Annotated in this window: 53 protein-coding genes, 2 pseudogenes and 1 riboswitch (1 of these 56 cut by a window edge); of the genes and pseudogenes, 16 read left to right on the top strand and 39 right to left on the bottom strand. The window is 60.3% G+C overall.

The genetic code is table 11. The features are described 5' to 3' along the window. The first annotated feature begins 101 nt into the window (after positions 1–101). On the top strand, positions 102–1,067 hold the full coding sequence (locus KGA88_RS18345) for a bile acid:sodium symporter family protein (RefSeq protein ID WP_007977600.1): 966 nt from the start codon (positions 102–104) through the stop codon (positions 1,065–1,067). 117 nt (positions 1,068–1,184) lie between these two features. Then, a complete protein-coding gene (gene sugE / locus KGA88_RS18350) occupies positions 1,185–1,499 on the top strand; it encodes a quaternary ammonium compound efflux SMR transporter SugE (protein WP_110660101.1) in 315 nt (104 codons plus the stop codon). A 123-nt stretch (positions 1,500–1,622) separates the two neighbouring features. Here the strand turns inward: sugE and KGA88_RS18355 are convergent, their stop codons facing one another. From KGA88_RS18355 to KGA88_RS18370, 4 genes are all read right to left on the bottom strand, one after another. After that, on the bottom strand, positions 1,623–3,497 hold the full coding sequence (locus tag KGA88_RS18355; RefSeq protein WP_110660102.1) for an MFS transporter: 1,875 nt from the start codon (positions 3,495–3,497) through the stop codon (positions 1,623–1,625). A 97-nt stretch (positions 3,498–3,594) separates the two neighbouring features. Then, positions 3,595–4,746 (bottom strand): TDT family transporter, encoded by a 1,152-nt coding sequence (locus KGA88_RS18360; protein WP_223593322.1) that lies wholly within the window; start codon positions 4,744–4,746, stop codon positions 3,595–3,597. Positions 4,747–4,851: 105 nt separating this feature from the next. Beyond that, positions 4,852–5,163 (bottom strand): cupin domain-containing protein, encoded by a 312-nt coding sequence (locus tag KGA88_RS18365; protein ID WP_110660104.1) that lies wholly within the window; start codon positions 5,161–5,163, stop codon positions 4,852–4,854. A gap of 48 nt (positions 5,164–5,211) precedes the next feature. Continuing rightward, positions 5,212–6,402, bottom strand: coding sequence for an MFS transporter (locus KGA88_RS18370; protein ID WP_223593324.1), 1,191 nt, complete (start codon positions 6,400–6,402; stop codon positions 5,212–5,214). Positions 6,403–6,516: 114 nt separating this feature from the next. Between KGA88_RS18370 and KGA88_RS18375 the strand changes: the two genes are divergently transcribed. Further along, the gene (locus KGA88_RS18375) at positions 6,517–7,053 is read left to right on the top strand and encodes a TetR/AcrR family transcriptional regulator (protein WP_110660106.1); all 537 of its coding nucleotides are present in this window, start codon (positions 6,517–6,519) and stop codon (positions 7,051–7,053) included. A 239-nt stretch (positions 7,054–7,292) separates the two neighbouring features. Then, positions 7,293–10,763: a PAS domain-containing hybrid sensor histidine kinase/response regulator gene (locus tag KGA88_RS18380; protein WP_110660107.1), complete on the top strand. Its 3,471-nt coding sequence runs from the start codon at positions 7,293–7,295 to the stop codon at positions 10,761–10,763. A 150-nt stretch (positions 10,764–10,913) separates the two neighbouring features. On the opposite strand, the gene rmuC is transcribed toward KGA88_RS18380, so the two are convergent. Next, positions 10,914–12,278 (bottom strand): DNA recombination protein RmuC, encoded by a 1,365-nt coding sequence (gene rmuC / locus KGA88_RS18385; protein WP_223593367.1) that lies wholly within the window; start codon positions 12,276–12,278, stop codon positions 10,914–10,916. 175 nt (positions 12,279–12,453) lie between these two features. Continuing rightward, positions 12,454–12,777, bottom strand: coding sequence for a sel1 repeat family protein (locus KGA88_RS18390; protein WP_110660957.1), 324 nt, complete (start codon positions 12,775–12,777; stop codon positions 12,454–12,456). 951 nt (positions 12,778–13,728) lie between these two features. On the opposite strand from KGA88_RS18390, the gene KGA88_RS18395 reads away from it, so the two are divergent. From KGA88_RS18395 to KGA88_RS18405, 3 genes are all read left to right on the top strand, one after another. Next, positions 13,729–13,953: a hypothetical protein gene (locus tag KGA88_RS18395; RefSeq protein WP_007898912.1), complete on the top strand. Its 225-nt coding sequence runs from the start codon at positions 13,729–13,731 to the stop codon at positions 13,951–13,953. Positions 13,954–14,231: 278 nt separating this feature from the next. Then, the gene (locus KGA88_RS18400; protein WP_007984504.1) at positions 14,232–14,714 is read left to right on the top strand and encodes a hypothetical protein; all 483 of its coding nucleotides are present in this window, start codon (positions 14,232–14,234) and stop codon (positions 14,712–14,714) included. A gap of 146 nt (positions 14,715–14,860) precedes the next feature. After that, positions 14,861–16,132 carry an OmpP1/FadL family transporter gene (locus tag KGA88_RS18405; RefSeq protein WP_110660958.1) on the top strand — a complete coding sequence of 424 codons (1,272 nt, stop codon included), beginning with the start codon at positions 14,861–14,863 and terminating at the stop codon, positions 16,130–16,132. A gap of 81 nt (positions 16,133–16,213) precedes the next feature. Here the strand turns inward: KGA88_RS18405 and KGA88_RS18410 are convergent, their stop codons facing one another. From KGA88_RS18410 to cobO, 14 genes are all read right to left on the bottom strand, one after another. Then, positions 16,214–16,774, bottom strand: a complete 561-nt coding sequence (locus tag KGA88_RS18410) for a glutathione peroxidase (RefSeq protein ID WP_223593326.1) — start codon at positions 16,772–16,774, stop codon at positions 16,214–16,216. A gap of 70 nt (positions 16,775–16,844) precedes the next feature. Then, positions 16,845–16,967, bottom strand: coding sequence for a hypothetical protein (locus tag KGA88_RS31445; protein ID WP_263296180.1), 123 nt, complete (start codon positions 16,965–16,967; stop codon positions 16,845–16,847). Continuing rightward, positions 16,964–18,172, bottom strand: a complete 1,209-nt coding sequence (locus KGA88_RS18415; protein WP_223593336.1) for an MFS transporter — start codon at positions 18,170–18,172, stop codon at positions 16,964–16,966. The genes KGA88_RS31445 and KGA88_RS18415 overlap by 4 nt, the downstream gene beginning before the upstream one ends. Positions 18,173–18,224: 52 nt before the next feature. After that, on the bottom strand, positions 18,225–18,629 hold the full coding sequence (locus KGA88_RS18420; RefSeq protein ID WP_110660961.1) for a MarR family winged helix-turn-helix transcriptional regulator: 405 nt from the start codon (positions 18,627–18,629) through the stop codon (positions 18,225–18,227). Between the two features lie 159 nt (positions 18,630–18,788). Beyond that, positions 18,789–19,520: an adenosylcobinamide-GDP ribazoletransferase gene (locus KGA88_RS18425; protein ID WP_223593338.1), complete on the bottom strand. Its 732-nt coding sequence runs from the start codon at positions 19,518–19,520 to the stop codon at positions 18,789–18,791. A 2-nt stretch (positions 19,521–19,522) separates the two neighbouring features. Next, positions 19,523–20,098: an alpha-ribazole phosphatase family protein gene (cobC, locus tag KGA88_RS18430; protein ID WP_223593340.1), complete on the bottom strand. Its 576-nt coding sequence runs from the start codon at positions 20,096–20,098 to the stop codon at positions 19,523–19,525. Next, a complete protein-coding gene (cobT, locus tag KGA88_RS18435; protein ID WP_223593343.1) occupies positions 20,095–21,150 on the bottom strand; it encodes a nicotinate-nucleotide--dimethylbenzimidazole phosphoribosyltransferase in 1,056 nt (351 codons plus the stop codon). The genes cobC and cobT overlap by 4 nt, the downstream gene beginning before the upstream one ends. Continuing rightward, positions 21,147–21,668: a bifunctional adenosylcobinamide kinase/adenosylcobinamide-phosphate guanylyltransferase gene (cobU, locus tag KGA88_RS18440; protein WP_110661458.1), complete on the bottom strand. Its 522-nt coding sequence runs from the start codon at positions 21,666–21,668 to the stop codon at positions 21,147–21,149. Before cobU ends, cobT begins: the two co-directional genes overlap by 4 nt. Positions 21,669–21,786: 118 nt before the next feature. Beyond that, complete coding sequence (locus tag KGA88_RS18445) at positions 21,787–23,238, bottom strand: cobyric acid synthase (RefSeq protein WP_223593345.1); 1,452 nt, start codon at positions 23,236–23,238, stop codon at positions 21,787–21,789. Beyond that, positions 23,235–24,227 carry a threonine-phosphate decarboxylase CobD gene (gene cobD, locus KGA88_RS18450; RefSeq protein WP_223593347.1) on the bottom strand — a complete coding sequence of 331 codons (993 nt, stop codon included), beginning with the start codon at positions 24,225–24,227 and terminating at the stop codon, positions 23,235–23,237. The genes KGA88_RS18445 and cobD overlap by 4 nt, the downstream gene beginning before the upstream one ends. Continuing rightward, the gene (gene cbiB, locus KGA88_RS18455; RefSeq protein WP_110661464.1) at positions 24,220–25,128 is read right to left on the bottom strand and encodes an adenosylcobinamide-phosphate synthase CbiB; all 909 of its coding nucleotides are present in this window, start codon (positions 25,126–25,128) and stop codon (positions 24,220–24,222) included. The genes cobD and cbiB overlap by 8 nt, the downstream gene beginning before the upstream one ends. Then, the gene (gene bluB / locus KGA88_RS18460; protein ID WP_223593350.1) at positions 25,125–25,775 is read right to left on the bottom strand and encodes a 5,6-dimethylbenzimidazole synthase; all 651 of its coding nucleotides are present in this window, start codon (positions 25,773–25,775) and stop codon (positions 25,125–25,127) included. The genes cbiB and bluB overlap by 4 nt, the downstream gene beginning before the upstream one ends. Next, complete coding sequence (locus KGA88_RS18465; RefSeq protein ID WP_110661988.1) at positions 25,772–27,154, bottom strand: cobyrinate a,c-diamide synthase; 1,383 nt, start codon at positions 27,152–27,154, stop codon at positions 25,772–25,774. Before KGA88_RS18465 ends, bluB begins: the two co-directional genes overlap by 4 nt. Then, positions 27,151–27,762 (bottom strand): cob(I)yrinic acid a,c-diamide adenosyltransferase, encoded by a 612-nt coding sequence (gene cobO, locus KGA88_RS18470; protein ID WP_008049722.1) that lies wholly within the window; start codon positions 27,760–27,762, stop codon positions 27,151–27,153. Before cobO ends, KGA88_RS18465 begins: the two co-directional genes overlap by 4 nt. A gap of 81 nt (positions 27,763–27,843) precedes the next feature. Next, positions 27,844–28,078, bottom strand: a riboswitch (cobalamin riboswitch). 153 nt (positions 28,079–28,231) lie between these two features. On the opposite strand from cobO, the gene KGA88_RS18475 reads away from it, so the two are divergent. Both KGA88_RS18475 and KGA88_RS18480 read left to right on the top strand, forming a co-directional pair. Further along, entirely contained in the window at positions 28,232–28,816 is a 585-nt protein-coding gene (locus KGA88_RS18475) for a hypothetical protein (protein ID WP_110661989.1), read from the top strand. Between the two features lie 66 nt (positions 28,817–28,882). After that, the gene (locus KGA88_RS18480; protein WP_223593352.1) at positions 28,883–30,196 is read left to right on the top strand and encodes a PQQ-dependent sugar dehydrogenase; all 1,314 of its coding nucleotides are present in this window, start codon (positions 28,883–28,885) and stop codon (positions 30,194–30,196) included. Positions 30,197–30,343: 147 nt separating this feature from the next. Here KGA88_RS18480 and KGA88_RS18485 read toward each other — a convergent pair whose 3' ends face one another. From KGA88_RS18485 to KGA88_RS18505, 5 genes are all read right to left on the bottom strand, one after another. After that, positions 30,344–30,880, bottom strand: coding sequence for a C40 family peptidase (locus KGA88_RS18485; RefSeq protein WP_110662246.1), 537 nt, complete (start codon positions 30,878–30,880; stop codon positions 30,344–30,346). Positions 30,881–31,045: 165 nt separating this feature from the next. Next, entirely contained in the window at positions 31,046–31,678 is a 633-nt protein-coding gene (locus KGA88_RS18490; protein WP_110662247.1) for a C40 family peptidase, read from the bottom strand. 221 nt (positions 31,679–31,899) lie between these two features. Further along, on the bottom strand, positions 31,900–32,604 hold the full coding sequence (gene hda, locus KGA88_RS18495) for a DnaA regulatory inactivator Hda (RefSeq protein WP_007984552.1): 705 nt from the start codon (positions 32,602–32,604) through the stop codon (positions 31,900–31,902). A gap of 231 nt (positions 32,605–32,835) precedes the next feature. Next, the gene (locus KGA88_RS18500) at positions 32,836–33,909 is read right to left on the bottom strand and encodes an AI-2E family transporter (protein ID WP_110662248.1); all 1,074 of its coding nucleotides are present in this window, start codon (positions 33,907–33,909) and stop codon (positions 32,836–32,838) included. Positions 33,910–33,945: 36 nt separating this feature from the next. Next, positions 33,946–35,001: a DUF2066 domain-containing protein gene (locus KGA88_RS18505; RefSeq protein ID WP_223593354.1), complete on the bottom strand. Its 1,056-nt coding sequence runs from the start codon at positions 34,999–35,001 to the stop codon at positions 33,946–33,948. Positions 35,002–35,386: 385 nt separating this feature from the next. Here KGA88_RS18505 and purM point away from each other — a divergent pair, with 385 nt between their 5' ends. The 3 genes from purM to KGA88_RS18520 are packed head-to-tail and all read left to right on the top strand — an operon-like array spanning position 35,387 to position 37,817. Further along, positions 35,387–36,445: a phosphoribosylformylglycinamidine cyclo-ligase gene (gene purM, locus KGA88_RS18510; protein WP_053156858.1), complete on the top strand. Its 1,059-nt coding sequence runs from the start codon at positions 35,387–35,389 to the stop codon at positions 36,443–36,445. Further along, positions 36,445–37,095, top strand: a complete 651-nt coding sequence (gene purN / locus KGA88_RS18515; protein WP_110659459.1) for a phosphoribosylglycinamide formyltransferase — start codon at positions 36,445–36,447, stop codon at positions 37,093–37,095. Before purM ends, purN begins: the two co-directional genes overlap by 1 nt. Before the next feature lie 8 nt (positions 37,096–37,103). Next, a complete protein-coding gene (locus tag KGA88_RS18520) occupies positions 37,104–37,817 on the top strand; it encodes a DUF3108 domain-containing protein (RefSeq protein WP_110659458.1) in 714 nt (237 codons plus the stop codon). Positions 37,818–37,870: 53 nt separating this feature from the next. Here KGA88_RS18520 and KGA88_RS31790 read toward each other — a convergent pair whose 3' ends face one another. Both KGA88_RS31790 and KGA88_RS31795 read right to left on the bottom strand, forming a co-directional pair. Beyond that, positions 37,871–38,734: a methyl-accepting chemotaxis protein gene (locus tag KGA88_RS31790; protein WP_411740854.1), complete on the bottom strand. Its 864-nt coding sequence runs from the start codon at positions 38,732–38,734 to the stop codon at positions 37,871–37,873. Next, a pseudogene (locus tag KGA88_RS31795) lies at positions 38,726–39,496 on the bottom strand (MCP four helix bundle domain-containing protein); the annotation flags it as partial. The pseudogene KGA88_RS31795 and the gene KGA88_RS31790, both read right to left, overlap by 9 nt. Positions 39,497–39,734: 238 nt before the next feature. Here KGA88_RS31795 and KGA88_RS18530 point away from each other — a divergent pair. Together KGA88_RS18530 and KGA88_RS18535 are read left to right on the top strand one after the other, a co-directional pair. Next, the gene (locus KGA88_RS18530; RefSeq protein WP_110659456.1) at positions 39,735–40,151 is read left to right on the top strand and encodes an OsmC family protein; all 417 of its coding nucleotides are present in this window, start codon (positions 39,735–39,737) and stop codon (positions 40,149–40,151) included. A 62-nt stretch (positions 40,152–40,213) separates the two neighbouring features. After that, on the top strand, positions 40,214–41,074 hold the full coding sequence (locus KGA88_RS18535) for a pirin family protein (protein ID WP_223593357.1): 861 nt from the start codon (positions 40,214–40,216) through the stop codon (positions 41,072–41,074). A 132-nt stretch (positions 41,075–41,206) separates the two neighbouring features. On the opposite strand, the gene KGA88_RS18540 is transcribed toward KGA88_RS18535, so the two are convergent. From KGA88_RS18540 to KGA88_RS18555, 4 genes are all read right to left on the bottom strand, one after another. Continuing rightward, positions 41,207–41,935 carry a dienelactone hydrolase family protein gene (locus KGA88_RS18540; RefSeq protein WP_223593359.1) on the bottom strand — a complete coding sequence of 243 codons (729 nt, stop codon included), beginning with the start codon at positions 41,933–41,935 and terminating at the stop codon, positions 41,207–41,209. Positions 41,936–42,002: 67 nt separating this feature from the next. Next, positions 42,003–43,907, bottom strand: a complete 1,905-nt coding sequence (gene htpG / locus KGA88_RS18545; protein ID WP_223593362.1) for a molecular chaperone HtpG — start codon at positions 43,905–43,907, stop codon at positions 42,003–42,005. Between the two features lie 82 nt (positions 43,908–43,989). Beyond that, positions 43,990–44,442, bottom strand: coding sequence for a PaaI family thioesterase (locus tag KGA88_RS18550; protein WP_110659453.1), 453 nt, complete (start codon positions 44,440–44,442; stop codon positions 43,990–43,992). After that, positions 44,439–44,915, bottom strand: coding sequence for a PaaI family thioesterase (locus tag KGA88_RS18555; protein WP_110659452.1), 477 nt, complete (start codon positions 44,913–44,915; stop codon positions 44,439–44,441). The genes KGA88_RS18550 and KGA88_RS18555 overlap by 4 nt, the downstream gene beginning before the upstream one ends. 159 nt (positions 44,916–45,074) lie before the next feature. Here KGA88_RS18555 and KGA88_RS18560 point away from each other — a divergent pair, with 159 nt between their 5' ends. Beyond that, positions 45,075–45,338 carry a hypothetical protein gene (locus tag KGA88_RS18560; RefSeq protein WP_110659451.1) on the top strand — a complete coding sequence of 88 codons (264 nt, stop codon included), beginning with the start codon at positions 45,075–45,077 and terminating at the stop codon, positions 45,336–45,338. A gap of 66 nt (positions 45,339–45,404) precedes the next feature. Here KGA88_RS18560 and KGA88_RS18565 read toward each other — a convergent pair whose 3' ends face one another. Together KGA88_RS18565 and KGA88_RS18570 are read right to left on the bottom strand one after the other, a co-directional pair. Next, entirely contained in the window at positions 45,405–45,806 is a 402-nt protein-coding gene (locus tag KGA88_RS18565) for an MAPEG family protein (protein ID WP_110659450.1), read from the bottom strand. Further along, a complete protein-coding gene (locus KGA88_RS18570; protein WP_110659449.1) occupies positions 45,806–46,543 on the bottom strand; it encodes a DUF599 domain-containing protein in 738 nt (245 codons plus the stop codon). Before KGA88_RS18570 ends, KGA88_RS18565 begins: the two co-directional genes overlap by 1 nt. Positions 46,544–46,573: 30 nt before the next feature. On the opposite strand from KGA88_RS18570, the pseudogene KGA88_RS18575 reads away from it, so the two are divergent. Then, positions 46,574–46,681 (top strand): annotated as a pseudogene (locus KGA88_RS18575) (outer membrane lipoprotein carrier protein LolA); the annotation flags it as partial. A 136-nt stretch (positions 46,682–46,817) separates the two neighbouring features. Here the strand turns inward: KGA88_RS18575 and brnQ are convergent. From brnQ to KGA88_RS18605, 6 genes are all read right to left on the bottom strand, one after another. Then, the gene (gene brnQ / locus KGA88_RS18580; protein WP_110659448.1) at positions 46,818–48,131 is read right to left on the bottom strand and encodes a branched-chain amino acid transport system II carrier protein; all 1,314 of its coding nucleotides are present in this window, start codon (positions 48,129–48,131) and stop codon (positions 46,818–46,820) included. Between the two features lie 465 nt (positions 48,132–48,596). Then, complete coding sequence (gene sucD / locus KGA88_RS18585; protein ID WP_008032672.1) at positions 48,597–49,478, bottom strand: succinate--CoA ligase subunit alpha; 882 nt, start codon at positions 49,476–49,478, stop codon at positions 48,597–48,599. Beyond that, complete coding sequence (gene sucC / locus KGA88_RS18590; protein WP_007919879.1) at positions 49,478–50,644, bottom strand: ADP-forming succinate--CoA ligase subunit beta; 1,167 nt, start codon at positions 50,642–50,644, stop codon at positions 49,478–49,480. The genes sucD and sucC overlap by 1 nt, the downstream gene beginning before the upstream one ends. A gap of 198 nt (positions 50,645–50,842) precedes the next feature. Next, entirely contained in the window at positions 50,843–52,279 is a 1,437-nt protein-coding gene (gene lpdA, locus KGA88_RS18595) for a dihydrolipoyl dehydrogenase (RefSeq protein WP_046819379.1), read from the bottom strand. Positions 52,280–52,377: 98 nt separating this feature from the next. Further along, positions 52,378–53,610 (bottom strand): 2-oxoglutarate dehydrogenase complex dihydrolipoyllysine-residue succinyltransferase, encoded by a 1,233-nt coding sequence (odhB, locus tag KGA88_RS18600; RefSeq protein WP_223593364.1) that lies wholly within the window; start codon positions 53,608–53,610, stop codon positions 52,378–52,380. A 42-nt stretch (positions 53,611–53,652) separates the two neighbouring features. Further along, positions 53,653–56,416 carry the 3' portion of a 2-oxoglutarate dehydrogenase E1 component gene (locus tag KGA88_RS18605; RefSeq protein ID WP_110659602.1) on the bottom strand. 68 nt of this gene lie beyond the right edge of the window, so only the last 2,764 of its 2,832 coding nucleotides appear in the window; its start codon lies beyond the right edge, outside the window; the stop codon is at positions 53,653–53,655.

Consider the following 56,416-nt stretch of genomic DNA (forward strand, 5'->3'; position numbering starts at 1 on the left):
GAGTGTCAGTCGACATATGAACTGACTGATACTCCGCCTTCGCGAGCAAGCCCGCTCCCACATTTGGTTTTGTGGTGCTACTTAATAAAAAGGATCAAGCCATGCGCGCACTGGCTGCATTGAGTCGTTTTGTCGGCAACACCTTCGCCTACTGGGTACTGATTTTCGCTGTCGTGGCGTTTCTGCAGCCGGCATGGTTCCTCGGCCTCAAAGGCGCCATCGTGCCCCTGCTGGGGCTGGTGATGTTCGGTATGGGCCTGACCCTCAAACTCGAAGACTTCGCCGAAGTCGCTCGCCATCCATGGCGCGTGGCCCTGGGCGTGGTTGCACATTTCGTGATCATGCCGGGCGTGGCGTGGTTGCTCTGCCAGGCATTTCACTTGCCGCCGGAAATTGCCGTCGGCGTGATTCTGGTCGGTTGCTGCCCAAGCGGCACCTCGTCGAACGTGATGACCTGGCTGGCCCGCGGCGACCTGGCGCTGTCAGTGGCCATCGCCGCCGTCACCACCCTCCTCGCCCCGCTGCTGACGCCGGCGCTGATCTGGCTGCTGGCCTCGGCCTGGTTGCCGGTGTCGTTCATGGAGCTGTTCTGGTCGATCCTGCAAGTGGTGCTGTTGCCGATCGTGCTGGGCGTGGTTGCCCAACGGGTGCTCGGCGACAAGGTTCGCCACGCCGTGGACGTGTTGCCGCTGGTCTCGGTAGTGAGCATCGTGATCATCGTCACCGCCGTGGTTGCCGCCAGCCAGGCGAAGATTGCCGAATCCGGCCTGTTGATCATGGCCGTGGTCATGCTGCACAACAGCTTCGGCTACCTGCTGGGGTACTTCACCGGGCGCCTGTTCAAGCTCCCTTTGGCCCAGCGCAAGTCCCTGGCCCTGGAAGTTGGCATGCAGAACTCCGGATTGGGCGCGGCCCTGGCCAGCGCGCACTTCTCGCCACTGGCGGCGGTGCCCAGCGCGCTGTTCAGCGTCTGGCACAACATTTCCGGGGCATTGCTTTCGACGTATTTCCGTCGCATGAGCGAGAAACAGGATCGGGAAATGGCGGCCCAGCAAGTCAGCGACTGATTCGAAACTTGATCCCCAGGTTAATGCTGGGCACTATATTGCGCATCGCGAGGACGACCTCGCGGCTCGATCGAGTCATTAATCAGGGGACGACCCCGTCAGACGATGGAGGTCTTCATGTCCTGGATCATTCTGTTTTTCGCCGGCCTGTTCGAAGTGGGCTGGGCCGTCGGCCTCAAGTACACCGACGGCTTCACCCGCCCGCTCCCCACTGTCTTGACCGTTGCGGCCATGGCGATCAGCCTTGGCCTGCTCGGCCTTGCCATGAAGGAATTGCCGCTGGGTACGGCCTATGCGATCTGGACCGGTGTCGGCGCCGTTGGCACGGTGATCGCCGGGATCATTCTGTTCGGCGAGTCCATGGCGCTGGTGCGGTTGGCGAGTGTGGCGTTGATCATTTTCGGGCTCGTTGGCCTGAAGGTCAGCGCTTAGGCCGCTGACGCCATCGCTGGCAAGCCAGCTCCTACAGGTTTCGTGCACTCCCACACATGTGGAGTACACCATCAATTCCTGTGGGAGCGGGCTTGCTCGCGAAGAGGCCAGCACAGCCTCCGGCTATCTGACTGCCCCGCGCAACTCCCCCACCAACGCCTGCAACTTCGCCGGCTCCGCCACCTCAACCGCCACCGCCGGCCCCGCCACCAGGGTCACCCGCGACCACAACCGGCGAAACAGCCCCTTGCCCGGATCGCGACTGAAGAAACTCCCCCACAACCCTTGCAAGGCCAGCGGGATCACCGGCACCGGCGTCTCTTCGAGAATCCGCGTCAAGCCGCCCTTGAACTCATTCATCTCGCCATCGGCGGTCAACTTACCCTCGGGGAAGATGCACACCAGCTCACCCTCCTTCAGATACCGGGCAATGCGTGTGAAGGCCTTTTCGTAGATCTGGATATCTTCATGACGCCCCGCGATAGGAATCGTCCCCGCGGTACGGAAGATGAAGTTCAGCACCGGCAGATTGTAGATCTTGTAATACATCACAAAGCGAATCGGCCTACGCACCGCGCCGCCAATCAGCAAGGCGTCGACGAACGATACGTGGTTGCACACCAGCAGCGCCGCGCCTTCATCGGGGATCAGATCCAGGTTGCGGTGCTCGACGCGGTACATGGAATGGCTGAGCAGCCAGATCATGAAACGCATGGTGAACTCGGGGACGATCTTGAAGATGTAGGCGTTGACGCCGATGTTCAGCAACGACACCACCAGGAACAGCTGCGGGATCGACAGCTTGGCCACGCTCAGCAAGACGATCGAGACAATCGCCGATACCACCATGAACAACGCGTTGAGGATGTTGTTGGCGGCAATCACCCGCGCCCGTTCGTTCTCCGCGGTTCGTGACTGGATCAGCGCGTACAGCGGCACGATGTAGAAACCGCCGAAGACGCCCAGGCCGAGGATGTCGAACAACACCAGCCAGGTATGGCCGAAACCGAGAATCTCAATCCAGCCATGGCCGGCGGCGCTGTCCGGAATACCGCCGGAATGCCACCACAGCAGCAGGCCGAAAACGGTCAGGCCAAACGAGCCGAACGGCACCAGGCCAATCTCGACCTTGCGTCCGGAGAGCTTCTCGCAAAGCATCGAACCCAACGCGATGCCGACCGAGAACACCGTCAGAATCAGCGTCACCACGGTTTCGTCGCCGTGCATCCATTCCTTGGCATAGGCCGGGATCTGCGTCAGGTAAATCGCCCCGACAAACCAGAACCACGAGTTGCCGACAATCGAGCGCGACACCGCCGGCGTTTGCCCCAGGCCCAGTTTCAACGTGGCCCAGGACTGGCTGAAGATGTTCCAGTTCAGGCGCATTTGCGGCGTGGCGGCCGCTGCGCGAGGAATGCTGCGGCTGGCCAGGTAGCCGAGTACGGCAATGCCGATGATTGCCGTGGACACCACCGGCGCGTAATGCGCCGAAGACATCATGACCCCGGCGCCAATGGTGCCGGCGAGGATCGCCAGGAACGTGCCCATTTCCACCAGGCCGTTGCCGCCCACCAGCTCATCCTCATGCAGGGCTTGCGGCATGATCGAGTACTTCACCGGCCCGAACAGCGCCGAATGGGTGCCCATGGCGAACAGCGCCACCAGCATCAACGACAGGTGATCGAACATGAAACCGACGGCGCCGATCGCCATGATGGCGATTTCCCCCAGCTTGATCAGGCGGATCAACGCGTCCTTGGCGAACTTTTCCCCGAATTGCCCGGCCAGCGCCGAGAACAGGAAAAACGGCAGGATGAACAGCAGCGCGCACAGGTTGACCCAGATCGAGCGGTCACCTTCGATGCTCAGCTTGTACAGAATGGCGAGGATCAACGACTGCTTGAATACGTTGTCGTTGAACGCCCCGAGGGACTGGGTGATGAAGAACGGCAGGAAGCGCCGGGTGCGCAGCAAGGTGAACTGTGAGGGGTGACTCATCTTCCATGTTTCCCTGAATGAGGTAACGAGTGGCCGGGATTCCTTTATTGGAATATCAAAAATCGATCCAGGCCACACATTACCCAATCTTTGCCGGTTATTTCTTCAATCCGGCAATGCACGGCGAGACAAACAGCTCACCACGCCAGGCGCCCAGCACCGTGCGCTTGCCGACAATCAGCCACATCGCGGCCAGCAACGCCACCAGCACGCAGCCAAACACGCTGAAAAACGTCAGGTTCAAGGTACTGGCCAGTTTCAACGTCGCCAGGGAATAGACGCCCAACGGGAAGGTGAAGCCCCACCAGCCGAGGTTGAAGGGAATGCCGGCACGCAGGTAGCGCCCGGTGATCAGCAGCGCCATCAGCATCCACCACAGGCCGAAGCCCCATAGGGTGATGCCGGCCACCAGGCCCAATCCAGCGGCAATCTCACCGACTCCCGGCATACCGTTGGCCGCGAAAATGAGCGGTGCATCGCCGCCGAGCACCAGCATGCCCAATGCACCTGTGCCGATCGGGCCAAGAGCCAGCCAGCTTGAGGCGGCCATGTTTTCGTGGGGCAGCTTATGCAGGGCCATGCGCAACAAGAGAATGGTCAGGATGCTGAAAGCCACCGGCAGGGAAAAGGCCCAGAGCACGTAGCTGGTCACCAGCACCACCAGTTGCGAGTGGGCGTCGGCCAGGTGCGGCGCCAGCAAACCACCGCTGGCTGCCGCGACTTCTGCCGCGACCACCGGCAACAGCCAGACGGCGGTCATCTGGTCGATGCTGTGCTCCTGACGGGTGAACATCATGTAGGGAATCAGCACGCCGCAGGCCAGCGACATGGCCACATCCAGCCACCACAACATCTCGGCGATGTGGATCATACCGTCGCCCCAGCGCGGCAGACCGAACACCAGGAAGCCGTTGATGATGGTCGCCAGGCCCATGGGGATGGTGCCGAAAAACATCGAGACCGTGGAGTGGCCGAAGATCCGTCGTGCCTCGTCGAAAAACAGCAGCCAACGCGCCGCGTACAGCGCCGTAAACAGCAGAAACAGGACGATGTTGAACAGCCAAAGGGCTTCGGCGAACGCGTGCAACGCGGGCATGGCGACCGGCAATTGTGCCAGCGCCAACGCCAGCACGCCGGTGCCCATGGTGGCCGCGAACCAGTTGGGGGTGAACTGGCGGATCACCTCGCGGGGATGCTGCAAGTGACTGAAAGGTTTGATTCCGGGCTTGATGCTATTGGCGCATGTCATGGCGAACTCCTGTCCTCTCGTGAGGTGGAGCCCATGTTAGATCCGAATCGAATATCTATATAACGGGTAATATCTCTATATCTTATCGATATCACCTATATAGAGTCAGACACTGCCTTCCGATTCGACCACCAATATCCGCGCCGGCCCTACAGGATGCGCCACATGCTCGGTGCCCACCGAGGCATAAAAAATGTCGCCGACCTCCAGCAAGACATCCCGCTCCACCCCCAATTCGCGATAACGCATCTGCACCTGGCCATCCAGTACGACAAACACTTCTTCGCCATCGTTTGTGTGCCATTTGTAGGGTTGATCGGTCCAGTGCAGCCGCGTGGTGATGCCGTTCATGTTGGCGATGTCCAGCGCGGCCCAGGCACGCTCGCCCGTGAACGACTTACTGCGGATGATCTTCATGGTCCGGTCCTTCGATTGAGCAGAGTGAGCGCCAAGGCTAACTCAATTTTACAAGTTGGCCTCGCAGGCCCTGGCCGAACGTGATCGCAATAAACTCGCCATTGCGCTGAGGGCCAGCACAATCAATACCGCGCCATAACCATCGGTCGTTGCCACCAGACCAAAATTCCGCGCCAGATTGCCGGCCAGCAGTGCCGGCAGGCAGAACGCCAGGTAACTGAGCACGTAATACGCCGACATCAGACCCGCGCGCTCATGGGGCAAAGCCAGCGGCACCAGACTGCGCACCGCCCCGAGGAAACCGGCGCCGAAGCCGCAACCGGCGACCAGCGTGCCGAGGAAAAACAACGGCAAACTGGCGCTATGCACGCCCAGTAAAATCAGGACGACTCCCACCGGCAGCGCACAGGCGCCCAGTTGCAGCGCCTTGGTCGCAGCCTGATTGCGCAGCGTGTAAATCATCAGGGCACCGGTCACCGTCAATGCGGCGACGGTCGCCCCGCCAATCAGGTTCGACGTTGAACCGGTCGCCGTGCGCACCAATGAAGGTGCCAGCGACGCGTAAAATCCGCCCAGCGCCCAAGTCGCCGTGTTGAGCGGCAACACCCGCCATAACGTCACCCGCGCCTGGACCGGCACATGCAGGGTGGGTCGCAATGATGCCCAGGCCCCAGACTGGCGCGTGACGCTCTCCGGTAGACGCCAGACCCATATGGCCTGCATCGCGAACAGCACAAGTAACAACCAATAGGTCAAGTGCAACGGCGCCGGAGCAAACTCGGCCAGCAAACCACAGCCCAGTCCACCCAGGGCCATGCCGAGCAACGGCGCGACGCTATTGACCAACGGCCCTTGCTGTCGGTCGGTGTCGAGCAGCGTTGCACTCAAGACCGCAGTCGCCATGCCCGTCGCGAAGCCTTGCAGTACCCGGGCACTGATCAACCAGGCGACGCTATCGGCGTAGATAAACAGCAGCATCGCCAGGATGTTCAGCACCACCGCGGTAAAAATCACCGGCTTGCGCCCCAGGTAATCCGACAGCGAGCCGACCGTCAGCAACGCGGCCAGCAGGCTGAGGGCGTATACGGCGAAAATCAGGGTCAGCATCGCTGCCGAAAACTGCATCTGCTCCTGGTACAGGTGATACAGCGGCGTCGGCGCAGTGGAGGCGGCGAGGAAACTGAGCAGCGTAATCGCCAGAAACCACAGGCTGGCACGGTTTGAATGAGAACTGGACATGGGCACACTCCGCAAAAGCTAACTTTTTGCTTTTGCGGAGTGTGCTGCTGGATTTCTCTTAAAGCAAATTCTTTGTGTTAAGGTCCAAAGCATGGCTTTTACAGGAATCACAGGATGACAGCTCCGACCTTACGCCCAGGCGGGCGCAGTGCGCGGGTACAAGAGTCGATTCATGCGGCCGTGCGCCAGCTCCTCGAGGAGCAGGACCGCGCCAGCGTGACCGTGCCGCAAATCGCTGCGCGCGCGGGCGTCACGCCGTCAACCATCTATCGACGCTGGGGTGATGTGTCGGCGCTGCTGGCCGACGTCGCCCTCGCCCGCATGCAGCCCGACAACCAGCCGATCAATACCGGTAGCCTGCACGGCGATATTCGGGCCTGGGCGGAACAGTACCTGGACGAAATGAGCTCCGAGCCTGGCCGCAACATGCTGTACGACGTGCAGGCGGCGTTGAAGCCGAGTTACTGCGCGACCATCATTGGCGGGCAGTTGCAGACAATCCTCGACCGTTATCCCAACGAACCCGTACGGGGTGTCGATCGAATGATCAACCTGATCGCGGCGCCCATCGTGTTCCGCATCCTGTTTTCCGAGGCGCCGCTTGAGGTTGAAGAGCTGCATCGGTTGATCGAGATTGCATTGAGTCAGTAATACCGCCATTCGCGAGCAAGCCCGCTCCCACATTCGACTGTGTTCCTACAGATAAACACGGTCGAATGTGGGAGCGGGCTTGCTCGCGAAAGGTCCCTCCCAAACACTGAAGATCCATCTGACATCTCCCTGCGACACCCCGCCACGCCACGACCTTGGTCGACACTGACTAACGCTGGCGGTCGTGCGAGACTGTCTGTCCGGGCGGGAGGCTCGGATGTCTTTTGTCTGGAGTCCCCATGTCGCTGTCCACCGGGCTGATCGCCGCCGTCGCCCTGGCCTATATGGCCATCATGTTCGCCATCGCCTTCTATGGCGACCGTCGCAGTGCGCCCTTGCCGCCGCGAGTGCGAGCCTGGGTGTACAGCCTGTCGCTGGCGGTCTATTGCACCAGCTGGACCTTCTTCGGCGCCGTGGGCCAGGCCGCCGAACAGCTCTGGTCGTTTCTGCCGATCTACCTCGGGCCGATCCTGTTGCTGGTTGGCGCACCGTGGGTCCTGCAAAAAATGGTGATGATCAGTAAACAGGAGAACATCACCTCGATCGCCGACTTCATCGCCGCACGCTATGGCAAATCCCAGTCACTGGCGGTGGTGGTGGCGCTGATCTGCCTGGTCGGCGTGCTGCCCTATATCGCATTGCAGCTCAAAGGCATCGTGCTCGGCGTGAACCTGCTGATCGGCGCCGGCGCCGACGCCATGGGCACCCGCGCCCAGGACACCGCGCTGATCGTGTCGCTGGTGCTGGCGCTGTTCACCATTGTCTTCGGTACCCGCAACCTCGACGCCACGGAGCACCACCGTGGCATGGTGCTGGCGATTGCCTTCGAATCACTGGTCAAACTGTTCGCGTTTCTCGCCGTCGGCGCTTTCGTGACCTACGGCCTGTACGACGGTTTCGACGACCTGTTCGACCAGGCCATGCTGGCGCCGCGGCTCGAACAGTACTGGAAGGAAACCATCAACTGGCCGTCGATGGTGGTACAGACCGGTGTGGCGATGATGGCGATCATTTGCTTGCCGCGGCAGTTCCACGTGACCGTTGTCGAGAACATCGATCCCCAGGATCTGCGCCTGGCCAAATGGGTTTTCCCGGCCTACCTCGCCCTCGCGGCATTGTTTGTCGTGCCGATCGCCCTGGCCGGCCAGATGCTGCTGCCCAGTTCGGTGTTGCCTGACTCGTTCGTCATCAGCCTGCCCCTGGCCCAGGCGCATCCGGCGCTGGCCCTGCTGGCGTTTATCGGTGGCGCATCGGCGGCCACCGGCATGGTGATCGTGGCCAGCGTGGCGCTGTCGACCATGGTCTCCAACGATATGCTGTTGCCCTGGTTGCTGCGTCGCAACAACGCCGAGCGCCCGTTCGAAGTGTTCCGCCAGTGGATGCTGTCGGTGCGCCGCGTCAGCATCGTGGTCATTCTGCTGCTGGCCTATGTCAGCTATCGCCTGCTGGGCTCGACCGCCAGCCTGGCGACCATCGGCCAGATTGCCTTCGCCGCCGTGACCCAACTGGCCCCCGCCATGCTCGGGGCGCTGTACTGGAAGCAGGCCAACCGTCGCGGCGTTTTCGCAGGCCTCGCCGCGGGCACGTTCCTGTGGTTCTACACCTTGATCCTGCCGATTGCCGCCCTGAGCCTCGGCCTGTCCTTGAGCACATTCCCGGGCCTGGCCTGGCTGCACAGCAATCCACTGAACCTGCCGATCACCCCGCTGACCCAAGGCGTGGTGCTGTCGCTGGCCGGCAACTTCACGCTGTTCGCCTGGGTCTCGGTGCTGTCGCGTACCCGGGTTTCCGAGCACTGGCAGGCGGGCCGCTTCATCGGCCAGGAAATCAGTGCCCGCCCCAGCGCACGCTCGATGCTTTCAGTGCAGATCGACGACCTGCTGCAACTGGCAGCGCGCTTCGTCGGCGAAGAACGCGCCCGTCAAAGCTTCATCCGCTTTGCCTATCGCCAGGGCAAAGGCTTCAATCCGAACCAGAACGCCGACAGTGAATGGATCGCCCATACCGAACGCTTGCTGGCCGGTGTGCTCGGTGCCTCTTCAACCCGCGCGGTGGTAAAAGCCGCCATTGAAGGCCGAGAGATGCAACTGGAGGACGTCGTGCGCATCGCCGACGAAGCCTCGGAGGTGTTGCAGTTCAACCGTGCCTTGCTGCAAGGCGCCATCGAGAACATCACCCAGGGCATCAGCGTGGTCGACCAGTCGCTGAAACTGGTGGCCTGGAACCGTCGCTATCTGGATTTGTTCAACTACCCGGATGGCCTGATCAGAGTCGGCCGGCCCATCGCCGACATCATTCGCCACAATGCCGAGCGCGGCCTGTGCGGTCCCGGCGAAGCCGAAGTGCACGTTGCGCGCCGCCTGCACTGGATGCGCCAGGGCCGCGCACATACCTCCGAGCGCCTGTTCCCCAATGGCCGGGTGATCGAGCTGATCGGCAACCCGATGCCGGGCGGTGGCTTCGTCATGAGTTTCACCGACATTACCGCCTTCCGCGAAGCCGAGCAGGCGCTGACCGAGGCCAACGAAGGCCTGGAGCAACGGGTCACCGAACGCACCCACGAATTGTCGCAGCTCAACGTCGCCCTGACTGAAGCCAAGGGCACTGCCGAGGCGGCCAACCAGTCCAAGACCCGTTTCCTCGCGGCCGTCAGCCATGACTTGATGCAACCTTTGAATGCGGCGCGGCTGTTCTCCGCCGCCCTCTCCCATCAGGACGATGGTTTGTCCGGCGAAGCGCAGAAACTGGTCGGGCACCTGGACAGCTCGCTGCGCTCTGCCGAGGATTTGATCAGCGACCTGCTGGACATTTCCCGCCTGGAGAACGGCAAGATCAACCCGAATCGCCAGCCGTTCGCGATCAACGAACTGTTCGACACCCTCGGCACCGAGTTCAAGGTGTTGGCGCAAGAACAAAAACTGGAGTTCCGCGTGCGTGGCAGCGCGCTGCGGGTCGACAGCGACGTCAAACTGCTGCGACGGATTTTGCAGAACTTCCTGACCAATGCTTTCCGCTACGGCAAAGGGCCGGTGCTACTGGGGGTTCGCCGGCACAAGGAACAACTGAGCCTGGAAGTCTGGGATCGCGGGCCGGGTATTCCGGAAGATAAACAGCAGGTGATTTTCGAAGAGTTCAAGCGCCTCGACAGCCACCAGACACGGGCCGAAAAAGGCCTCGGCCTGGGACTGGCTATTGCCGACGGACTTTGTCGCGTGCTCGGTCATACCTTGCGTGTACGCTCCTGGCCGGGGCGCGGTAGTGTATTCAGCGTCAGCGTGCCGCTGGCCCGGGCGCAAACAGCAGCGCCGGTCAAAGTCGCCGAGCTCAATGGCAAATTGCTCAATGGCGCGCAGGTGCTGTGTATCGACAACGAGGACAGCATCCTGATCGGCATGAACAGCCTGCTCAGCCGCTGGGGTTGCCAGGTCTGGACCGCGCGCAATCGCGAGGAATGTGCCGCATTGCTTGGCGAAGGCATGCGCCCACAATTGGCGCTGGTGGATTACCACCTCGATCATGGCGAGACTGGAACCGATTTGATGGCCTGGTTGCGCACGCAAATGGGCGAGCCGGTTCCCGGGGTGGTGATCAGCGCCGATGGCCGGCCGGAGACGGTTGACCTGGTGCACGCCGCGGGGCTGGACTATTTGGCCAAACCGGTGAAACCGGCGGCGTTGCGGGCGTTGTTGAGCCGATATTTGCCGTTGTAACGCAGCCTCCTGTGGCGAGGGGGCTTGCCCCCGTTCGGCTGCGCAGCAGTCGTCACATCGACAACGTGCTCTACCTGAAGAGACTCGTTGAATGATTTGGGGCCGCTGCGCGACCCAACGGGGGCAAGCCCCCTCGCCACAGGGTCCGCGCTACTCCGGCAACTCGACCAACCCATCCACATCGGTCATCGCCCGCTCCAGCAAGTCCGCCGGCAGGCTCTTGCTCGCCCGCGCGCCCAGCAGCTTGAGTTGTTCACTGCGACTGACCAGGTTGCCACGGCCCTCTGTCAGCTTGTTGCGTGCCGAGCTGTAGGCCTTGTCCAGTTGCTGCAGGCGATTGCCGACCTCGTCCAGATCCTGAATGAACAGCACGAACTTGTCGTACAGCCACCCGGCCCGCTCGGCGATTTCCCGGGCATTCTGGCTCTGGCGCTCCTGCTTCCACAGGCTGTCGATGACGCGCAGGGTCGCCAACAACGTGGTGGGGCTGACAATCACGATGTTGCGGTCGAATGCCTCCTGGAACAGCGTCGGTTCAGCCTGCAACGCGGCAGAAAACGCTGCCTCGATCGGCACGAAAAGCAACACGAAATCCAGGCTGTGCAAACCATCGAGGCGTTTGTAATCCTTGCCCGCCAGGCCCTTGACGTGATTGCGCAACGACAGCACGTGCTGCTTGATGGCGATCTGGCCGATGGCCTCGTCCTCAGCCGCCACGTACTGCTGATAGGCCGTCAGGCTGACCTTGGAATCGACCACCACCTGCTTGTCACCCGGCAGGTAAATGATCACGTCCGGCTGGAAGCGTTCGCCATCGGGCCCCTTGAGATTGACCTGAGTCTGGTATTCGCGGCCCTTCTCCAGCCCCGCATGCTCAAGCACGCGCTCAAGAATCAGTTCGCCCCAATTGCCCTGGGTCTTCTGCCCTTTCAAGGCACGGGTCAGGTTGGTGGCTTCATCGCTCAAGCGCAAATTCAGCTGTTGCAGGCGCTCCAGCTCCTTGGCCAGGGAGAAACGTTCGCGAGCCTCGTTTTGATAGCTTTCCTCGACACGTTTTTCGAAGGACTGGATGCGTTCCTTGAGTGGATCGAGCAACTGCCCCAGGCGCTGCTGACTGGTTTCGGCAAAACGCTGCTCGCGCTCATCGAAAATTTTCCCCGCCAGCTCGGCAAACTGCGCGCGCAACTCGTCCCGCGAACCTTGCAGGTCGTTGAGTCTCTGCTGATGACTGTCCTGTTGCTCGCGCAATTCGGCGTTGAGCGAGGCGGCCTGGGCATCCAGGCGGCGCAGTTCGGCTTCTTTGCCGGCGCGTTCGATATTCCAGGCATGGGCGGCGTCCCGGGCGTCGTCGCGCTCGATCTGCAACAGTTCGACTTCACGACGCAGCGCAGCCAGATCAGCCTGTTTGGCGGCGTTGGCCTGGGTCAGGTCAGCGATTTCGTCGCGGCTGGATTCGAGCTGTGCGTTCAATCCGTCCTGCGCCAGTTGCGCCGTGGCCAGGCGCTCTTGCAGCAGCGCGACATCGGCTTGCGTGCTGCTGGCCCGACGCTGAAGTTGCCAGGCCAACACCAGCAGAGGCAACGCAGCCGCTGCCAGACCCAGCAATACGCTGGTCAAGTCCATTGCCATAGCCACTCCTGCCATTCGGATAAAGCCTGAAGGTTAACCAAGGCGTCCGGTCTTGGACAGCTCAGTCTTCGATCAGCCCCAGTTCCTGTTGAGCACGGCGATCGCCTGCCCGGGCGGCCTGACGCAGCAGGTCCTGGCCGATCCGGCGGTCCCGGGCATTCCCGCATTCGCGACACATCAACTGGCCAAGGCGGCTTTGCGCAGCCACCACGCCTTCACGGGCCGGTTGCTTGAGCAGGCGTCCAGCGATGTGTTTGACGTTACGGTTTTCACCCAGATGCGGACTGTCCAACAGCCACTCCGCCACGCGCATGGAAAAGCGCTTGGTAGGGGCAACAGAAGGCGGTGTGGAGGAAGAGGAAACGGGGGCTGAGCGAAACTTCATAAAGCACTGTGGGGCAGATCGGAAGGCGCGCAACTTTACTCTCTTTTTCTTACAGGTAAAGCTGAAAATATCTCGGCACGCCCGTCCTAGAGCAAGCGCTCGGGACAATCCACAGAAGCTGTGGATAACTCAGTGGACAACCGCCCCTGAACTCGCTCAAAGCCCTGTGGAATGGGGCTCGCAGTCAAACTGACGATTTTTTCACCAGTAAAAAAAAGCGATGTTTTTCATTGACTTAAATTTTGGTTACAGGCAGCCACTGAGCTTGAACGGGAGATGACAGCAGGGTGACAGGCTCTGCAACTAATGTGCACAAGTGCCTTCCCGGCGGTTATATCGATGCGCTTTTTCGGCGCATTTTTTGCTCTGCCTGGGGATAAACGCTGGCAAAGCCGGCATTTAGACCGATGCGCGGCTGAAAATCTCCATGACCAATGGTCGGATTCAGACCGGACACAGGGGCAAATCAATCCGTTTTGGAAATCTTTTCGCTAGCACACTTCCATTCGCCAGTTCAATCCGTTAGTATCCGCGGCGTTAGTACCAAGCTGAAAGTCAATTCTGGTCGAACAAATCCCCCCGGGTCAGCCTTCCCAACGGAAGCCTCCACCGAACAAGCGGGATCGACCACCTCGATGGTTTCCAGGTAAATCTTGCGCCGACACAACCTTTGAATCGAAAACAAAGGCTGTTGCTCCGCCTGCCTACTCTGCTCGAACCAACCTGCAAATTGATCAGGATCTTCACCCCGGGCCCAGAACCTTTGCCCTTGATGTGTTGCCTGCCCTCCTAAGTACCTACCTGCCAGCCCAAGCGCGCCAACTTATCAGCGCTTCAAACTGGCTGCTTTGTTCCAGTCGGGTTCTTCGTACGATCAATGGTGATCGACGTTACTGGAACGTTTTAACGTTGCACGGTTCTTATCCGTGTCATTTGTAGGAACACCCAATAATGTCTACTCAAATCCACACTCAGGATGCCATTCGCACCCTAACCAACGCTTTTGCACCAATGAACTGCCTGATCATGGCCGCTCGCAAAGGCTGCTTCAGCTTCACCCTGGTCAACGAACACGGCATCGCTCGTCACAGCGAACGCCTGTACCCCGATCAATACTCCAGCGCCGAGCCGCTGCAGGCCGTGATCGAGCGTACCCGTCAGGCACTGGTTGCCTGAGACGCCAGAAAGGCTGAAAAACCAAAAGCCCCGCCCGAAAAGCGGGGCTTTTTATTGCCCGATGTTTCCCTTTCCTCGAATCACGACTAAGCACGATCCGATATAACGGTTATAACTGGTCGCTGGAAATATTTTAAAAACAGTCCTTTACAGCGCGAATATGACACTACACTTCAACTCAAGCGGCTTGACCCGCTTGCGGCGAGCCTGAGTCGATTCACAGCTGCCAAGCCCCCCTTTCAGGTATCGCCGTCCAATTCAGGTTTTTCGAGGGTTATATGGGTATCGCTGCCAGCGAACTGTGCCGCTACGTGATTCGTCCGACATTGATCTACCTCGGACGCCATAGCGCTACTGCCGAATCCCTGCTGCTGGGCATTGCCGCCAGCCAGTCGGCCCTTGGTTCCGCCCTGCATGACCGCCGTGGGCACGGCCTGTACCGCATCGCCGAGCCCCGCCACCAGGCCCTTTGGGACCATTACCTGGCCCTTGATCCGGAACGTGCGAGCCTGGTCCGCGGCCTGGCCAGCCAGCATGCGTTTCTCAGCGGCCCGCACCTCGAATTGACCGTCAACCTGCGTTACGCCACAGCCATCGCCTGGCTGCTGGTTGAAGAACAGAACACCCCCCTCCCCGCTCCGGATGATTTGTTGGGCATGGCCAGAATCTGGCGCCAGACATTTCAGCCACAGGGGCGTCTGCGTGATTTCACTTGCGCCTGGCAAACCTGTGTTTCACCGCTGAATCAGGTAGCCTGCTGACACTTCTGGATCCAAAGATCGCGCAACACGCAGCGATTCTGGTCGGATTGTCCTACAAAACCGCTCTAACTCAAGCCATACAGCCTATGGCGCTGGGACGAAAATGTTGGTAATTTTCGCCCCGGTGATCACCAGGAGTTCTAATAATGAAAAAAGTAATGCTCAAATCCACCATTAGCCTCGCCGTTGCCATGGCATCCACCCAGATCTTTGCAGCTGGCTTTGCCATCAACGAACACAGCATCAGCGGGATGGGGACTGGGTACGCCGGGCGATCTTCTTCTGCCGATGACGCAAGTACTGTTTATGGCAACCCTGCCGGCATGTCGCGCATCAAGCGCGAACAGGTTACCGGTGGCGTTGCATTCCTCGATGCAAAAACCGATATCAGCCACGCCAGCTCCAGCCCTAACAGCGGTAGCAACGATGGCGACATGGTGCCCTTCACCACCGTACCTATGGGCTTCTACGTCAAGCCAATCGACGAGCATTGGGCATTCGGTGTAGGCGTGTACGTGCCATTCGGCCTGATTACCGACTACGAAAACGGCTTTGCCGGTCGCTATTTCGGCAGCAAGTCCGAAGTGCAAATCGTCACCCTGCAGCCAACCGTCAGCTACGCCTTCAACGACAAGGTGTCGATCGGTTTCGGCCCGACCATCAACCGCATCGATGGCACGCTGGAATCCAACCTGTCGATCACTCAGGCGGCGCCGGACGGCAAGGTCAAGATCAAGGGTGATGACACCGCGCTGGGCTACAACATCGGCGTGCTGGTGCAAGCGACCGATACCACCCGCCTGGGTCTGACTTACCACTCGAAAGTCGACTACAAGCTCGAAGGCGATACCAAGGTCAACTACGGCGTGCTGGGCGCAATCGGTCTGGGTGCCAACCAGAAGTACGATGCATCGCTGAAGATCACCACGCCTGAATCCGTGGACTTCTCGGTCACCCAGGTGCTGAACGACAAGTGGACCGCTTACGCGGGTACCACCTGGACCCGCTGGAGCCAGCTGGAAAAAATCACCGTCAAGAACGATGGCGTACAACCGGTGCTGGCTGGTCAGTTCGGTGAAATTACCGAAGAGCAAAACTGGCACGACACCTGGGCTTACGCCATTGGTACTTCCTACCAGCTGAACAAGGAATGGGTCCTGCGTACCGGTCTGTCTTTCGATCAGTCGCCGACCAACAACGTCGACCGCTCGCCACGCATCCCTACTGGCGACCGGACCATCTTCAGCATCGGTGCCGGCTGGAGCCCGACCGAAGACCTGACCATCGACGTCGCCTACTCGTACCTGAAGGAAGAGTCGGTCAATATCAGAAACGAAAACGATCGTGGCCAGACCTACGATTCCAAGTATGAAAACTCGGCAAACGGTTTCGGTGTTGGCGCAACCTACCGCTTCTGATGCTGCATGGCGGGGTTGACCCCTCGCCCACAAAAAAGCCCCGTTCGGGTGACCGACACGGGGCTTTTTTGTGGCTTTCGATCAGGGTTTCAGCGGCGCGGAAGCAATGGCCTTTTCCACTGCGGCCAGAAACTCGGGGTCGTTCGGTTTGGTCAGGCTGGAAAAGCTGGCTATCACGTTACCCTGGCGGTCGATCACATACTTGTAGAAATTCCACTTCGGTGCGCTGCTCTGCCTGGCCAGTACCTGAAACAGATGGGTGGCGCCGTCGCCACGTACCTTCTGCGGCTCAGACATGGTGAACGTCACACCATAGTTGGCATAGCAGACTTTCGCGGTCTCGGCGCTGTCCCTGGACTCCTGCTTGAAGTCGTTGGACGGCACACCCAACATTTCCAGGCCTTGCCCCTTGTAGCGCTGATTGAGCGCTTCAAGGCCCTCGAACTGCGGCGCGAAACCGCAGAAGCTCGCGGTGTTGATCACCACCAGCGGTTTGTCGGCATAACGCTGGCACAGGTCGATGGACTCCTTGGCCCGCAGTTTCGGCAGCGAGCCCTGCAGCACCTCAGGGCAATCTGCGGCCCAGGTCAGTCCTGACAACGCCATCAGCAACGCGGGAACGGCACACCAGCGTTTGAGCATCTCGAGCATCCTTGAACAATCGTCAAAGCTCGACGTTACTCGCCATCCCCGCATGCTAGCAAGCCTGCTGCTAGCAGATGCTCATGCCCAACTGCATAAGCGCCAACCCGCCCTGATGCCAGCCCCACCACGCCAGGGCGAGCAGCAACGCGCCGACGGCAAGCACCGTGATTCGTGGCCAAAGACTGTTCATGTCGCACTCAATTGTGTTTGCAGGCGCGCCACCGGCCGTTCACGCACTGGCCAGTTCAGGGCGGCAGCCATCAGGCTCAGCAGAATCGCGACCTGCCAGATCAAGTCATAGCTGCCGGTACGGTCGTACACCACGCCACCCAGCCAGCCGCCCAGGAACGAACCGAGCTGGTGAAACAGGAAAACTATCCCACCGAGCATGGACAGGTTTCGTACACCAAACAAGGTCGCCACCGTACCGTTGGTCAATGGCACCGTCGACAGCCACAGGAAGCCCATCGCCATGCCGAACAGATAAGCCGTGGTGGTCGTCACCGGCGCCCACAGGAACAACGCAATGACCACCGCCCGCAGCAAGTACAGACCGGTAAGCAAACGCGGCTTGGACATGCGCCCGCCGAGCCATCCAGCCGTATAAGTGCCGAAGATATTGAACAGGCCGATCAGCGCCAGCACCGTGGTGCCGACCGTCGCCGGAAGGTGTTGATCCACCAGATAGGCCGGCAGGTGCACGCCGATGAACACCACCTGGAATCCGCACACAAAAAAGCCGAACGCCAGCAGCCAGAATCCGGAGTGGGAACAGGCTTCACGCAGGGCTTCGCCAAGGGTTTGTTCGTGACCCAGGACGGGCAGCGGCTTGTCCTTGAGCATGCTCACCAGCGGCACGATCAACGCCACCAGCAAACCCAGCGCCATCAGCGCCGCGGACCAGCCAAGCCATCCGATCAGACCGAGCGTGCCGGGCAGCATCGCGAACTGGCCGAACGAACCGGCCGCACTGGCGATCCCCATGCCCATGCTGCGTTTTTCCGCCGGTACTGCGCGGCCGACCACCCCCAGAATCACCGAGAACGAGGTACCGGACAGTCCGATGCCGATCAGCAGGCCGGCGCTCAGGGACAGGGTCACCGCCGAGTCGGAGAGCCCCATGCAAATCAGTCCGACTGCGTACAGGACGCCACCGATCAGCACCACTTTCGCCGCGCCGAAGCGGTCAGCCAGGGCGCCGGTAAACGGCTGGGCGAGGCCCCAGATCAGGTTCTGCAAGGCGATGGCGAAGGCAAAGACTTCACGACCCCAGCCGAACTCGGCGCTCATTGGCGCCAGAAACAGCCCGAAGCCATGTCGAACCCCAAGAGACAACGCAAGGATCAGCGCACTCCCCAACAGAACCCAGCCGCATGTACGCCACATCGATGTCATTGTTGTACTCCGGTAGCGGGTATATACCCGCGTATAATTGGAAAAACCGGCGTCATGCCAGTTCGTCCAGCAACTTCAATAAGATTTCGCGCTTCTCGACACCCAGGCGATCGATCAAGCGCTGCTGAGCGGCTTCCCAGGCCGGCAAGGCAGCCTTCAGGCGCTCCGCCCCGGCCTCGGTCAGCAGGACGATGCGATTACGCATGTCCTCACCCTCGACCAGCGTCACCAGGCCTTCACCCTCCAGCACCCGCAAATTGCGCCCAAGAGTGCTGCGATCCAGCCCCATGGCCTCGGCCAGGGTCGAGATGCTCGGCTGATCCAGACGCTGCAGATTGCACAGCAAAGAATACTGCGCAACGTTGATCCCGAAGCCATCGAGAGCGCCGTCGTAATGCCTGCTGACGCCACGGGCGGCGCGACGCAGGTTGATGCATAAACATTGGGAATCGAGCATGGTGCGTGTATATACCCGCGAGTCGGTTAAATCAAGTTACATGAGGGTTAGCAGTGTTCTGCAGAAAGTCTTCGCGAGCAAGCCCGCTCCCACAATTGACCGCGTTCTAATGTGGGAGCGGGCTTGCTCGCGAAGAGGCCAGCACATTCACCACCACCCTCAAGCCAACGCCAAACCAACCAGCACCCCGACCTCGATCAACTCCAGCATCGCCCCTGCCGTATCCCCCGTCGTGCCGCCCAGGCGCCGCAGCATCACCTGCCGCAACCAGGCAAATCCAAGAACGGCCAGCACCACCGCCAACACGCCACTCAAACCGGCGATCAACACACAAGCCAGTGCACTGACCGCCAACACCTGCCTGCCCACCGAGCGCGGAAGATGATCGGCCAATGCCTGACCCAACCCACCCGCACGCACATAGGGTGTAGTCAGGAACAAACCGAGCAAGGCGCCGCGACCGATCAACGGCACGATGACCAAGGCAAGCGAGTGCTGTTGCTCGATCAGCGCCAGCAGCGCGGTGAACTTGAGCAACAACACCAGCACCAGCGTCACCACGGCGATCGGCCCGCTGCGCGGGTCTTTCATGATGGTCAGCGTGCGCTCGCGGTCGCCAAAACCGCCGAGCCAGGCATCGGCGCTGTCCGCCAGGCCATCGAGATGCAAGCCGCCGCTGAGCAGTACCCAGACACTCAGCAGCAACGCCGCGTGCAACAACGTTGGCGTACCCAGCAGCAGCCAGTTGCATGCCCACAGAATGGCGCCAAAGAGCAATCCCACCAGCGGATAAAACAGCAGTGACCGCCCCAGCTCCCGAGGCTCAGGCATACCAGGCAGGCGAATCGGCAGGCTGCTGAGAAATTGCAGGGCGATCCAGAATGGCAGCATGGTCAGGACACTTCCTTCAACAAGCCAGCGGGCTCCAGCGTCAGCGAAAACAGTGCGCCATGCCCGACCTCAACGTTGAGCAGTTGCTCTCGCGGCAGCCCCCGGGCTTGCGCCAGCAACAGACGCATCACACCACCATGGCTGATCAGCAGAATGCGCTCACCGGCACAGGTCGCATGCAACCGCTCCAGTGCTGCCAGCACCCGCGCCGAAAAGTCTACAACCGGCTCCCCCTGAGGCGGCGTGAACGAATAAGGATCGGCCCAGAACAAACCCAGAGCCTGCGCGTCGGTTTCCATCAAGGCCGCCGCGCTCTGTCCTTCCCAGGCGCCGAAATGCAACTCTTGCAGGTCTTTGTCCAGTTGTACCGGCACACCCGATTGCGCACCGAGCTCCTCGGCAAACCGCGCACAACGCTGCAAGGGTGAACTGACCAGCCGATCCCACGGCCCCTGTCCGACCACGGCGGCGCGCATCTGCGCCCAGCCCGTGTCGGTCAACGCATCATCGATACTGCCGCGCAGGCCGCCACCGAGTTCGGTTTCACCGTGACGCAACAGGTCCAGGCGCAAGGTCATGCCGGACGATCTGCCACGGCGGCTTCGGCGAAGGTCGCCATCTGCCCGTGCAGGTCGCACGCCAGGCGCAGCAGCGGTACCGCCAATGCCGCGCCACTGCCTTCGCCAAGCCGCAGGCCGAGGTCGAGCAACGGCTGCGCGTTCAGGGTTTCCAGCACATGACGATGCCCCGGCTCGGCGCCGCGATGACCGAACAACAGCCACTGACGACACTCAGGATTCAAGCGCACCGCCACCAGCGCCGCGACGCTGCAAATGAAGCCGTCCACCAGCACCGCGACACCTTCCTGGGCACAGGCAAGATAGGCACCGACCAGCGCGGCGATCTCGAAACCGCCGAGGTTGAACAGGGTCTGCAAGGCATCGCCACGCTGCGCGCCATGCAAGGCCAGGGCGCGCTCGATGACCTGGGCTTTGTGGCTGACTCCTTCGGCGTTGAGTCCGGTGCCAGGTCCGGTCAAATGGCCCACCGGGCAATCGAGCAGCGCACACGCCAGGGCGCTGGCGGCGGTGGTGTTGCCGATGCCCATTTCGCCACCGATAAACAACTGCGCCCCGCTGGCAATTGCCCGCTGCACGCTGTCACGGCCGGCCTGCAAGGCGAGTTGCCCCTGGGCCTCGGTCATGGCCGATCCCTGGACAAAATTCGCCGTGCCCGGGCCAACGTTCAAGTGACGCACGCCCCGCAGATTCAGCGACGGCGTGACCGTGCCGAGATCGACCACCTCAAGGGAAGCGCCCAGTTGCCGCGCCAGCACACTGATCGCTGCGCCTCCGCTGACGAAGTTGTGCAGCATCTGCCCGGTGACTTCCTGGGGAAACGCCGACACGCCCTCCGCGACGACACCATGGTCGCCGGCAAAAATCGCGATCCACACCTGCTCCAGACTCGGCTTGACCCGCCCCTGCAATCCCGCCAGTTGCACCGCCACCGCTTCCAGCTGGCCGAGGGAACCGGCCGGCTTGGTCAGTTGCTGCTGCCGCGCCCGGGCCTGTTCGAGCGTTTGGGTATCGACCGGCTTGCACGGGTTCAGCCACCAGGATTGAGTCATAACGCAGTTCCTTTCAAGGTCAGGGGCAGGCCGGCGACGGTCAGGACGACACGCTGACAACGCTCGGCCAGAGCTTGATGCAGCCACCCGGCTGCATCGACATAGCGGCGAGTCAATTCGCCCAGCGGCACGACACCCATTCCGGTTTCGTTGCTGACAAAAATGATTTCACCCGGCAGCGACGCCAGGCAGTCCAGCAAGGCATCACGTTCGGCTTGCAAGCGCTCGGCATCGTCGAGCATCAGCAGATTGGTCAGCCACAGGGTCAGGCAATCCACCAGCAGGCAGTGGTCGGCACGGGCGTTTTCACGCAGTACGCGGGCCAGTTCCAGTGGTTCTTCGATCAGTGCCCATTCGGCAGGGCGACGGGCGCGGTGATGAGCGACCCGCTCGTTCATTTCTCCATCCAGTGGCTGGCTGGTGGCGATGTAGGTCACGGCCAGCGCGCTGTCGATGGCGAGCTTTTCAGCCAGGCGACTCTTGCCGGAGCGGGCGCCGCCGAGAATCAGTTGGAGCATGGTTACATCCTTTCAAATGAGCGGTGTGGCCAGTTCAGTCTTCGCGAGCAAGCCCGCACATTAGAACGCGGTCAACTGTGGGAGCGGGCTTGCTCGCGAAGAGGCCAGAGTGTTCACCTCAGATCCCGCAGAGCTGCCGCAACAGCCCGGTATCCAGATGCTTCTCCACCAGATCCGCCAGCCGCTCGATATCACGCTCGCGCAAGGCGTGGTAATCCACGGCTTGCACATCCTGCAACCCGGCCCAGCGCAGCAGCGCACTGCACGCCGCCGGCGATTCGAACAGCCCGTGCAGGTAGGTACCGAAAATCTGTCCGTCAGCACTTTGCGCACCATCGCAGCGGCCGTCATCCAGTTGCACGGCCGCATTTTCCAGGGCCGGCCCGGTGGTCACGCCTGCGTGAATCTCATAACCCGCCACCGGCGCATCTTCCAGCGCCAGGCGACCACGCACATTGCGCAACTGCTTCTCTTGTTCGAGCTGGGTCTGGAACGCCAGCAGCCCCAAACCGGCGCTGGAACCCGGCGCGCCTTCGAGGCCCAGCGGGTCATGCACTTGCTCACCGAGCATCTGCAGGCCGCCACAGATCCCCAGCAGTTTCCCGCCGTAACGCAGGTGCCGGACTATGGCGGTGTCCCAGCCGTTGGCCCGCAGATACGCGAGGTCGCTGCGCACACTTTTCGAACCGGGAAGAATGATCAGGTCGGCGGGTGGAATCGCGTGGCCGGGGCCGATGAATTGCAGGTCCACTTGCGGATGTAGGCGCAGCGGATCGAAATCGGTGTGATTGCTGATGCGCGGCAGCACCGGCACCACCACCTTCAGCACCTGTTCGGCTTTGACAGTCTGGCGTTGATCGATGCCGTCCTCGGCCTCCAGGTGCAGGTCCATCACGTACGGCAGCACGCCGATCACCGGTTTGCCGGTGCGCTCTTCGAGCCAGTCGAGACCGGGTTGCAGCAACGCGATGTCGCCGCGAAAACGATTGATCACGAACCCTTTGACCCGTGCCTGTTCGCTCGCTGACAGCAACTCCAGTGTACCGACCAAATGCGCGAAAACCCCGCCGCGATTGATATCGGCGATCAGCAGCACCGGGCAATCCACCGCTTCGGCGAAGCCCATGTTGGCGATGTCGCCGGCGCGCAGATTGATTTCCGCCGGCGAGCCCGCGCCCTCGACCATCACCAGCGGATACGCCGCACTCAAGCGTTCGTGGGAGGCCAGCACCGCTTGCATGGCGATGGTTTTGTAGTCGTGATAGGCAACGGCGTTCATGGTGGTGACGGCGCGGCCATGGATGATCACCTGGGCACCGGTGTCACTGTTGGGCTTGAGCAACACCGGATTCATGTCGGTGTGCGGTTCAAGGTTCGCGGCCTGGGCTTGTACCGCCTGGGCGCGGCCGATCTCGCCACCATCGGCGGTCACCGCACTGTTGAGGGCCATGTTCTGCGGCTTGAACGGCACCACCCGGGCGCCCTGGCGCGTGGCCCAACGGCACAGCGCGGTCACCAGCGTGCTTTTACCGGCATCCGATGTGGTGCCCTGCACCATCAGCGTGGTCATTGGTTTTCCTTGGCGAAAGCTTCGAATGCCTGCGCCAGTCGTGCCCAGGCGCTGTCGTCACCGGGCAAGCCGAAGCGCAGGCTGCTGTTGTGCGTGAACAACCGCAGGAGAATGCCGCGCTGGGCCATGAATTCATGCAGCTCTTCGGCGCGCTCGGTGATCAGCCACTGGAACAGCGCACAACCGCCCTGGGGCTGGAACCCGTGATGTTCCAGCAGCGTCGCCAGGCGTTCGCCGGCCTCGTCGGTGCGTGCCCGTTGCCGCGCCTGCCCCTGGGTATCGCGCAAGCAGGCCTGGCCCACGACCCGGGTTGCCCCGCTCACAGCCCACGGCCCGACTTGTTCTGCCAGCAACTTGAGCAACTTGCGCTCGGCCAGCACAAACCCCAGGCGCACACCGGCCAGGCCAAAAAACTTGCCGAAGGAGCGCAAGACGATCAACCCGACTTGATGGGCAAACGGCGCCAGGCTCAGTTGCGGCGTGTTATCCATGAACGCTTCGTCCACCACCAGCCAGCCACCGCGCTGGGCCAGTCGCGCGTGCCAGTCGAGCAGGCGAGCGGGCGTCAGGCTCAGGCCCGTGGGATTATTCGGATTGACCACCACCAGCACGTCGAGACTGTCGACAAAGAAATCGACTTCGTGCTCCAGCACTTCACGCACGATGTAGCCGTTGCGACGCCACGCTTCGGCGTGCTCGGCGTAACACGGCGACAGCACACCCACCTTGCCCGCCCGACGCAATCGCGGCAGCAGCTGGATCGCCATTTGCGAGCCGGCCACCGGCAATGCCTGCAAGGTGCCGTAGTAATCACAGGCGGCCTGTTCCAGACCATCGTCCGCCTCCGGCAAACGAGCCCAGGCCCGCAGCGGAATATCCGGCACCGGGAACGGCCAGGGCGCAAGGCCCGTCGACAGGTCCAGCCAGTCGGCCTCCTCTATGCCGTATTCGAGCGCTGCCTTGCGCAATCGTCCACCGTGCTCAAGCATAAAATTCGGCCCCTATGCAGAGAATCAGCAGCCATAACCATACCCCGCGCTGCACCAGTTGCCAGCCCCGCTCAATGGCGTCGGCATCCGCCGGCACGCCTTCGCCCAACTGCGGACGCTGATGCAATTCGCCGTGATAAATCGCCGCCCCGCCCAACTCGACGCCCAGGGCACCGGCCCCTGCCGCCATCACCGGGCCGGCGTTCGGACTGTCCCAGGTCGGCCCCTGGGTGCGCCAGCATTTCAGCGCCAGCCGGGTTTTGCCCAGCAGCGCGTAAGTCAGTGCCACCAGGCGCGCGGGGACGTAATTGAGTACGTCGTCGATCTTCGCCGCCGCCCAGCCGAACCGCTCGAAGCGCTCGTTGCGATAACCCCACATCGCATCCAGCGTGTTGCTCAGGCGGTAAAGAACCACGCCCGGCACACCGGCCACGGCAAACCAGAACAATGCGGCGAACACCGCGTCGCTGCCATTTTCCAGCACCGACTCGGTGGCGGCACGGGCGACTTCGGTTTTATCCAGATCACTGGTTTTACGGCTGACCAGATAACTCACGCGTTTGCGTGCCTCATCAAGATCATCGCCGCGCAAAGCCTGGGCCACAGGCGTGACGTGTTCACCGAGGCTGCGCATGCCGAGGGCGCAATAGAGCGCGAGAATCTCGACGATCCAGCCGACGTAAGGTGCCCAGGAGAATGCCGTGGCCAACAGCACCAGCGGCAACACGGCGATCACCCACGCGGTGACGCCATGGCTGCGCCAGCCGCGACCGCCGCCGTTGAAACGTTGCTCGATGCGGTCGGCAAATCGGCCGAACGCCACCAGCGGATGCCAGCGTTTGGGCTCACCCAGCAGCGCATCCAGCGCAACCGCGGCGACACTCAACAACGCCACACTCATTGACTCACTCCCCAATAATTTTCGTACAGCAATTCATGTAGCGGACGCGCCTGCGCCCAGCCTTCAAGCACCAGCATCGGCGCCGGATAAAACTCCTTGACCGGCCCCAGGCACAGCACCGCGAGCGGTTTTGCGCCTGCTGGCAACCTCAACAGATCGGCCAGGGCTTGCGGCTCGAACAGCGACACCCAGCCCATGCCCAACCCTTCGGCGCGCGATGCCAGCCACAGGTTCTGGATCGCACAGGACAGCGAGGCCATGTCCATTTCCGGCAAGGTGCGGCGACCGAAGATATGCTGTTCACGGTCGTCCATCAGTGCGGCGACCAGTACCTCGGCGCAATCGTTGATGCCTTCGACCTTGAGCTTCATGAACTCATCGCTGCGCTCGCCGAGGGCTTCGGCGGTGCGGATGCGCTCTTCTTCCACCAGGGCCTGGATTTGCCCGCGCAAGGCGCGATCACTGATGCGGATGAAGCGCCAGGGCTGCATCAGGCCGACACTGGGCGCCTGATGCGCGGCCTCGAGCAGGCGCCGCAGCAACTCGGGTTCGACCGTGCCGCCGCTGAAGTGGCGCATGTCGCGGCGTTCGGCGATGACGCGGTAGACCGCTTGGCGTTCGGCTTCAGAGAATGCGTTGTCGCTCATGGCCTCTTCGCGAGCAAGCCCGCTCCCACAGGGTTTAGGTGATCCTTCGTAGGCGCTGGCTTGCCAGCGAAGGCGGCCTCAAGGTGCGGCGCAAACAGCGCGGCAATCGCCGAGGGATTGGACGGAAAATAAAAGTGCACATAAGAGGCAGTCATGCGCCCTTCACGGTAAACCGCCTCCGCTCCGCGCCCGCCATTCGGGCTCAAGCCCCGGGCAATCGGTTCCAGCCCAGTGGTTGTCAGCGAATGGTGATAGGTGTGCCCGCGCAGCGAACCTTCCGGCAATTCCACCGCTTGCAATGCCAGCGCCGCCAGACGTTTTTGCATGACCGCGTCACCGGCCAGCAAGCCCACCAGTTCGGCGCGCGTGCCCTCGACATCGGTCAGGGAATCGAGCAGATACAGCATGCCGCCACACTCGGCGAGCAAGGGTTTGCCTGCCTGGTGGTGGGCGCGGATCGCGTCGAGCATCGCGGTGTTTTGCGCCAGCGCGACATGGTGCAGTTCCGGGTAACCACCCGGCAGATACAGGCTGTCCGCCTCCGGCAACGCACGATCGCGAATAGGCGAGAAGAACGACAACTCGGCGCCCATCGCCCGCAGCAAATCCAGGCTCGCGCCGTAGGTGAACGCAAAGGCTTCATCACGGGCCACGGCAATGCGCACACCGGCCAGCAACGGTTCGGCAACGATGACATCCGGGGCGGCGAACTCGACTGCCGGCGGCAACGCGACCTCGCAACTGCTGGCCAAGGCATCGGCTGCCGCATCGAGGCGCAGGTCGAGATCGTTCAACTCACTGGCCTGCACCAGGCCAAGGTGGCGGCTCGGCAATTCGATCCCGGTTTCCCGGGACAGCGCGCCGTACCAGCGCAAACCTTCGGTCAGGCTGCCTTCGAGCAGTTGCGCGTGGCGCAGCGTGCCGACACGATTGGCCAACACCCCGGCGAACGGCAAGTCCGGCTGATAACGCGCCAGCCCCAAGGCGAGTGCGCCAAAGGTCTGGGCCATGGCCGTGCCATCGATCACACCCAACACCGGCACACCGAAATGCCGCGCCAGATCAGCGCTCGACGGCGTACCGTCGAACAGCCCCATGACGCCTTCGATCAGGATCAGATCGGCTTCAGCGGCGGCTTCCCATAGCAACCGGCGACTCTCCTGCTCGCCGACCATCCACATGTCCAACTGATACACCGGCGCACCGCTGGCGCGTTCGAGGATCATCGGATCGAGAAAGTCGGGGCCGCACTTGAACACGCGAACCTTGCGTCCCTGATTGCGATGCAATCGGGCCAGCGCCGCGGTGACGGTGGTCTTGCCCTGGCCGGAAGCCGGCGCGGCAATCAGTACCGCCGGACAGTGCCGAGGCTGACTCACAATTCGACGCCTTTCTGCGCTTTGATCCCGGCCTGGAAGGCGTGTTTGATCACACCCATTTCGGTGACGGTGTCAGCCATCTCGATCATTTCCGGCTTGGCGGCACGCCCGGTGACCACCACATGTTGCATCGGCGGCCGGGCCTGCAAGTCGCTGAGTACCTGATCGAGATCGAGGTAGCCGTGCTTGAGGGCGATGTTCAGCTCATCCAGCACCACCAGACCGATGGACGGGTCGCGCAGCAGTTCCCGGGACACCGCCCAGGCGGCTTCGGCGGCGGCGATGTCGCGCTGGCGGTCCTGGGTTTCCCAGGTAAAGCCTTCGCCCATCACATGAAAACGCACCTGCTCGGGAAAGCGCCGGAAGAACAACTCTTCGCCCGTGCTGTTGCGGCCCTTGATGAACTGCACCACGCCGCATTGCATGCCGTGCCCCATGGCGCGGGCGAGCATGCCGAAGGCTGAACTGCTCTTGCCCTTGCCGTTGCCGGTCAGCACCAGTAGCAGGCCACACTCGTTCGGGGAATTGGCGATGCGCTCGTCGATCACCGCTTTTTTGCGCTGCATGCGCGCCAGGTGGCGTTCGTCACGATCGGGGGTATCAGTCATGGGGGAGCTCTCCGTTGAGGCAGGAATAACGGCGGGCAGGCACAAGAATAGAAGGCAACAAGCCTGGCATCGCCCACCGTGATGCCGCTGGATGAATCAGGCCGGTCTCCGGGCTCATGAGTGGCCGAGGGGCCAGACTGTGCGCCTTCCCGCATCGAATCGACACAGTGGCATCACACACAGTTTTCACTCATTTACCGTTGCGGGGGCAGCGCCGGAATCGCGGGTCTTCGACCAACAGAAGAACTCACTCACCGGCTTCCCTGTTTCACTCTGTCGACCCAAGTCACAGAGCACCTGAAACAAGCCGCGAAGGTTAGAGGGTTGGGGATGGAGCGTCAATTAAAGCCGGGAGGCGAGTGGCCGAATAACTGTCCTCAATCAATAAACCGACGTCAATCTTGTGTCACGCCCTCAGCGATGATATCAAAGAGCCATAACCCCACAACACAATAACAAGGGTGAGCCCATGCAAGGCATGATCATCAGCAATCCAAAGCTGGAATTCCTGCGCCCGGTGCTCGAACGCTGGTTCGAATGCATCGACCGCTATAACGCCGTCCGCGGCGATGGCGACACACCGTACTGGCACGACGAAAAAGCCAATCTCGGCCTGCTGTCTGCCGCCGCCTGGATGGCCGACATGGTCACACTGCAACAGACGCCCACTCGCAAACAGACCGAAGAAGGCGAACGCAACAGTCGCGCCGACCTGCTCCTCGCCTCGGCCGAAACCCGTGCTTATCTCCAGACCAGCCAGCGCTGGCCACGCGTCAACAGCCTCAACCTGACCCAGGCCCTGCTCGACATCGCCAGCGATGCGAAGCGCGTGAGCCATGCCAGCGACCTGAAACTCGGCTGCCTGTTCGTCGCCCCGCAAAAAGCCCAGCAAGGCGCCACGCCGGAAGAACTCCAGGACATGGTCGACGACCTGCAAAAGGAACACACCTGCGCGGTCGCCTGGTATTTCCCCTACGCCTATCGCAAGTTGCGCAACGAAGCCGGTAACTATCACCCCGGTATTGCCGTGCTGTTCAAGGAGGCTCGCGGTTGAGGGTTGAACCATCGCACGTCAACGCTTCTCTATGATTAGAACAAGGCATTCATAGGGAACATCAGCATGCGCAAGATCCCGCTCGTTCTCGTTATCGCACTCTGCGGAGGGCTCACCGCTTGTGGCGAGACCTCCACACTGCAAGTCTCCGATGGCACCGGTCCGTCACCCCAACTACCGACCCCCAACAAAACCCTGATCCCGACCCTGAACATCGCCCCGGCCATCGGCTGGCCGCAGGGTGCGAAACCCGTCGCTGCCGCGGGCACTCAAGTGGCCGCATTTGCCGAAGACCTGGACCACCCGCGCTGGCTTTATGTGCTGCCCAATGGCGACGTACTGGTGGCGGAAACCAGCGCGCCCCCCAAACCCGAAGACGGCAAAGGCATTCGCGGCTGGGTGATGAAGAAAGTCATGGGGCGTGCCGGATCTACCGTGCCCAGCCCGAACCGCATCACGTTGCTACGGGACAAGGACCACGATGGCATCGCAGAAACCCGCACGGTGTTTGTGCAAAACCTCAACTCGCCCTTCGGCATGACGCTGGTCGGCAACGACCTGTATGTGGCCGACACTGACAGCCTGCTGCGCTTTCACTATGAAAGTGGCGATACGCAGATCAAGTCACCGCCAATCAAGGTGATCGACCTGCCGGGTGGCCCGCTTAACCACCACTGGACCAAAAACGTCATCGCCAGCAAGGACGGCAGCAAGCTCTACGTCACCGTGGGCTCCAACAGTAACGTCGCCGAAAACGGCATGGACAAGGAAGAAGGTCGCGCCGCGATCTGGGAAGTGGACCGCGCCACCGGCCAGCACCGGATCTTCGCCTCCGGCCTGCGCAACCCCAACGGCATGGCCTGGGAATCCCACACGGGCGCGCTGTGGACTGCCGTCAATGAACGGGATGAAATCGGTAGCGACCTGGTGCCGGACTACATCACCTCGGTCAAGGATGGCGGTTTCTATGGCTGGCCCTTCAGTTACTACGGCCAGCATGTCGATATTCGCGTCGAGCCACAAAACCCGGATCTGGTGGCCAAGGCTATCGCTCCGGACTACGCCGTCGGCCCGCATACCGCATCACTGGGCCTGACCTTTGCCGACAACAGCAAGCTGCCGGCACCGTTCACCCAAGGGGCATTCATCGGTCAGCACGGCTCGTGGAACCGCAAGCCCCACAGTGGCTACAAAGTGATTTTCGTACCGTTCAGCGCCGGCAAACCTTCGGGTAAACCGGTTGAAGTGCTCACCGGTTTCCTCAACGACAAGGAACAAGCCATGGGCCGGCCGGTGGGCGTGGTGATCGACCAGCAGGGTGATCTGTTGGTGGCCGATGATGTGGGGAACAAGGTATGGCGGGTGTCGGCAGTCAAGTAAATTTCCAACTGCCAACCTACACCCAATGTGGGAGCGGACTTGCTCGCGAATGCGGTTTGCCAGCCAACATTAATAGCGACTGACACGACGCCTTCGCGAGCAAGCCCGCTCCCACAGGGTTCAGCTCATGACCATCAACTGCGGACCTTACGGATTGCGCGCCAGATGCTCAGGCTGCAGAACACGCTTGGCGCTCAGATAGGCTTTTTGCCAATAGGTCTTGGACAGACTGTCGAGCTTCACGGTGCCGCCAGTGGCCGGTGCGTGGACGAAGCGCCCTTCTCCCACGTAGATACCGGCATGACTGACCTGGGAACCGCCATTGGTGGCGAAGAAAAGCAGGTCACCGGTTTGCAGGCCTTCCTTGCCCACATTCGCCGCCTGCATGGAGATCATCTCGCGAGTGGTGCGCGGCAAGGCAATGCCAGCGACATCGCGGTACACGTAGGCGATCAGGCCGCTGCAATCAAAGCCGGAATCCGGCGTGTTGCCACCCCAGCGATAAGGCGTGCCCACCAGGCCGAGCGCGCGAAACAGCACGTCTTCCGCCTCGGGCGAAAAAGCTTGCGGGGAGCCGAATACGATGGGAGCGCGAACCACCGGCGCAGGAGGCGGTGTGCGGCTGGCGCAGGCACTGAGCAGCGCTGCGAAGAACATGATTGCGAGGCGGGCCGACGTCGTCATAAGCAGAGCATCCTGATCTGGCTGCGGCTTTTTCTGCCGGGAGTGCAGAAAAGAAAACCGCCTGCGCGGGACGCAGGCGGTTTGCCATCATTCATACATCAGGATTCTAGCGCTTATATGGCAAACTTCAAGTAAGACTTTAAGTTTGCCTTACAAACTGTGCGCTTATTTGCGAGCAGTGACGATTGGCGACGCGTTAGGTGCCATTGCCAGGGCGCGCTTGGCTTCGATGAAGGTCTTGTTCCAGTAGCTGTCGCCCAGGCTATCGATCCGCACACCACCGCTGCGGCGGCTGCTGGAGTGGATGAACTGGTTGTCACCCAGGTAGATCCCGGCATGACTGACGCGACCGCGACGGCCGTTGGTTGCGAAGAACAGCAGGTCACCCGGCTCGAGCTTGCTGCGCGAGACCAATGGAGCGTCCACGTTGATCATTTCGCGGGTGGAGCGTGGCAGGTTCATGCCCGCTTCTTCGCGGAACAGGTAGCCGATGAAACCACTGCAATCGAAGCCGGCTTCAGAAGTACCGCCGAAACGGTAACGGGTACCGATCAGGGACATGCCACGTTCGAGGATGCTGTCGGCCAGAACCGGAAGCTGGTAGGACTTGCCGCCAGCGAAGTCTGCGAGTTCTTTTTCGGTAGCCAGCTCTTCCTGGAAGAGAGCGGAAGACTGGGCAGTAGCCGATTGTTGAACCTGCGGTTGCGGAGCTTGCTGGGCCACTGGAGTGTGGGCAGCGCAACCGAACAGCAGGGTGACGAGTGCGAGAGGCACGAGGGGTGCGAAGCGATTTAGCATGGGCACGACCGTGGCTGAAGTTGTAAAGAAGTCGAGACTATGCCCGCTATCGACCTCATTTGCAAATTCAATCAATCTTTTTGTGACTTCTTGGTTTCCCGTTTACATCTAAGCGCTTAAGCCCATTTTAAACGTGCACGCGGCCTGCAACCTTGCAGGAAAGCGCGATTTCTGGCGCCTGAAATATGCCAAAAACGCTGAAAGCCCCGGTTTCAGCGGGCTTACCAGCCGAGGGTTTCTTTCAAAAACGGGATCGTCAGCTTACGCTGAGCCTGGAGGGAGGCCTGGTCGAGACGCTCGAGCAGCTCGAAAAGCGCACTCATGCTGCGGGTACCGCGCGTCAAAATGAAATGCCCGACTTCATCGGTCAGATGCAGGCCGCGACGGGATGCGCGCAATTGCAGGGCACGCAATTTGTCCTCGTCGGACAACGGACGCATCTGGAAGATCAAGGCCAGGGTCAGGCGCGACTTGAGATCCGCCAGCTTCACCGGCAGCTCGCGCGGGGATGTCGACGCGGCAATCAGCAACCGTCGACCGCTGTCGCGCAAGCGATTGAACAGATGGAACAACGCCTCTTCCCAGTCCGCTCGCCCGGCAACCACTTGCAAATCATCCAGGCAGACCAGTTCGTACTGTTCCAGGTTGTCGAGGATTTCGATACCGCGATCGAGCAACTCGGCCAACGGCAGATAGACCGCCGGCTCCCCCAGTTGTTCGAAGCGCAAGCAGGCTGCCTGCAACAGGTGCGTGCGCCCTACTCCGTCCTTGCCCCAGAGGTAGATCAGGCTTTCGGTCCACCCGGCGTCGGCTTCGCACAGCCGCTCGACATAGCCGAGTGCAGCGGCATTGGCGCCTGGGTAGTAGTTGATAAAGGTGGCGTCGTCACGCAGACGCACACCTAGGGGCAGCTGAATCGGTTTCATGCTGACTGAACAGTTCCAAAGGAACCGTTAGTGGCCTCTGTGTAAAGTTTGCGAAGTTTATACCCGTGAGCCGGGTCGGCACAATGCGACAGACCACAAGCAAAATCAAAGGTTTGCGTTATTGCACCGGTTTTATGACAGATTCTTTGGCGGTGCATGTGACAGTTGCGCGATGCAGGCAGGCTGACCCGGCTCGAACCCGGGCAACCCGCGACCGCCCATCGACGCCCCTTACAGCTCCGGTTCGTCGACTCCGCCGTAGATTTCAGAATCCTTATACAAATCATGCACATGACGCACCAGCACCATGATCACCGCCGCGACCGGCAATGCCAGTAGCACACCGGTAAAGCCAAACAGCTCACCACCGGCCAGAATCGAGAAAATCACCGCCACCGGGTGCAGGCCAATCCGGTCACCGACCAGCAACGGCGTCAGCACCATACCCTCCAGCGCCTGGCCGACCATGAACACCGCGACAATCCCGAGCATCGGGTAAAGATCGCCGCCGAACTGGAACAGGCCCGCAACCAGCGCCGCGCCAATGCCAATGATAAACCCCATGTACGGCACGATCGCCGCCAGACCGGCAATCAGGCCAATCAACAAACCCAGCTCCAGCCCGACCAGCATCAGCCCTGCCGCGTAGATCACGCCCAAGGCCACCATCACCAGCAACTGCCCGCGAACGAACGCCCCGAGCACTTCATGGCACTCACCCGCCAGCGACACCGCACGCTCTTCACGCTCACGGGGCAGCAGGCCGCGGATCTTGGCCATCATCAGGTCCCAATCGCGCAGCAAGTAGAAGCTCACCACCGGAATCAACACCAGATTCGCCAGCCAGCCGATCAACGCCAGGCCCGAGGCAGTGGCATGGCTCAGCACCACGCCGACGACATCGGTGGTCTGACTCATGTGCTCGCTGATGGCGGCCTTCAGCTTGTCGAACTTCCAGAAACCGTCCGACAGGCCGAACTTCGATTGCGCCCAGGGCAACGCCGTGTGCTGTATCCAGTCGAGCATCTGCGGGGCCAGCTCATACAAACGAAACAGCTGCCTGGCGAGCAGCGGCACCAACACCAACAGCAGCGCGGTGAAGATCAAGGTAAACAGGGTAAACACCGCCACTACACCCCAGGTTCGAGACAAACCCGCCTTCTCCAGTCGATCCACCAGCGGGTCGAACAGGTAGGCCAACAGCAGCGCCACCAGAAACGGTGTCAGGATCGGATGCAACAACCAGACAAACACACAAAGCAGGACCACCCCACCGAGCCAGAACCAACGCCGCGTATCGGCCATGAACCACTCCATTGCTTCTATATAAAGAAAGAAAAACTACCAGCGAAAACGCAACTGCGGTGTCGGGGCTGGCACCGGGGCTGCTACGGCAGCACCACCGGCGGCGGGCTGAACCGGCGCTGCCGGAGCCGGTGCCTGACCTGCTGGCGTTTCCTGCAACCTCGCCAGCGACAGTTGTGCACGTAGCTGGTCGACGCTGCCATTGACCCGATAGACGATCCGGTCGCCGTCGACACTTTGCACGCGCCCGCCAAAGGGTTCCAGCAAGCGCCCAAGGGACGCATAGTGCTCAAGATTCATGCCTTGCACTTCCAGCAACTGCGCACTCGAAGCACCAGGCTTGGCGACGAACCGCGGCGCCAGGGTCTCGTTGACCGCCAGCATCACCGCATCGGCCACGGCAGCCTGATCGGCGCCCTGCACACTGCCGGTCTCTTTTTTATCCCCCAGCCACAATTGCCACTTGGCTTGCCATTGGCCACCCTCTTCCTTGGCGTGTACCGCAAGCAGAGCATCGGCGTTGTACCGCTCCGAGGCCGCATGCAATGGCGCCGGATCTGCACCCTCCAGATTCGGCGCAGTCGCGACGATCTGCTCGTTCAGGTCCGCCAATGGCAAGCGCAATGGCAAGCCACGGTGTTGAGCAGCCCGCCGCAGCGGCACCGCGCTGGCCTGGCCGTCGCCGATCAGGCTGGATCCCTCGGTGGAATCGTTCAGCCACCAGCCGAGGATCGACGGCCGATTCGCCCCCCACAAGGCCAGGCCGGCGCGGCGCATGGCCTGCTCGGTGGTGCCAGGATCGAAATCGACTTTAAGGACTTCCGGCGGCCCGGCTTCAAAGCCATATTGGCTGATGATCTGTTGCGGATCTTTGCGAATCGCTGCCAGCCCCGGACTTTGAGCGGCCTTGGGATCACCGGTCAGGCGCAACACCAAGGTATCCAACGCACGCTGGGTCGCCTGATCGCGTTCCTCGGGCGACTGGCCATTCACCGGCTCGCGCACCTGATAAAGGCCTTTGACGGTTTCGGCATGACTGACCAGGCTGACCACGGACAAACAACTCACAAGCAAGAATTTACAAAAACGCATGGAAGATTCCTGACGACAAGAGCGGCTGGAACAGACCGCATGAAGACGATCGAGCAAGGCTGTGACCATTGCCCGACGCAAAACATTCACACGTCCCGGGTAAGTTTTCGCACTGTCATAACGATAGACGGTTAATCGCGATACCTTATACAGCCATGCAGGATGCCACCAACACCGCGCCTCAACGGTTTTTTTTGAGCAGATATGGCCCTGCTGTCGGCCTGAGGATGGCCGCTGCGGCTCAAGCCTGATAAAATCGCGCGCCTTCGCAGACCGGCAACAGCCGGGCACCCTCGAAATTCGCGTGAGGCAATCGCCTTCGTCGATTTCGGCGGCCCCGCTGAACTCGGTCGTTACCCCTGAATCCCCCCTAAAGGCCTGGATCATGAGCAAGCAACCCTCCCTGAGCTACAAGGACGCCGGTGTAGACATCGACGCCGGTGAAGCATTGGTCGAACGCATCAAGAGCGTCGCCAAGCGCACTGCGCGCCCGGAAGTCATGGGCGGCCTGGGCGGTTTCGGCGCCCTCTGCGAAATCCCGGCCGGCTACAAGCAGCCTGTGCTGGTTTCCGGTACTGACGGCGTCGGCACCAAGCTGCGCCTGGCACTGAACCTGAACAAGCACGACAGCATCGGCATCGACCTGGTTGCCATGTGCGTCAACGACCTGGTGGTGTGCGGCGCCGAGCCGCTGTTCTTCCTCGACTACTACGCTACCGGCAAACTCAACGTCGAAACCGCGACCCAGGTCGTGACCGGCATCGGCGCTGGCTGCGAACTGTCGGGTTGCTCCCTGGTTGGCGGCGAAACCGCTGAAATGCCAGGCATGTACGAAGGCGAAGACTACGACCTGGCCGGCTTCTGCGTCGGCGTCGTGGAAAAATCCGAAATCATCGACGGTTCCAAGGTTGCTGCCGGCGATGCCCTGCTCGCCTTGCCGTCTTCCGGCCCGCACTCCAACGGCTACTCGCTGATCCGCAAGATCATCGAAGTGTCCGGCGCGGACATCGAAAACACCCAGCTCGACGGCAAGCCGCTGACCGACCTGCTGATGGCCCCGACCCGCATCTACGTGAAGCCGCTGCTCAAGCTGATCAAGGAAACCGGCGCTGTCAAAGCCATGGCCCACATCACCGGTGGCGGCCTGCTGGACAACATCCCGCGCGTTCTGCCAAAAGGCGCACAAGCCGTGGTTGACGTCGCGAGCTGGACCCGTCCTGCCGTGTTCGACTGGCTGCAAGAGAAAGGCAACGTCGACGAAAACGAAATGCACCGCGTGCTGAACTGCGGCGTCGGCATGGTCATCTGCGTCGCTCAAGAGCACGTTGAAACCGCGCTGAATGTACTGCGTGAAGCCGGCGAGCAGCCTTGGGTCATCGGCCAGATCTCCACCGCTGCCGAAGGCGCGGCTCAGGTTGAACTGAAGAACCTCAAGGCTCATTGATGTCTCAGACCTGTGATGTGGTGGTGCTGTTGTCCGGCACCGGCAGTAACTTGCAGGCCCTGATCGACAGCACGCGGACCGGCGACAGCCCGGTCCGCATCGCCGCGGTGATTTCCAACCGCGCCGACGCCTACGGCCTGCAACGCGCCAGGGACGCGGGTATCGACACCCGCACCCTGGATCACAAGGCTTTCGAAGGTCGCGAGGCCTTCGACGCCGCGCTGATCGAACTGATCGACGCCTTCAACCCCAAACTCGTGGTACTGGCCGGATTCATGCGCATTCTCAGCGCTGGCTTCGTACGCCACTACCAGGGTCGCCTGCTCAATATCCATCCCTCGCTGCTACCCAAATACAAAGGGTTACACACTCATCAGCGCGCGCTGGAGGCCGGCGACACCGAGCACGGCTGCTCCGTGCATTTCGTCACCGAGGAACTCGATGGCGGACCACTGGTCGTACAGGCTGTAATACCGGTAGAGTTACAGGATTCGCCGCAGAGTCTGGCGCAGCGGGTCCATGTTCAGGAACACCTGATCTACCCGTTGGCCGTACGCTGGTTTGCCGAAGGTCGTCTAGCCCTCGGCGAGCAAGGTGCTTTACTGGATGGACAGATACTCGCGGCCAGCGGCCACTTGATTCGAAACTAGGAGATTTTATGCGTCGCGCCCTGCTCTTCGCTTGCGCTCTGCTCGCCTTGCCCTTCGCCCAGGCGGCAGACCTTCAACCCTTCTCCGCCAGCTACACCGCCGACTGGAAACAGCTGCCCATGAGCGGCACCGCCGAGCGCAGCCTGGAAAAAACCAGCGACGGTAAATGGAAACTGAGTTTCAAGGCGTCGATGATGATCGCCAGCCTGTCCGAGGAAAGCACCCTGACCCTGGACAAGGACACGCTGCTTCCAGAGTCCTACCACTTTGAACGTGGCGGCTTGGGCAAGGCGAAGAAATCGGACCTGGATTTCGACTGGAACACCAAGATGATCACCGGCACTGATCGCGGTGACGCCGTCAAGCTCCCCCTCAACCGTGGCATGGTCGACAAATCCACCTACCAGTTGGCGCTGCAACACGATGTCGCCGCTGGCAAGAAGACCATGAGCTATCAAGTGGTCGACGGCGGCGAAGTCGACACTTATGACTTCCGCGTATTGGGTTCGGAAAAAGTCGACACCAAGGCTGGCCAGATCGATGCGATCAAGGTTGAGCGCGTGCGCGACCCAACGCAAAGCAAACGCATCACCGTGATGTGGTTCGCCAAGGACTGGGATTACCTGCTGGTCCGCCTGCAACAGGTCGAAAACGACGGCAAGGAGTACAACATCATGCTCCTGGACGGCACGGTCAACGGTAAGGCTGTCAAAGGCAGCTGATCCGGATCGACACAAAAAGCCCCGCCATCGCGGGGCTTTTTTTCACCTGTCATTCAGATCGAAAACCGCGCCACCAGGGTATTCAGGTCTACCGCCAGGCGCGACAACTCCTGACTCGCCGCGCTGGTCTGGCTGGCTCCGGCCGAGCTCTGTTGCGCCAGGTCACGGATGTTCATCAAGTTGCGGTCCACTTCCCGCGCCACCGCCGCCTGCTCCTCCGACGCACTGGCAATCACGATGTTGCGTTCATTGATCACGGTGAATGCCGAGGCGATATCTTCCAGGGCAACGCCCGCCGCTTTCGCAACCTCCAGCGTTGAACGCGCCCGGGTGTTGCTCTGCTGCATCGAGCTGACAGCCAGATCGGTTCCCTGCTGGATACCGGTAATCATCTGCTCGATTTCCCGGGTCGATTGCTGGGTGCGATGCGCCAGGGCCCGCACCTCATCGGCCACCACCGCAAACCCGCGCCCGGCTTCCCCGGCTCGCGCGGCTTCGATTGCCGCGTTCAAGGCCAGCAAGTTGGTCTGCTCGGCAATCGCACGAATCACGTCCAGCACGGTAGTGATGCCGTACACCTTCTGCGCCAGGTCTTCGACCTGAGTGACGTTGGTGGTGACGTCTTCAGCCAGCGACTCGATCGACAGCACCGTTTGGTGCACCTGTTCGCGACCGTGCCGGGCAATGCGGTCGGACTCACGCGATGCTTGCGACGTTGCCGCGGCATTGCTCGCCACCTCCTCCACGGCAGCGGTCATCTGGTTGACCGCCGTGGCCGCCTGCTCGATCTCCAGGCTCTGCTGATGCAAACCGCGAGTGGCGTCTTCCGTGACGCAGCTGAGTTCCTCCGAAGCCGAGGCCAATTGATTGGAGGAATCGGATATACGCCGGATGGTTTCACGCAAACTCTGTTGCATGCTCTTGAGCGCGTGCAGTAGCCGCGCAGGTTCATCCTTGCCGCAAATGCTGATCGCTGCCGTGAGGTCGCCGCCTGCTACCACCTCGGCCACTTTCAACGACTGCGACAGCGGCAATACGATGCTGCGGGTCAGCAGCAGTGCCAGGCCAATGGTGATCAGCGCGGTCACACCGATCATCACCCCGACCCAGATCCGCGACTGGTTGAACACCAGGCGTCCCGCGTCGGTTGCCAGATTGGCGTTGTGCCTGTTGAGTTCCACCAGCTCCCTGAGGGTGACCGTGATTTCATCAGCCAACGGATTCATCTCACCGTTGAGGATGGCTGCAGCCTCTTCCACCCGTCCCTGGGTCGCCTGGGCCATCACCTGAGTCTGAAACTGCAGATACTTGCCCTCGGCAGCCTTGAACCGGTCGAACAATAGACGCTCCTGCGGCAGCACGATCAGCTTGTCGTAGCGTTGCTGGGCCTCTTCGAGAACACTTTTGAGTTCGTTGATCTTGTTGACGTTCTGCGCCTGCGCCTGCGACTCGCGATTGATCAGCAGACGCATGGTCAATGCCCGCAGCCGCAGCATGTCCTGGCTCATATCCCCGACCGCCATCACACTGGGCAGCCAGTTGTCATCGACCTGATCGGACTGCGCCCGCATGTTCGACATTTGCAGCAGGGCGAACGCCCCCAGGGCAAAAACCATCAACGCCAACAGGCCAAAACCGAGACTCGCGCGCGGCGCAATATTGAGACTTCTGATACTCATTCCCCTGGTTCCTTCCAAAAGCGCTGCGTCAGGCAGCTGGTTCTTTAGACGGTATCGGACTGTTGAAAATTTGCGTAAGACGAAAAAGTGATATCAAAACACCATCACTGCTACGGTAACGATTCAGCGAAAAGTCCCACCCGTACAAGAAAACCGGAACGCACATCCGGCACCATGCTCTATACCTTCAAGGTCTTTTTTTGATCGAATTAATGTCCTGTTGCTTGCGAGGTTTGCCATGACCGTTACCGTCAACACTGTCTCCGCCGAAGGTTTGCGCCACAGCGTCCAAATCGATGACCATGAACTCTTCGCCGACGCGCCCGTCACGGCCGGCGGTGAAGGCTCGGCGCCGGAGCCTCACGATTATTTCGATGCCGCGCTGGGTGCCTGCAAAGCCCTGACCCTGAAAATGTATGCGAGGAAGAAAGACATCCCGTTGACCGGAGTCGGCGTCGAGGTCAAGCGCGACAACAGCCTGGAGCAGAAAGGCCAGTACGTGCTTCACGTCAAACTGACCCTCAAGGGCGTACTCACCGACGCCCAGCGCGAAGAACTGCACCGCGTGGCCGATCGTTGCCCGATCCACAAGCTGATGACCACGTCTGAAGTCAGCATCGAAACGCATTTGTCCGAAGGACCGTTCAGCCAATAGCGGCACGGGCTGAAAAGGCGGGTTATGCTCGAACGCATCTCCCGCTCAGCCTGGAACGCACCATGAACACTCCGCTCGTGATCCGCCCCCGCACCGAAGATGTCGAAGGCCAACCGATTCTGCGCCCATTGCCATCCGCCAAGTGCCGCAGTGTCGGGCCATTCGTGTTTTTCGACCACATGCTGGAAACCCGTTACCCACCGGGCAAGGGTATGAACATTCGCCAGCATCCACACATTGGCCTGTCCACCCTCACCTACCTGTTCCAGGGGCAAATCCAGCACAAGGACAGCCTCGGCTCCGATCAAGTGGTCGGGACTGGCGATGTCAGCTGGATGACGGCCGGCAGCGCCATCGCCCACGTCGAACGCACGCCCGCGGCCCTGAAAGAAAGCGGTTTCACGATGCACGGCTTGCAGATCTGGCTGGCATCGCCCAAGGACAAAGAACAAGGTCCCGGGCATTACAGCCACCATCCAGCGGCCACCTTGCCGGTCAGCGAAAACCTGGGGGTGAAGATTCGCATGATCGCCGGGTCAGGCTTTTGCCTGGAATCACCAGTGCCGGTGCTGTCTCCTACGCTGTACGCGGAACTGCACCTGCAAACGGCGACGACATTACTCATCCCCACCGAGCATGAAGAACGGGCGCTGTATGTGTTGAGCGGTGACGTGCAACTGGATGGCGAGCCGCTTCAGCCGCATTCGCTGGTGGTGCTGCCTGCCGGGGAAGAAATGACTCTGTTTGCTGAAAGCGACAGTCACGCCGTGCTGTTTGGCGGCGCTGCGCTGGACGGACCACGGCGGATCAACTGGAATTTTGTCGCGAGCGATCCGGCGGCGATTGATGAAGCACGCCGGCGCTGGGCGGCCGGGGATTGGCCGACGGTGCCGGGGGAAGTTGAGAGGATCGAATTGCCCTGAGGTTTTGGTTGCCTATGGAACCGCCTTCGCGAGCAAGCCCGCTCTCACATTGGAACGCGATCAAATGTGGGAGCGGGCTTGCTCGCGAAGAGGCCGGCTCAGGCACCGGCAAAGTCGATGCCTGACACCAGATCAACCCTTGAACACTTCATCCAGCAGGTTATGCATCGAAGTGAACGCCCGGGCAGCGACCTTGGCGTCGTACATCATCATCCCCGGCACATTCGCATGCGGGTCGGTGAACGAGTGGAACGCACCGCCGTAACTCAGCAATTGCCAGTCGACACCGGCCGCGTTCATTTCATCCTCGAACGCTGGCAACTGCTCCTTCGGCACCAGTGGATCGGAAGCGCCGTGCAGTACCAGCACCTTACCCTTGATGTTTTTCGCATCAGCCGGGTTCGGCGTATCCAGCGTGCCGTGGAACGACACCGCGGCCTTCACTGGCGCGCCGGTACGGGCGAACTCCAGGGCACAGCAACCGCCGAAGCAGAAACCGTAGGTCGCCAGCTTCGACGTATCCACTGCCGCCTCGCCCTGACCCTGCAACTGCTCGAATGCCACCTGCATGCGCTTGCGCAGCAACGCACGGTCATTCTTCAACGGCATCATTGCCGCGCCCGCCTCGTCATTGTTCGTCGGGCGAACCACTTGACCATAAAGGTCCGCGATCAGCACCACATAGCCTTTGGCTGCCACGGACTTGGCGATCTCCTCGGCACCGGCGCTGACGCCCATCCAGTTCGGCGCCATCAACAAACCCGGACGCGGGCCTTTATGGTCGGCGTCGAAGGCCAGACGGCTTTCGTAAGCCTGGCCATCAATCTGATAGGCAACGGAACGTACAGTGATTTGGCTCATTTCTGACTCCTGATTTTTAAACACCAGAATGAAAAAACCCGCCGAAGCGGGTTTTTCTACAACACAGTTAAGCCGACAACTCGACCAACAGCTTGTTCAGACGGCGCACATAGGCCGCCGGGTCTTTCAAGCTGTCACCGGCCGCCAGGGCCGCCTGATCGAAGAGGATGTGCGACAGGTCGCCGAAGCGCTCGTCGCTCTGCTCGTTGTCGAGCTTCTCGATCAGCGGGTGAGCCGGGTTGAATTCGAAGATCGGCTTCGAATCAGGAACCTTCTGACCGCTGGCTTCCAGGATCTGGCGCATCTGCAAGCCAAGGTCCTGCTCGCCGATGGCCAGGATCGCCGGGGAATCGGTCAGGCGATGGGACACCCGGACTTCCGCAACGGATTCGCCCAGCGCGGCCTTCAGACGCTCGACCAGACCTTCTTTGGCCTTGGCGACTTCTTCCGCGGCTTTCTTGTCCTCTTCCGAGTCCAGGTTGCCCAGGTCCAGGTCACCGCGCGCCACGTCGACGAAGCTCTTGCCGTCGAAATCGCTAAGGTAGCTCATCAGCCACTCGTCGATGCGGTCGGTCAGCAGCAGCACTTCGATGCCTTTCTTGCGGAAGACTTCCAGGTGCGGGCTGTTTTTGACTTGGGCGTAGGTTTCGCCAGTCAGGTAGTAGATCTTGTCCTGACCTTCCTTGGCACGCGCCAGGTACTCGGTCAGGCCGACAACCTGCTCGCCATCGTCGCCGTTGGTCGATGCGAAACGCAGCAGACCGGCGATTTTTTCCTTGTTGGCGAAATCTTCTGCCGGGCCTTCTTTCATGACCTGACCGAAGTTTTTCCAGAAGCCCTTATATTGCTCTGGCTCGTTCTTTGCCAGTTTTTCCAGCATGTCCAGAACGCGCTTGGTCAGCGCCGATTTCATCGAGTCGATGATCGGGTCTTTCTGCAGGATTTCCCGCGACACGTTCAGCGACAGGTCATTGGAGTCGACCACGCCTTTGATGAAGCGCAGGTACAGCGGCAGGAAGGACTCGGCCTGATCCATGACGAACACACGCTGTACGTACAGCTTCAGGCCTTTCGGCGCTTCACGCTGGTACAGGTCGAACGGAGCGCGGGTCGGCACGTACAGCAGCGAGCTGTATTCGAGCTTGCCTTCGACCTTGTTGTGGCTCCAGCTCAGCGGGTTGTCGAAATCGTGGGCGATGTGCTTGTAGAACTCCTGGTATTCCTCGTCCTTGATCTCGGTACGCGGACGGGTCCACAAAGCGCTGGCGCGATTGACGGTTTCCCATTCAACGGCCGGTTGCTCTTCGCCTTCAGCGGCTGCCACTTCTTTCGGCAACTCGATCGGCAAGGCGATGTGGTCGGAGTACTTCTTGATGATGTTACGCAGGCGCCAGCCATCGGCAAATTCGTCTTCGCCGGATTTCAGGTGCAGGACGATGCGAGTGCCGCGGTCGGCCTTGTCGACGGTCGCAACTTCGAAATCACCTTCGCCCTTGGACGACCAGTGCACGCCTTCGCTGGCTGAGGCGCCGGCACGACGGCTGTACACGTCGACTTTATCGGCGACGATGAACGCGGAGTAGAAACCGACACCGAACTGGCCAATCAGGTGCGAGTCTTTCTTCTGGTCGCCGCTCAGGTGTTTCATGAAATCGGCGGTGCCGGACTTGGCGATGGTACCCAGGTGGGTGATCGCGTCTTCGCGGCTCATGCCGATACCGTTGTCTTCGAGGGTGACGGTTTTAGCGTCCTTGTCGAAGCTCACGCGGATTTTCAGTTCGGCGCCACCTTCCAGCAGCTCTGGCTTGGCCAGGGCTTCGAAACGTAACTTGTCGACAGCGTCAGAGGCGTTCGAGATCAATTCGCGAAGGAAAATTTCCTTGTTGGAATACAGCGAATGGATCATGAGGTGCAGCAGTTGCTTCACCTCGGTCTGGAAGCCCAGGGTTTCCTTTTGAGTTTCCACACTCATGGTCATCAAACTCCAATCAGATGGCATTGGCCGTGACCTTGAGCGGTCGGCGGCGGGTTGTCATCTGAGTTTGGGGCTGAGTTCAGGATTTCAAGGGCTCTTCGAGTTTGAAATGGGCACGGGCAGTGGCAATGGGCTCGGCTTCGGTGCTTTGCCAGGCGGTAATCGCCACGTTGGCGACCCGGCGACCCTGGCGCCAGACCTGGCATCGGGCCCAGGTATCGCGAAACTGCCCGGCACGCAGGTAGTCCAGAGAGAAGTCGATAATCTTCGGCACCCCGGGCGACCCGGTAAACACCAACAGGTGCAACGCGGCGGCCAATTCCATGAAACCGGCGATCACACCGCCATGAATAGCCGGTAACAAAGGGTTTCCAATGTTGTCCTTGTTCGCTGGCAGCTTGAACAGCAACTCATCTCCCACCCGTGAACATTCGACGCCGATCAGCCGGGCATAGGGAATCAAATCCAGCAGCGAGGCGTAATCGCCCTGCTCGTGGGCCTTTTGCAGTTGGTCCTTCAAAGACTCGCTCATTGCGCCCCTCCGGCTACCACCCCACCAAAGCCCTTGGTGCCTTTGATGCCCTTGCCCATGCGCATGAAAGTGCCCATGACATGGGCAATGGGTTGCCCGGGGTCGTCCTGATAGGCGAAGCCTCGGGCAAAAATCACGTCGGTGGTGACCCGATAGCACTGGGCAAAACCATAGACATCCTTATGTGGCTCGGCGGCGTGCATGTAGTCGATGCGCAGGTCGAGGGTCGGGCAGACTTCAAACTCAGGGAGTACGCAGAGCGTCGCCATGCCACAGGCGGTGTCCATCAGCGAGGTCAGCGCCCCGCCATGAATCACGCCGGTTTCGGGATTGCCGACGATCTGCGGGCTATACGGCAGCACGACCGTCAGCCCTTCGCTGCTGGCGCTGTGAACGCTTAGTCCAAGTACCTGACAATGTCGCAGCGCCGACAGAAAGCGCGTCGCACGCTCAAAAATGGGGTTTTCAGCCATTTGATAAACACTCTTGTTTATACCCATACCGTACGTTGGCGGATCGGGTAAAAGTTCCGCATTAGAATAAAACTTATATATCTGAAAGAATTAAGGAACTTAACCCTGATGCGTGGGTTCTTAAGGCCAGTAGATGCTTTTCATCAGGAGAAACACCCCATGCGTAAGACTTTAGCTATTGCCTTGATGTTGACCGCTTCCCTCGGTCTCGCTGCCTGCGATAAAAAATCCGAGGACAAAGCTCAAGATGCTGCCAAACATGCTGAGCAAGCTCAGCAAGACATGAGCAAAGCTCAGGATAAAGTGAACGACGCCGCGAAAGAAAACGCCGAAGCCGCCAAAGATCAGGCTGAATCGAACGCGGAAGCGGCAAAAGAGGCCGCACCGGCCGCTCCAACTGCTCCGGAAGCACCTAAGAACTAATACGGTTTTTAGAGTGGCAAAAGAAAACCCGCCAAGTGCGGGTTTTCTTTTGTCCTTAAAAAACGGTTAGAGCAAAATCGTTCTAAAAGTCGGACTAATCATCAGCAACAGCGAACAGATAAATCCCACCAGCCAAACCAGGCTGCGTTGCCAGGTCAAGTCTTTCCAGTAACACAACAGATAAATGATCCGCGAGATCACAAAGATGATCGCGAGCAAATCGATGAGCCAACCGGCCGTCTGCGTGGTGTGCGCCATCAACACACCCACCGCAAACAGGATGAATGCTTCGAAACTATTCTGATGCGCCGCCAGAGCCCGGGCACCCAGGCCCGTGAGTTGCGTCTGCTGTTGGCGCGGCAAGTGGTTATCGTAGCCGCCCAACTCTTTCATGGCGGTAGTCACGGGCATCCGTGCCAGGTAAATCAACACCGCACTGATAAACACGCACCAGAATGGAATACTCATCAAGCAGCCTCTTTGATCGACTCCGGCAATGGCGCCTCTGTAGGGGTATAGACCATCACGTCGAGAACGTCGGAATGAAACTCGCGGCGGTACAACACGAACACCACGCCGGCACTCATCAACATGAATAACCATGGGCTGACAAACCAGGCCAGCATGGTCATGCCGAAGTAATAGGAACGCAGCCCGAAGTTGAACTGGTTGGCGGCCATGGAGATGACACGGGCTGCGCGGGCAGCAAACGCCTTGCGCTCTTGCTCGGACACAAGACGCTCACCGACCATTGGCGCCGAACCCACCAATACCGCCGCAAAGTTGTACTGGCGCATGCACCAGCTGAACGTGAAGAACGCATAGACAAACACCAGCGCCAGGCACAGCAACTTGATTTCCGACATGCCCTGGGAGGCCTGTTGCACCATCGGGATATCCGCCAGCAACGATACCGCCCGCTCCGACGCCCCGAGCACCGTGAGAATACCGGCCAGGATAATCAATGTACTGGAGGCGAAGAACGAGGCATTGCGTTCCAGATTGCCGATCACGCTGGCATCGGCGATGCGGTTGTCGCGCAACAGCATGCGGCGCATCCAGTCTTCGCGGTAAAGGTGCAGAACGCTGGCCAGGCACGCAGTGTCACGGCCTTTCCAGGTGGCATAGCGGGTGTACCCGCCCCAGCAGATGACGAACCAGATAGCGGCAAGAATGTGGATCAGGTTGGCTTGGATGAACGACATGCAGGTCCTTGTGATGTATTTGCGGAGTACATGAATCCTGTAGGAGCGAGCTTGCTCGCGAAGGCCGTGAACCATGGCGCGCGATTTCTGGATAAACGCGGTGCTCTCAAGTTCTTCGCGAGCAAGCTCGCTCCTACAAGGGGATTGCGCAGTCTTTCGACGTTAGCGCAGAAGAAAAGACACCGCACCACCCCATAAAAAAATGCCCCGTATCGATTGATACGGGGCATTTCTGTTTCTGCTTGTCCGACCCGCTTATGGCAGGTCGAAAGCTTTAAGCCAGCGCTTCTTCGCGCTTGCCCAGCATACGGTCGCAGATAACCGCAACCACCAGCGTCATCACCGACGGCACCAGCCAGGCCAGGCCCTGCTCGCTCAGCGGCAGGTGCGCCATTTGTGTCGGCATCCAGTCCGCCAGACCGGCACCCTTCAAGGCATCGATCAGGCCGAAGATGAACGACACCAGCATGACCGGGCCGACGATGCGGCCCTGTTCATGCCAGAAGTCCTTGCAGAAGCTCAGGGCCACCAAGGCGATGCACGGCGGGTAGATCGCGGTCAGTACAGGGATCGAGAACGCAATCAGCTTGGTCAGGCCCAGGTTGGACACCAGCAGGGAGAATGCCGCAAGGATGATCACCAGCGTCTTGTAGGACAGTGGCAGCACTCGGCTGAAGTACTCGGCGCAGGCACAGGTCAGGCCGACCGCGGTCACCAGGCACGCCAGCGAAATCAGCACGGCGAGGAAACCGCTGCCCAGCGAACCGAAGGTGTGCTGCACGTAAGCATGCAATACCGCCGCGCCATTGGTAGCGCCTGCGGCCACTTCATGGCTGCCCGAACCGAGACGGAACAGGCTGACATAGACCAGTGCCAGGCCCACACCGGCAATCAGGCCGGCGATGATCGCATAGCGGGTGATCAGTGCTGGCGACTCGACGCCGCGGGAACGGATGGCGTTGACGATGACGATGCCGAACACCAGGGCGCCCAGGGTATCCATGGTCAGGTAACCATTGATGAAGCCCTGGGAAAACGGTGCCGCCAGGTATTCAGGGGTTGCTTGACCAATGTCACCGGCCGGCAAGGCGAATGCGGCGATGCCGAGAGCGGCCAGGGCAATGATCTTCAGCGGCGCGAGGAAGCGCCCTACGGTATCCAGCAGACGACCCGGATACAGCGAGATGAAAAACACCAGCAGGAAGTAAACCGAGCTGTACAGGAACAGCGCCAGCGGGCTCTCACCGGTCAACGGCGCCAGGCCCACTTCGAACGAAACCGTCGCGGTACGCGGCGTCGCGAACAGGGGCCCCACGGCCAGATAGCAGGCCGCCGCCAACAGGCCGCCTGCCACTTTACCGATCGGGCTGCTCAATGCATCCATTGCACCACCGACCTTGGCCAGGGCTACAACGGTGATCACGGGCAGACCGACTGCGGTGACCAGGAAGCCCAGCGCCGCCATCCAGACATTAGGCCCGGACTGCAAACCGACGATAGGCGGGAAGATGATGTTGCCAGCCCCGACGAACAGGGCAAACGTCATAAAACCAAGTGCCAGGATGTCCTGGCCTTTCAACACTTTCATTAAGGAAATACCACACTACTGAATCGGAATTTAGAGAGGGATTTCCCTATGGGTGAGGGAAATGCTGTCGGTCCGTATAAAACCAACCCTTTTAGCGCGTTGCCGCCTTGTGGGCAGCGGACGCAAAAATGGCGCGTAGCCTAACGAATTTGAACCAGAAACGCACTGTTAGAGGGCGAACATTCCGATCTACGACATTTTCGTGTCGCGTTTACGTATCAAATTTATCTACACGGACCTCTGTGGCGAGGGGGCTTGCCCCCGTTGGGTTGCGAAGCGACCCCGAAAAACCTGCATTCGGATAATGTCAGGCGCACTGCATCGTCCTGAATGACGGCTGCTGCGCAGCCGAACGGGGGCAAACCCCCTCGCCACAAAAGCCCTGCGGACAACACAAATGCCGGAAACGACAAAGGCCACCCGAGGGTGGCCTTTGTTTGGTGAAGCGTCAGCTAAGCGCGAGGCTTACTTGACAGCCCAACCAGTCAGCTCAGCCAGGGCTTTGCCGATGTCTGCCAGCGAACGCACGGTTTTAACGCCTGCGTCTTGCAGAGCAGCGAATTTCTCGTCTGCAGTGCCTTTGCCGCCAGAGATGATTGCGCCAGCATGGCCCATGCGCTTGCCCGGAGGAGCAGTCACACCAGCGATGTAGGAAACAACTGGCTTGGTCACGTGTGCCTTGATGTAGGCAGCCGCTTCTTCTTCAGCCGAACCGCCGATCTCACCGATCATCACGATCGCTTCGGTCTTCGGGTCTTCCTGGAACAGCTTCAGGATGTCGATGAAGTTCGAACCCGGGATCGGGTCACCACCGATGCCGACGCAAGTCGACTGACCGAAACCGGCGTCAGTAGTCTGCTTGACAGCTTCGTAGGTCAGGGTGCCGGAACGGGAAACGATACCGACCTTGCCTGGCAAGTGAATGTGACCTGGCATAATGCCGATCTTGCATTCGCCTGGGGTGATCACGCCTGGGCAGTTAGGGCCGATCAGGGTGATACCCAGCTCGTCGCACTTAACTTTAGCGTCCAGCATGTCCAGGGTAGGAATGCCTTCGGTGATGCAGACGATCAGCTTGATGCCGCCGAAAGCCGCTTCCAGGATCGAATCTTTGCAGAAAGGAGCCGGAACGTAGATCACGCTGGCGGTAGCGCCAGTGGCAGCTACTGCGTCTTTAACGGTGTTGAACACTGGCAGGCCCAGGTGTTCGGTGCCGCCTTTGCCTGGAGTTACACCACCAACCATCTTGGTGCCGTACTCGATGGCTTGCTGGGTGTGGAAACTACCTTGCGAACCGGTAATACCCTGGCAGATAACTTTGGTGTCTTTATTGATCAGGACGCTCATTATTTGCCCTCCGCAGCTTTGACAACTTGTTGAGCAGCGTCGGTCAGGCTGGTAGCAGCGATGATGTTCAAACCGCTTTCTGCCAGTACTTTAGCGCCCAGTTCAGCGTTGTTGCCTTCAAGGCGAACAACAACCGGGATTTTCACGCCGACTTCTTTCACAGCGCCGATGATGCCTTCGGCAATCATGTCGCAACGAACGATGCCGCCGAAGATGTTAACCAGTACTGCAGCGACGTTAGTGTCGGACAGGATGATCTTGAACGCTTCGGTAACGCGTTCCTTGGTAGCACCGCCGCCCACGTCGAGGAAGTTGGCTGGTTTGCCGCCATGCAGGTTGACGATGTCCATGGTACCCATGGCCAGGCCAGCACCGTTGACCATGCAACCGATGTTGCCTTCCAGCGCTACGTAGTTCAGTTCGAACTTGGCAGCGTGCGCTTCGCGCGGATCGTCTTGCGACGGATCGTGGAAAGTCTTCAGCTTAGGCTGACGGTACATGGCGTTGGCGTCGATGTTGATCTTGGCGTCCAGGCAGTGCAGATCGCCGTCAGCCTTGATCACCAGCGGGTTCACTTCCAGCAGGGCCAGGTCGTGATCCTTGAACAGTTTGGCCAGACCTACGAAGATCTTGGCGAACTGAGCAACCTGCTTGCCTTCCAGGCCCAGCTGGAATGCCAGCTCGCGACCCTGGAATGGCTGAGCGCCAACCAGTGGATCGATAGTGGCTTTCAGAATTTTTTCTGGAGTGTCGTGAGCGATTTTCTCGATGTCCACGCCACCTTCGGTGGAAGCCATGAACACGATGCGACGGCTCGAACGGTCAACGACAGCGCCCAGGTACAGCTCTTTAGCGATATCAGTGCACGATTCAACCAGGATCTTGGTGACTGGCTGACCATTGGCGTCAGTCTGGTAAGTCACCAGACGCTTGCCCAGCCACTGCTGTGCGAAGGCTTTGGCGTCTTCTTTGCTGCGAACCAGCTTTACGCCGCCCGCTTTACCGCGACCACCGGCGTGGACCTGGGCTTTGACAACCCACTCGCTGCCGCCGATTTTGTCGCAAGCTTCTGCTGCTGCTTCCGGGGTGTCTACCGCGTAACCGGTGGAAACTGGCAGGCCGTACTCAGCGAACAGCTGCTTACCCTGATACTCGTGAAGATTCATGCTTATTACCGTCTTCGTTAGGTACTGCGCATTCGGTGCTGCACTCATTCAAGTGCCGCACCACCTGTGACTGCTGCTTGCATAGCCTTTCCGGATATCCGGTGCAGCTATGCAAGACTGCGTCCAGCGGATATTCCGCGGTGAGTCTTGCATGCAAGGCTCACGACGGGCCAAACCGCCGTGGTTTCTTATTATGTCTTAACGCTTCTTGCGGTTGGCGATGTGAATGGCGCCGCCATTCACTGCCAGAGCAGCTTCGTGCAAGGCTTCAGACAGGGTCGGATGGGAGAAAACCATCATGCCCAGGTCTTCAGCGCTGGTGCCGAATTCCATACCGATCGCGCCCTGCTGAACCAGTTCGGCAGCGCTTGGGCCAATCACGTGGACGCCCAGTACGCGGTCTGTCTTGGCATCAGCGATGACCTTGACGAAACCACCGGTGTCGTTGGCAGCCATGGCACGGCCAGAGGCTGCGAACGGGAAGGTGCCGACGTTAACTTCAACGCCTTCAGCTTTCAAGGCCTGCTCGGTTTTACCCACCCACGCGATTTCCGGGTGAGTATAAATAACCGAAGGGATCAAATCATAGTTCATCTGGGCCTTGTGGCCCTTGATGCGCTCGACAACCATGATGCCCTCTTCCGAGGCCTTGTGCGCCAGCATCATGCCGCGAACCACGTCGCCGATGGCGTAGACGCCCGGTACGGTGGTGGCGCAGTGATCATCAACGTGCACGAAACCGCGCTCGTCCAGGGTCACGCCGCAGTCGGCAGCCAACAGATCAGTGGTCACCGGACGGCGACCAACGGCTACGATCAGCTTGTCGAAAGTGATGTTCTGTTCGCCCTTGGCATCGGTGTAGTTCACCACGACTTCGTCGCCGTTCACTTTGGAACCGGTCACGCGAGCGCCCAGCTTGATGTCCAGGCCCTGTTTGGTCAGGGTTTTCAGCGCTTCCTTGGAAACAGCTGCGTCAGCGGCCATCAGGAAGGTGTCCAGGGCTTCCAGGACAGTCACTTCTGCACCCAGACGCGACCAGACCGAACCCAGTTCCAGACCGATCACACCAGCGCCGATCACGCCCAGACGCTTAGGCACGGTCTGGAATTCCAGGGCGCCAGTCGAATCAACGATCACATTCTGGTCGACCGGAGCCGGTGGAATGTCGATCGGACGCGAACCTGGAGCCAGGATGACGTTCTCGGCCTGGATGATTTCTACCGAGCCGTCTGGCTTGGTGACTTCAACTTGCTTGCCGGCCAGCAGCTTGCCGTGACCTTCAATGGAAGTCACACCGTTGGCTTTGAACAGGGTCGCAACGCCAGAGGTCAGGCCTTTGACGATGGTGGCCTTGCGGCCGACCATTGCTGGCACGTCCATGGTCACGCCAGCGTGGTTGATACCGTGGATCGCGAAGCCTTCTTTGGCTTCCTTGTACTTCCAGGAGCTGTCCAGCAGCGCCTTGGATGGAATGCAGCCGACGTTCAGGCAAGTACCGCCCAGAGCCAGTTTGCCCTCCTTGTCGGTGTACTTCTCGATGCAGGCAGTCGAAAGACCAAGCTGAGCGGCCTTGATGGCAGCCACGTAACCGCCAGGGCCCGCGCCGATCACTACTACGTCAAATTTCTGCGACATTCAAAAAATCCTCTTTAGCGAAAAGCTTCAAGCCGCGAGCGGCAAGCCAGGCTGCGGGTTTTCCGACAGCTCGAGCTTGCAGCTCATGGCTGCTTCTATCAGATATCCAGCAACAGACGAGCCGGATCTTCCAGCAGGTTCTTGATGGTCACCAGGAAGGTCACAGCTTCTTTGCCATCGATCAGGCGGTGATCGTAGGACAGTGCCAGGTACATCATCGGACGGATAACGACCTGACCGTTGATGGCCATAGGACGCTGGATGATGTTGTGCATGCCCAGGATGGCTGCTTGTGGCGGGTTGACGATCGGGGTCGACATCATCGAACCGAAAGTACCACCGTTGGTGATGGTGAAAGTACCGCCGGTCATTTCGTCCATCGACAGTTTGCCGTCGCGGGCTTTCTTGCCGAAGGTGGCGATGCCGCCTTCGATTTCAGCCAGGCTCATCAGTTCGGCGTTACGCAGAACCGGTACAACCAGGCCGCGATCGCTGGAAACTGCAACGCCGACGTCAGCGTAGCCGTGGTAAACGATGTCGCCGCCATCGATCGAGGCGTTGACAGCCGGGAAGCGCTTCAGCGCTTCGGTGGCCGCTTTCACGAAGAACGACATGAAGCCCAGGCGCACGCCGTTGTGGGACTTCTCGAACAGATCCTTGTACTTCGAACGCAGTGCCATGACTTCGGTCATGTCGACTTCGTTGAAAGTAGTCAGCATCGCCATGTTCGACTGAGCTTCAACCAGACGCTTGGCAACAGTTGCACGTACGCGAGTCATCGGTACACGCTTCTCGATGCGGTCGCCAGCAGCGAACACAGGAGCAGCGGCAGCCGGAGCAGCAGCCTTGGCAGGCGCGGCAGCCGGAGCGGCTTTCTTGGCAGCAACGGCTGCAACCACGTCTTCCTTGGTCACACGACCGCCTTTGCCGGTGCCGGCAACGGAAGCGATGTTGATGCCGTTTTCTTCAGCCAGCTTGCGAGCGGCAGGTGCAGCGATCGGGTCGTCTTCGCCGTCAGCAGCTGGAGCAGCGGCAGCGGCCGGAGCAGCAGCGGCAGCAGGAGCGGCGGCAGCAGGAGCGGCGGCAGCAGCGCCGCCTTCAACGATGGAGCCCAGGACTTCGTCGGACAGGACGGTTTCGCCCTCGCCCTTGACGATTGCGCCCAGCACGCCGTCAGCAGTCGCCAGAACTTCCAGCACGACTTTGTCGGTTTCGATGTCGACGATCAGTTCGTCGCGCTTGACCGCATCGCCCGGTTGTTTGTGCCAGGTGGCAACGGTGCCATCGGCAACCGATTCCGGGAAAGTGGGGGCTTTGATTTCGATAGCCATTATCTGTGGGTCCTTAAATTCGGTTTCAGGTGCGCGAAGGCGTTAAACAGTAAAGGCGTCTTGCAGCAGTTTTTCCTGCTGCTCAGCGTGCATCGATGCGTAACCACATGCCGGTGCAGCAGAAGCCTCACGGCCCGCGTACTCAAGTACGAGAGACTTGTTGAGGTTGCTGATGCTGCGACGCAAGTGGTGTTGGCTGCAGTACCAGGCACCCTGGTTCATCGGCTCTTCCTGACACCAAACGGCAGCTTTGGCGTTGGTGTAAGGAGCCAGGACTTCTTTCAAGTCGTCCTCAGGGAATGGATACAGCTGCTCGATACGCACGATGGCGATATCTTCACGGCCTTCGGCACGGCGTTTTTCCAGCAAGTCGTAGTAGACCTTGCCGCTACACAGAACAACGCGCTCGACCTTTTTCGGGTCCAGGGCATCGATTTCCGGGATCACGGTCTGGAACGAACCTTCGGCCAGATCTTCCAGCGTCGAGATGGCCAGCTTGTGGCGCAGCAGCGACTTCGGCGTCAGCACGATCAACGGCTTGCGTAGCGGACGAATCACCTGACGACGCAGCAAGTGGTAGATCTGTGCTGGCGTGGTCGGTACGGCTACCTGAATGTTGTGCTCGGCGCACAGTTGCAGGTAACGCTCAAGACGTGCCGAGCTGTGCTCAGGGCCCTGACCTTCGTAACCGTGTGGCAGCAACATGGTCAGACCGCACAGACGGCCCCACTTGTGCTCGCCGCTGGTGATGAACTGGTCGATTACAACCTGTGCACCGTTGGCGAAGTCGCCGAACTGGGCTTCCCAGATCACCAGCGCATCCGGCGTGGTGGTCGAGTAGCCGTATTCGAACGCCAGTACCGCTTCTTCGGACAGGAACGAGTCGTACAGGTCGAAGCGTGGCTGACCGTCGTACAGGTTCTGCAACGGGATGTAGGTGCCCGCGTCTTTCTGGTTGTGCAGCACAGCGTGACGGTGCGAGAACGTACCGCGGCCGATGTCCTGACCGGTCATGCGAATCGGGTGACCTTCGAACGCCAGGGTCGCGTACGCCATGGTTTCGGCGTAACCCCAGTTGATCGGCAGGCCGCCGGCTTGCATCTTCTGACGGTCTTCGTAGATCTTCGCAACCTGGCGTTGAACCACGAAGCCTTCCGGAATTTCCAGCAGCTTGGCGGACAGTTCCTGCAAGGTCTTGAGATCGAAGCGAGTGTCGTGACGCGCGGTCCAGGCGTGGCCCAGATACGGACGCCAGTCCACGAACAGCTCTTTGTTCGGCTCTTTGACCAGGCTTTTCACTACGTGCAGGCCGTTGTCCAGCGCGTTGCGGTATTCGTCGACTTTCGCCTGAACACGCTCTGCGTCGAGCACACCGCCCTGGGTCAGACGATCGGCATACAGCTCACGGGTGGTGCGCTGCTTGGTGATCTGCTGATACATGATCGGCTGGGTGCCACTTGGCTCGTCGGCCTCGTTGTGGCCGCGACGACGGTAGCAGACCAGGTCGATCACCACGTCACGCTTGAACTGCATGCGGTAGTCGATAGCCAGCTGGGTCACGAACAATACGGCTTCCGGATCATCACCATTCACATGGAGGATCGGCGCCTGGATCATTTTCGCAACGTCGGTCGCGTACTCGGTGGAACGCGAGTCCAGCGGGTTGCTGATGGTGAAACCGACCTGGTTGTTGATCACGATGTGCACGGTACCGCCGGTCTTGAAACCGCGGGTCTGCGACATCTGGAAGGTTTCCATGACCACACCTTGACCGGCGAATGCCGCGTCACCGTGGATGGAGATCGGCAGAACCTTCTCACCAGTAGGATCGTTACGACGGTCCTGACGGGCGCGAACCGAACCCTCGACCACCGGGGAAACGATTTCCAGGTGGGACGGGTTGAACGCCATGGCCAGGTGAACTTCACCGCCGGTGGTCATCACGTTGGACGAGAAGCCCTGGTGGTATTTAACGTCACCGGAACCCAGCTCGACCTTTTTCTTGCCTTCGAACTCGTCGAACAGCTCGCGCGGGTTCTTGCCGAAGGTGTTGACCAGCACGTTCAGACGGCCACGGTGGGCCATGCCGATGACGATTTCCTTGGTGCCGTAGGAACCGGAACGCTGGATCAGCTCGTCGAGCATCGGAATCAGGCTTTCGCCGCCTTCCAGACCGAAACGCTTGGTACCCGGGTATTTGGTGCCCAGGTATTTTTCCAGGCCTTCACCGGCGGTCACGCGCTCAAGCAGGTGGCTCTTGATGTCAGCGGAGTACGTCGGACGACCACGCACGCTTTCCAGACGCTGCTGGAACCACTGGCGCTGCTCGGAATCGGTGATATGCGTGAATTCAGCGCCGATGGTGCGGCAATATGTCTGCTGCAACGCTTCGTGAATTTCGCGTAGGCTCGCTTCCTCTTTGCCGATGAACAGGTCGCCGGCACGGAAGGTCGTATCAAGATCGGCATTGGTCAAGCCGTAATGATTGATCGACAGGTCTGCAGGTGCAGGACGCTGCCACAGCCCCAGCGGGTCAAGCTGGGCTGCCTGGTGGCCACGCATACGGTAGGCCTGGATCAATCGCAGCACTTCAACTTGCTTCTTCTCGTGCTCACTGCTCACGCTGCCGGCGGAAACCGGTTGGGCGCGGCGCTGGTTCTTTGCCAGCAAGACGAAATGATCGCGAATTGTGGAGTGCGAAACATCGGTGGCAGTGTTGCCGTCAGCAGGCAACTTCTGGAAGTAGGTGCGCCACTCTTCTGGCACAGCGTTAGGGTCGTGCAGGTAGAGCTCGTAAAGCTCTTCC

Origin of the sequence: Pseudomonas sp. A-R-19 (assembly GCF_019956575.1) — a bacterium.
In the GTDB taxonomy this organism is placed as follows: domain Bacteria; phylum Pseudomonadota; class Gammaproteobacteria; order Pseudomonadales; family Pseudomonadaceae; genus Aquipseudomonas.

Coding starts and splice junctions, on each gene's coding strand:
- KGA88_RS18345 (WP_007977600.1), top strand. CDS start 102: ATGCGCGCACTGGCTGCATTGAGTCGTTTTGTCGGCAACACCTTCGCC.
- sugE (WP_110660101.1), top strand. CDS start 1,185: ATGTCCTGGATCATTCTGTTTTTCGCCGGCCTGTTCGAAGTGGGCTGG.
- KGA88_RS18355 (WP_110660102.1), bottom strand. CDS start 3,497: ATGAGTCACCCCTCACAGTTCACCTTGCTGCGCACCCGGCGCTTCCTG.
- KGA88_RS18360 (WP_223593322.1), bottom strand. CDS start 4,746: ATGACATGCGCCAATAGCATCAAGCCCGGAATCAAACCTTTCAGTCAC.
- KGA88_RS18365 (WP_110660104.1), bottom strand. CDS start 5,163: ATGAAGATCATCCGCAGTAAGTCGTTCACGGGCGAGCGTGCCTGGGCC.
- KGA88_RS18370 (WP_223593324.1), bottom strand. CDS start 6,402: ATGTCCAGTTCTCATTCAAACCGTGCCAGCCTGTGGTTTCTGGCGATT.
- KGA88_RS18375 (WP_110660106.1), top strand. CDS start 6,517: ATGACAGCTCCGACCTTACGCCCAGGCGGGCGCAGTGCGCGGGTACAA.
- KGA88_RS18380 (WP_110660107.1), top strand. CDS start 7,293: ATGTCGCTGTCCACCGGGCTGATCGCCGCCGTCGCCCTGGCCTATATG.
- KGA88_RS18390 (WP_110660957.1), bottom strand. CDS start 12,777: ATGAAGTTTCGCTCAGCCCCCGTTTCCTCTTCCTCCACACCGCCTTCT.
- KGA88_RS18395 (WP_007898912.1), top strand. CDS start 13,729: ATGTCTACTCAAATCCACACTCAGGATGCCATTCGCACCCTAACCAAC.
- KGA88_RS18400 (WP_007984504.1), top strand. CDS start 14,232: ATGGGTATCGCTGCCAGCGAACTGTGCCGCTACGTGATTCGTCCGACA.
- KGA88_RS18405 (WP_110660958.1), top strand. CDS start 14,861: ATGAAAAAAGTAATGCTCAAATCCACCATTAGCCTCGCCGTTGCCATG.
- KGA88_RS18410 (WP_223593326.1), bottom strand. CDS start 16,774: ATGCTCAAACGCTGGTGTGCCGTTCCCGCGTTGCTGATGGCGTTGTCA.
- KGA88_RS31445 (WP_263296180.1), bottom strand. CDS start 16,967: ATGAACAGTCTTTGGCCACGAATCACGGTGCTTGCCGTCGGCGCGTTG.
- KGA88_RS18415 (WP_223593336.1), bottom strand. CDS start 18,172: ATGACATCGATGTGGCGTACATGCGGCTGGGTTCTGTTGGGGAGTGCG.
- KGA88_RS18420 (WP_110660961.1), bottom strand. CDS start 18,629: ATGCTCGATTCCCAATGTTTATGCATCAACCTGCGTCGCGCCGCCCGT.
- KGA88_RS18425 (WP_223593338.1), bottom strand. CDS start 19,520: ATGCTGCCATTCTGGATCGCCCTGCAATTTCTCAGCAGCCTGCCGATT.
- cobC (WP_223593340.1), bottom strand. CDS start 20,098: ATGACCTTGCGCCTGGACCTGTTGCGTCACGGTGAAACCGAACTCGGT.
- cobT (WP_223593343.1), bottom strand. CDS start 21,150: ATGACTCAATCCTGGTGGCTGAACCCGTGCAAGCCGGTCGATACCCAA.
- cobU (WP_110661458.1), bottom strand. CDS start 21,668: ATGCTCCAACTGATTCTCGGCGGCGCCCGCTCCGGCAAGAGTCGCCTG.
- KGA88_RS18445 (WP_223593345.1), bottom strand. CDS start 23,238: ATGACCACGCTGATGGTGCAGGGCACCACATCGGATGCCGGTAAAAGC.
- cobD (WP_223593347.1), bottom strand. CDS start 24,227: ATGCTTGAGCACGGTGGACGATTGCGCAAGGCAGCGCTCGAATACGGC.
- cbiB (WP_110661464.1), bottom strand. CDS start 25,128: ATGAGTGTGGCGTTGTTGAGTGTCGCCGCGGTTGCGCTGGATGCGCTG.
- bluB (WP_223593350.1), bottom strand. CDS start 25,775: ATGAGCGACAACGCATTCTCTGAAGCCGAACGCCAAGCGGTCTACCGC.
- cobO (WP_008049722.1), bottom strand. CDS start 27,762: ATGACTGATACCCCCGATCGTGACGAACGCCACCTGGCGCGCATGCAG.
- KGA88_RS18475 (WP_110661989.1), top strand. CDS start 28,232: ATGCAAGGCATGATCATCAGCAATCCAAAGCTGGAATTCCTGCGCCCG.
- KGA88_RS18480 (WP_223593352.1), top strand. CDS start 28,883: ATGCGCAAGATCCCGCTCGTTCTCGTTATCGCACTCTGCGGAGGGCTC.
- KGA88_RS18485 (WP_110662246.1), bottom strand. CDS start 30,880: ATGACGACGTCGGCCCGCCTCGCAATCATGTTCTTCGCAGCGCTGCTC.
- KGA88_RS18490 (WP_110662247.1), bottom strand. CDS start 31,678: ATGCTAAATCGCTTCGCACCCCTCGTGCCTCTCGCACTCGTCACCCTG.
- hda (WP_007984552.1), bottom strand. CDS start 32,604: ATGAAACCGATTCAGCTGCCCCTAGGTGTGCGTCTGCGTGACGACGCC.
- KGA88_RS18500 (WP_110662248.1), bottom strand. CDS start 33,909: ATGGCCGATACGCGGCGTTGGTTCTGGCTCGGTGGGGTGGTCCTGCTT.
- KGA88_RS18505 (WP_223593354.1), bottom strand. CDS start 35,001: ATGCGTTTTTGTAAATTCTTGCTTGTGAGTTGTTTGTCCGTGGTCAGC.
- purM (WP_053156858.1), top strand. CDS start 35,387: ATGAGCAAGCAACCCTCCCTGAGCTACAAGGACGCCGGTGTAGACATC.
- purN (WP_110659459.1), top strand. CDS start 36,445: ATGTCTCAGACCTGTGATGTGGTGGTGCTGTTGTCCGGCACCGGCAGT.
- KGA88_RS18520 (WP_110659458.1), top strand. CDS start 37,104: ATGCGTCGCGCCCTGCTCTTCGCTTGCGCTCTGCTCGCCTTGCCCTTC.
- KGA88_RS31790 (WP_411740854.1), bottom strand. CDS start 38,734: ATGCAACAGAGTTTGCGTGAAACCATCCGGCGTATATCCGATTCCTCC.
- KGA88_RS18530 (WP_110659456.1), top strand. CDS start 39,735: ATGACCGTTACCGTCAACACTGTCTCCGCCGAAGGTTTGCGCCACAGC.
- KGA88_RS18535 (WP_223593357.1), top strand. CDS start 40,214: ATGAACACTCCGCTCGTGATCCGCCCCCGCACCGAAGATGTCGAAGGC.
- KGA88_RS18540 (WP_223593359.1), bottom strand. CDS start 41,935: ATGAGCCAAATCACTGTACGTTCCGTTGCCTATCAGATTGATGGCCAG.
- htpG (WP_223593362.1), bottom strand. CDS start 43,907: ATGAGTGTGGAAACTCAAAAGGAAACCCTGGGCTTCCAGACCGAGGTG.
- KGA88_RS18550 (WP_110659453.1), bottom strand. CDS start 44,442: ATGAGCGAGTCTTTGAAGGACCAACTGCAAAAGGCCCACGAGCAGGGC.
- KGA88_RS18555 (WP_110659452.1), bottom strand. CDS start 44,915: ATGGCTGAAAACCCCATTTTTGAGCGTGCGACGCGCTTTCTGTCGGCG.
- KGA88_RS18560 (WP_110659451.1), top strand. CDS start 45,075: ATGCGTAAGACTTTAGCTATTGCCTTGATGTTGACCGCTTCCCTCGGT.
- KGA88_RS18565 (WP_110659450.1), bottom strand. CDS start 45,806: ATGAGTATTCCATTCTGGTGCGTGTTTATCAGTGCGGTGTTGATTTAC.
- KGA88_RS18570 (WP_110659449.1), bottom strand. CDS start 46,543: ATGTCGTTCATCCAAGCCAACCTGATCCACATTCTTGCCGCTATCTGG.
- brnQ (WP_110659448.1), bottom strand. CDS start 48,131: ATGAAAGTGTTGAAAGGCCAGGACATCCTGGCACTTGGTTTTATGACG.
- sucD (WP_008032672.1), bottom strand. CDS start 49,478: ATGAGCGTCCTGATCAATAAAGACACCAAAGTTATCTGCCAGGGTATT.
- sucC (WP_007919879.1), bottom strand. CDS start 50,644: ATGAATCTTCACGAGTATCAGGGTAAGCAGCTGTTCGCTGAGTACGGC.
- lpdA (WP_046819379.1), bottom strand. CDS start 52,279: ATGTCGCAGAAATTTGACGTAGTAGTGATCGGCGCGGGCCCTGGCGGT.
- odhB (WP_223593364.1), bottom strand. CDS start 53,610: ATGGCTATCGAAATCAAAGCCCCCACTTTCCCGGAATCGGTTGCCGAT.